Here is a 57,671-nt window from a genome sequence, read left to right as displayed (position 1 = left end):
ATGTCGAAATGGAAGTCGTTGACTCAAGAGGCGCTTCTCTTGGATATGGGCTGATGGCGATTCACGCTTCTGAACTTTCAGCACAAGGAAAGAACGTTGAAGAGATACTCGAAAGCCTTAACGAGTCATACATCGATCATATGGAACACATCTTTACTGTAGATGATCTTGACTTCCTACAAAGAGGTGGCAGAGTAAGTAAAGCATCTGCATTCTTTGGCGGCATGTTAAAAATAAAGCCGATCCTCCATGTGGAAGATGGAAAACTCGTTCCCATCGAAAAAGTCCGTGGAAAAAGCAAGGTGTACAAGCGGATGGTTGAGATTATGGAAGAACGTGGTGTGAACCTTCAATCTCAAGTGATCGGCATTTCACATGGTGATGATCTTGAAAGCGCAGAAAAACTAAAAGAAGCGATCCAAGAGAAGTACGGTGGACAAGATTTCATTATCACTGAAGTTGGTGCCACGATCGGATCTCACTCAGGTCCAGGTACACTTGCCTTATTTTTCCTAAATAAGTAAATAGTATGCTACATAGTATCTCCTTCAACTGTGTACCCTAAAAGTAGTGATTTAAACTATGGGTCCAAGGAGGGAATTTAGTGCCTAATACAACAGACAATAATAAGAAGCCAGTGGATCATAATGCGAAGCGAATGCTGAAGAATGATCAAAAAGAAATCAACCGTGAAAAAGGGAAACATCAGTATTCAAAGAGCAGTGATCATCTATAAAAATCAAGCAGGCTGAACAATCAGCCTGCTTTTTTGTTTTAAAAAACAAAACTGCCGATTGCTCGGCAGTTTTCATTCTCACTTTCTTACATCCGTAATTTCATAAGCGGGAACTTCTAACCCTAACCAGACCATCGTCACTACTCCTAGGACAATGTACAGAACAAACAGTCCATCAAATTTTGATAAACGGGTCTCATAATAATACGTTCGTTTTCCATTATGGAACTGCTTCGATTCCATCGCCACTGCTATTCGATGCGCTCTCCGAATACTTTGCGATAAAAGCGGCACAGCATACAACGTGATGGTTTGCGTAATCCTCTTCCATCCTTTCTCTTTCTTTACTCCACGAACTAACAGTGCATTCTTAAGCTGTTGAAATTCTTCCACCATCATCGGTAGGATACGTACTGCAGCCATAAAGCTATATGCAAACCGAGGTGGAACTTTTAGCTGCTGAGTCAATGAGTAAAATAGCAGAACAGGTCTGGTCGTGAGGGCAAAGATCAAACCGAGCAATGCAAAGTTAAGTGCTCGGAATCCAATATGAAGACCTCTGTAAAAGCTCTCTTCTGTAATATGAATGAGTCCCCACTTCCACCACGTCGTCGTTCCCTGTCCAAAAAAGATCATGCTTGTTGAGCTAGAAACAAACAAAAGAAGAAACGGAATCATCAAGATCAACAATAGCTTTCTTTTATGTCCTGTAAAGAACGACACAAGAATGAGTGGAAGCAGCGTTACATACGTGATGATATTTGGATTATGAATAAACAACAGTCCTAAAAACAAAAAAAGAAAAAAGACGAGCTTAAAGGCAGGGTTCATGCGATGTAACCACGTTTCACTGTAATCAAGAGTCAACTGCATGAACGACAGCCTCCTCTCTTCGATTCGCGCTACGATCAGACACCATTCTCCCTTTCGAGATGATCCACTCTCTCGTCGCGTACGTTTCTACGATGTTTGGATCATGAGTAACCATCATAATGGTGATCCCTTTTGACCGTAAATCCTCGAAAACCTCCAATAGTTTAAACGTATTCTTCGCGTCCTGTCCAAACGTTGGCTCGTCTAACAATAGGACCCGTTGGTTTCCAAACAATGCCGTTCCAACACTCAGCTTGCGCTTTTGTCCCGTGGAGAGCTGATAAGGATGCTGATGTTGATGTTTTAACAACTCATAGTTTTCAAGCCAGGTCGTGACTCGATTCTGTACGTCCTCAGACACCGAGTATGCTAACTCATCGTATACCGAATTCGTAACAAATTGAAATTCTGGATTTTGAAATACAAACGCTAGTTTTTCTCTAGCTTCTTTTATGGAGTGCAACGCTTTACCGTCAACATGTACATCTCCAGTTGTTTTCAACACTTGCATGATACTAAGGAGGAGGGAGCTTTTCCCTGCTCCATTCTCGCCAGTGACGACGATCCACTCACCTTCATGTATCACTGCTTCAGGAAGTTCAACAAGACACTTCTTCCCTTTGAATCCTTTTAAATCCTTAATGGTCATAACAGAGAGGGCGTTCTTCGTCTCCCTTTTCAGACCATGCTCGTGTTCTTTCCAAATACCAGGGTACCAAATTCCGAATTCCTTCATCTTATGTTTATAAAAAGAAAGAATCGTTTCAGGATCACTATCTGCAAGTATTGTTCCTGTATCGTCGAAAAGAACAACGCGATCTACAAAATCGATCACATGATCAACTTTATGTTCTACGATTACCATCGTTTGATCGTCTTCGATCTTCTTTATCGTCTCCCATACGTCCTTCGTCCCATCAGGATCTAAAAGAGCTGTTGGCTCATCCAAATAAAGGACATCTGGTTCTAAAGATAATACAGAAGCAATAGCAAGCCTTTGCTTCATTCCTTGAGAGAGCGTAGCGATTTCAACATGAGGGTCATCAAAATGTAACCCAACCTTATTGAGGTACGTATTGATCAACCCCTTCATCTCGCTTCTAGGGATGGCACGGTTCTCTAAAACAAAAGCCATTTCCTCATCTACGTAAGGCATACAAAATTGTGCGTCAGGATCTTGAAACACATACCCTGTCGCTTCAGGAATCATCTTTTCTTCGACTTTCATTGGGACTGGTACTGCCGCTGGGATGAGTCCCGATAGTACTTGGAGCAACGTTGATTTCCCACAGCCACTAGGTCCTAGTAAAAGTACCTTTTCCCCTTTTTCAATATGAAGTGTAAGGTCTTCAAAAAGCAGTTCAGATGCTCCTGCATATTTCACTCTAAGATTCGTCACTCCTACTTTCATAAGCTGCCTCCTTACTTATCCAATGCTTTGAAGTCCTCATCACTTGCAGGTCTGACAAGGCTTGTCACCCCTGTTTTTTCAAGAGCTTCCACAAGGAAGTAAGCAAAGATTCCGGCGATCAATAAACCACCAAGAACTCGAGCAGAGATCAATAATAGTAAGTTCCAAAGTGCGAGATCTAAAATGTATCCGTAAGCTACATCCATGATCAACGAACCTGCAGCTGCTGCGATTCCACTGAGAGCAGCTACAAATGCGGTGTAGCGCTTATATCTAAACAGTGCAAAGACAAGTTCAGTTCCAAGACCTTGAACGATCCCATATAGAAGAACAGAGAGACCATACTCTGAGCCGACTAAGAATTCACCTGAAGCGGCTGCTGTTTCAGCAAGCAGTGCTACACCTGGCTTTCGTAAGATCAACATCGCGACTGTTCCTGCTATAAACCACATGCCATATACGATGTCCCCAACATGAAGGCCAAATGGTTTCACAAGGTTATAAACGGGGCCCCAGAGTTTATAAATGATGCCAAAAACAAGTGCGATGACGATGGTGATCAGAATATCTGAAAGTTTTAATTTGTTCATATCCGCTCTTCCTCAAGCATCGGAACAGGCCACTGTTCAATCGTATATGCCATCTCCCAAAAACCATACTCAAGTTGACAGCTTTGAATATAAAGGTCTCTCATTCTCTTAAGCTCAGTTCCCGAAGCAGATTTAGCTCGTTCGTTTACAATTTCCCTAAGCTGATCTGTTACAGATACCATCTCTTTTTCACCGTAAAATGTGATCCAATCATAAAATGGATGTTCTTTCCTTGGGGAAAGGTCTTCAATTAGTCGCTGTCCGATCTCTTGATACGTCCATGGACAAGGAAGTAGAGCGGCAGCAATATCTCCTAATGATCCAGAATGAGCTGCATCGAGCATGTGTCTCGTATAATGATGGGCAGTCGGGGCGAGCGGAAATCCTTGCAATTCATCGTATGTCACGCCTGCCACGTTACAGAAGTTCGTATGAGGGTGGACTTCACTGTTTAAAACAAATGTGATTTGTTGATTGAAGAATTCCATTTCCTCTCTCTTCTCACATTTCGATAGTGCGATTCCATAAATACGAGCAAACGTATTCAAGTACTCGAAATCCTGCTTCACATAATGAATAAGCTGCTCTTTCCCTAGCGTGCCATCAGCGATGCCCCTCACGAATGGATGTTGGTAAATGGCCTCAAAAATTGGTTCTGCTTCTCTTCTAATTTGATCAGTAAACAACATAATAAAGCTCCTTTCCGCTTATCATCCGCCTGATGATGAGGAAAGGAGCTCACATGCACGAACATCAACATTTTTGAAGCAAAACAAAAACCGCTCCAAAAATGGAGCGGTTGCGTTATGCATCCGTCTCCACTTTCCTCCGCTGGCGCTAACCAGATCAGGTTCAAAGGGTCCAGGTTTTCCTGTCTCAGTCATGTGCATGACTCCCCTAGTGGACTATAAGCATTTCATATTATAATCTTAAAGCTACTATTCATTTCTTTCTCTGTCAACAATTTTCTGGAAGTTTAATTACGAATGTTGTTTCTTCTTCAGTTGAACGCACTGAGATCGTACCACTGTGTTTTTCAATAATTTGCTTGCAAACCGAGAGCCCAAGGCCTGTTCCAAGCTCCTTCGTACTGATAAAAGGTTCAAAGATACTCTCAACAAGATGAGAAGGAATCGGATCTCCGTTGTTCGTAATATGAGTGATGACAAAATCACCCTCTTTAAACCCCTCAACCAAGACCCTTCTCGACTCTTGATCGTTTTCACTCAACTCTTCTATCGAGTTGATGACGATATTAAGAACAACCTGTTTAAGCTGTTCCTCTACCCCGCAAACGATTAATTCAGGAGATATCGCTGTTGTCACTTCAATATTCGACTCAAGGAACCTTGGATATAACACATCGATAGAATACCCGAGCAAACTAGTCATGTTAACCTTCGTTGGCGTGTCGTCGATTCCGCGCATTTTTGAGAGGAATAAAAATTGACGAACTTTTTCTTCAAGGTTATTCATTTCCTCATTAATAATTTCGAAATAGTGTTTCCTCAACGCTTCTTGATGCTGACCTTCTAATAGTTTCAGAAAGCCTTTTATCGAAGTGAGTGGATTACGAAATTCATGCGCAAAGCTAGCCCCTAACTGTCCAAGGATTGTCAGTCGATCGCTGTGCATCTCTTTAATAAACAAATTCTTATCTTGGATAATACTGTCTTTCTGCTTCGTATACTCCGTCACTGAATGGTAAAGGTAAGAATTAAAATAATTATTAATCATATCTGATGCTCTTGATAGATCGTCTCGATTGAAATCCGATTCATTTAAAACAGAAATGACCACGGAACGACCCGAATTGATATTTGCTACGAACTCCCCTATATTCACATTCGCTTGAATACGTTCCGTTGCGATTTTCTTTGTTAACGTTACAATCCAACTTTCATCTTCTGTCAAAATATAATGAGAAATCAATTCTACCGTTCGTTTTCCATTATTGATAATTTCTTCATAGTACGGATCATCATTCGAGAGCTTTGCGATGTTTAGCCACTTTTGAACAATTTTTGGCTGACTATCTTTTAAAAATGCTGCGAGTTGTTGTTCAAACTGTTTATCATTTTCCATGGCGTTCCCTCACTGACTACTTATGCTTGTTCTAGTTTATCATGAATTATTAATTCCTACATGAAGCAATGTTTGAAAACTAACAGGAATGGTAATCACTACCATAGGTAAAATTATTCTTGAGGAGATGATCTGATTATGCGACCAGATTTTAAACAAACGGATGGTCAACCAGCTCAACATCAAAACCATCAACCAGGCTCACAAGAAGAAATGAATCCAAAGCCATTGATCGAAAACTGGGATTACAAAGGGTCTGGCAAGCTTACGAATAAAGTTGCTCTCATTACGGGTGGTGACAGCGGGATTGGTGAAGCTGCAGCTCTCGCCTATGCAAAAGAAGGAGCTAAACTCGCAATCGTATACTTAGATGAAGAAGAAGATGCGCACAACACGAAAAAACTCATCGAGGAGCATGGCGCTGAATGCCTTCTGCTCTCGGGTGATATCGGTGATGAAGCGTTTTGTCAAAGCGTGATCAACCAAGTGATCGAAGCTTATGGCACCCTTGATATCCTGATTAACAACGCAGCCGAACAGCATCCTCAGAAAGGGTTAGAGGATATAACGGCAGAACAGCTTGAAAAAACGTACCGAACAAACGTGTTTTCCATGTTCCATCTAACAAAAGCCGCTCTCCCTCATTTGAAAAAGGGTAGCGCGATCATCAACACGTCTTCCATAACAGCTTACGAAGGAAACGAACAGTTGATCGACTATGCGAGTACGAAAGGTGCGATCACGTCGTTTACTAGGAGCATGGCAAAATCGCTCGTAGGGAAAGGCATCCGTGTGAATAGCGTTGCACCCGGCCCTATTTGGACACCATTGATTCCGTCCACTTTTTCAGCAGATAAAGTGAAAAACTTTGGAGCGAACACGCCGATGGGACGTCCTGGGCAGCCTGAGGAACTCGCTGCTGCTTATGTGCTTCTTGGTTCGGACGACTCTTCCTATATGACAGGTCAAACGATCCACATTAACGGCGGACAGTATATGACTTCATAGTTTCAAACCAATCCTCCCTTTTTGGGGAGGTTTTTTACTTTCGCTAATAAAAAGGATATTCGGACAATAAAACGAGATTCTGGACAATAAAAAGGATATTTGGCTAATAAATTTGTTTTTTAGACAATAAAGCTCTCTTACGTGCAAATCCGACTCCTCTTTCTCTCCAAATGATCCCCAATCACCTCCTTTTATCTGCATGCTTTATCGTTCATGAGACATTCTAACAGTATAGAGAAGCTGAAAGGATTGAATAAAATGCATACGATGTGGAAAGGCTCGATAAGCTTCGGGTTGGTTAATATTCCGATAAAGCTATATTCCGCGACAGAAAATAAAGATATCAAAATGCGCTACCTTCACGAGAAGTGTCATACGCCGATCAAATATGAGAAAACATGTCCTCACTGTGAAAAAGCACTTGAATCAGATGAAATCGTGAGAGGCTATGAGTATGAAGACGGTAAGTTCGTGATCATCGAAAGAGACGAGATCGAAGCGCTCGCTCAAGAAAAAAACAAGTCTGTCGAAATTGTGGACTTTGTTGAACTAGATGACATCGACCCCGTGTATTTCAACCGCTCCTATTTTATAGGACCGAACGAAAATGGCAGCAAGCCCTATACTCTACTGAAAAAAGCAATGGAAGCATCGGGAAGGATCGGTATTGCAAAAATTACGATTCGGTCAAAAGAACACCTCGCTGCCGTTCGTGTATATAAAAATGGATTGATGATGGAAACGATGTATTTTCCTGATGAAGTGCGTGAATTAGATCATGTACCTGATTTACCAGAAGAAATGGATTTAAGTAAGAAAGAATTAACGATGGCGCAGCAGTTAATCGAACAGCTAACAACTGAATTCGATCCTTCTCAATACAAAGACGAACGACGAGAAGCCATCATGGCTCTGATTCAGAGTAAGATATCTGGTGATGATATTAAAGTCGTGAAAGAAAAACCAAAGAAGAATGTTGTTGATTTGATGGATGCCCTTCAGGCAAGTTTAGAACCGGTTGATACTGGTTCAAAGGCAAAGGCAAAGACAGAGCAAAAAAAGAAAAAAGTATCTGTGAAGAAAAAGAAAGAAAAAGAAGCGAACTAGCATGCTCGCATAGGCACGTGAAATGAGGACTTCCGATGAAACCGATCAAACCGTTTGAACCAGTCTCTTCTACCACGATTCCCCCTTCTTATATTGCTCAGGTGAAGTGGGATGGGGTGCGGGTTTTAGCCTATTTCGAACAAAAATTAACGCTTTTTAACCGCTCTCTTAACGAACGTACTAATACGTATCCAGAGCTACACGATCTACCAGATTTAGTAAAGGCGAAGTCATTTATTTTTGATGGTGAAATTGTAGCTCTAAACGAAAAAGGTGAACCTTCTTTTCATGATGTCATGCGCAGAGACCGCCTAAAAAAAGACCACCAAATCGCAAGAGGTGTTGGATCGAACCCGATCTTCTATATGATTTTTGATGTTGTCTATTGGGATGGTGAATGGGTTAACGAACGTCCATTGATTGAACGGCTCGCTCTTTTAAAGAATGGTCTCGAAGAAAACAATTCGATAAGAATCGTTCAAAGTCACGAGGATGGGAACCAGCTCTACGATGTGATCAAAGAAAAAGGAATGGAAGGCATCGTATGTAAAGATGTTAACAGCCCTTATGTGATCAATGGAAAAAATGCCAATTGGATAAAGATCAAGAATTACAAAGACATTTATGCTCTTGTGTGCGGTGTCACGTTTCGAGGGAAATCAGTCAATACGTTGTTGCTGTGTCTATATGACTCTGATAAGAAATTACGCTATATCGGAAGTGCTGGGACGGGGAAGCTGAAGAACGATGAGATCAGAGACTTTTCTTCAACAATCGAATCACTACAAGAAGCGACGCCACAAGTTATCGATGGCCCTCAACAATCAAGTGTCACTTGGATTACTCCTAAGGTCATTGTAAAAGTTACGTACCTTGAATGGACAAGTGATCATCGCTTGCGTCAACCTGTCGTTCAAACAATTGTTGAAGGTGATCCGACAACTTGTACACTTCAACAAACTTAGGAGGGGCGTTTATGGAACAGGTATTGAAACAAACCCTCTCTCATGGTGGCAGAGGAGTTTTTATTGTTACTGGGTATCACGAGACACGCGCGGAATTCATTGCATCGATTATGAAAGATGATGTGGTTACATTCATCGGATTTTTTTCGCAAGGTCTCACAAAACAAGAGTTTGAGAGCTTGCTTAAAACGATCGAATCAAACCAATCCCACCGTGATGAAGAAATCATTTCAGTAGCTCCTGGAATATGCGTTGAACTTTCTTTCAAGGGTATGAAAAATGGGGAAACCATCGATACTTCATTTCTTTCTTTTACACTCGACACTGATTATCAAACGTGTACGCTTGAGAAACTGATCCTAGACAATTTGCCTCATAGAAAAGACGTTTCCATCACACACCCTTCCAAACAATACTGGTCTCATGTAACGAAGAGTGATTATATTTCTTATCTATTGCAAGTCTCCCCTTTTTTACTACCGATGCTGAAAGAGAAACAATTGACCGTTATCCGTTATCCTGACGGCGTGGATGGAGAATCCTTTTATCAAAAGAACTGTCCTGACTATGCACCAGACTTTATTCAAACAAGTAAGCGTGATGACATCGACTACATTATCTGCAATGATATCTCAACGTTAGTTTGGCTAGGAAATCAGGGGACCATCGAGTTTCATATTCCCTTTCACACACGCCGGTCATCGAAGCCCGTTGAAATTGTGTTTGATTTAGATCCACCTGACGAGCAATCCTTTCATCTCGTCATTTTAGCTGCGAAAGAGATCCACGCTATCCTCTCCTCTTTAAAAATCGTGAGTTTTCCTAAGCTCACAGGAAGCAAAGGTATACAGATCCACATTCCGATAAAAGGGTTAACCTATGAGGAAACAAGGGTCTTCACTTCGTTTATCGCAGATTACCTTGTCGAAGAGCACCCCTCCTCTTTTACGGTAGAAAGGATGAAACGAAACCGTCACGGAAGACTGTACGTTGACTTCCTTCAGCATGCAGAAGGTAAAACGATGATCTGTCCTTATTCAACAAGAGGAAAGCAAAGCCCGACCGTCGCAGCACCTCTTTTTTGGGAGGAGGTTACTAAATCTTTATCCCCTACTGCGTTTACAATTGAGACTGTCCTTGAACGAATACAGGAGAAGCCTTGTCCATTTGAAAAGTACTACAGTGAAAAGAACGAACCACTTAACGTGATCATCGATAAACTCCGTGAACGCTAAAAAACCTGCTGAGGCATTCTCAGCAGGCTCCGTAACTTAAAGCGTTTTTACAGACCAGCGTTCAACGAGCTTATGCGGGACACAAACACGCTTGTTGCTCGACTCTGCATCTTCAATCTTTTCAAGTAAACAAGTAACAGCCTGATAGCCTAGTTGAAAAATATTGATATCAACTGACGTTAGTGGCGGACTTGCATATTCTGCAAGCATCACATTATTAAAGCTGATGATGGAAATATCATCTGGGACAGATAGTCCGATCTCATCTAACTTGCTCATGATTCCAAGCGCCATTAAATCATCCGCTACGACAAGTGCCGTTGGAGGTTCTTCAAGCGAGCACAGTTCCATCACGGCTTCATGTCCGCCTTCTTTCAGAAACTCCACATGCACGATATACTCATCGCGGTACGTTAAATTTGCCTCACGTAATGCTTTTTCATAACCACTCAACCGGTCTACCGTTACAACTAAGTCGAGCTGACCACCTACGAACGCTACTCGCTCGTGCCCTCTTTCGATCAAATGTTCCGTCACGTCTTTTGCGGCCCGGAAGTTGTCGTTATCCACATGTGTTACTTCGTCGGGATACTTGAACGGCTTTCCGATCACTGTAAACGGAAACTGTTCCTCTTTTAAAAACTTCATGATCGAGTCATCGATTCTAGAATAAAGTAAGACGATTCCGTCTACTCTTCTTCCATGGACCATTCCTTTTACAGCATCCAAAATTTCTTCTTCCTTGGAACCAGTCGACATGTAAAGCGTAAATTCATTTTCATGTGCTTTTGTGCTGATTCCCCTTAAGACTTCTGGAAAGAAAGGGTTTTGAAACACTTTATCTGCTGAACTAGGCATGACGACACCTAGCGTTTGTGTGCTTCTGTTCGCTAAGCTTCGAGCGTTATAGTTCGGGTGATACCCGAGTTCTTCCATCGCTTCACGAACGCGGCGTTTAGTTTTTTCACTGATTCTCGGATTATTTGCAATGACACGAGAAACAGTGGATGGGGCGACATTTGCTAACTTTGCTACATCTTTAATCGTTACTGCCACTGGTTTCCCTCCTGAACAACAGGCAAGTCGCTGCCAGTCACACCGGTCAAGCTTCTTCCGTTGTTTGTTACTTTCTTATTGTAAACGATTCCACTTTTAAAGTACAAAACGAATTAAGAAAGGAGAAAGAAGACGGCCTTCACCTAATTCCTCTTCCTCCTTTATGACTTACCCTTTTGTTCCTCCTGCTGTCAGACCAGAAATAAAGTAGCGCTGTAGTGATAGGAATAGAATGGAGATCGGGATCGCAATGAGAACAGAGCCTGCTGCGAAAGTTGTAAACTCATTTCCGAACTGATCAGAAATCATTCGATATAATCCTACTGCTAGTGTAAATTTCTCTTCACTTCTCAAAATAATCTGAGCAAGGATAAAATCAGTAAACGGTGTGATGAAGCTAAATAGTGCTACGACTGCTAGGATCGGCTTAGCAAGTGGCAAGATGATCTGCCAGAAAATCCGGAAGTGTCCTGCACCGTCGATGCGAGCCGACTCATCGAGCTCTTTTGGAATCGTATCCAGGTACCCCTTCGCAAGCCATGTGTTCATCGGCAACAATCCACCAGCATAAACAAGGATCAACGCAAAGTGTGTATCAAGGAATCCTGTGATATATGCAAGCACATAGATCGCGATCAGTGCTGCAAAGTTAGGAATCATCTGCAAGATCAAGAATGTCATCAGACCATTTTTACGCCCTACGAAACGATAGCGTGAAAATGCATATGCCATACAAGAAATCATAGCGACTGCAATGACCATCGTGATGATACAGATCTTCAGTGTATTCCAATACCAGAGTAAGTAGTCACTTTCAGCAGTATTGAAAAGATCTTTGTAGTGCTGAAGCGTTGCATTTTCTGGAATGATCGATGAACCAGACAAACTATCACCCGGATTGAAGGAAGAACCGACAATCCATGCTACTGGGTATAGAATGATGATACAAGCGATGGCAATCACAATATAGGACAGTGTTAAACGGATGGTGTTCTGCATTTTTGTACTCATATTACATCATATCCTCTTCTTGGAATGATTTCGTTCTTCTAAACTGCCACAATGCAACCGCGATAACGATCACGGAAAGGATCATGGTAATTGCTGCAGCTTTACCATACTGTGCTGAAGTAAACGTCAATTTATAGATCCATGAGATCAAAATATCAGTCGAACCAGCAGTTTGACCTGAAACAGCAGGTCCACCTCCATTGAACAGATAGATCACGTTAAAGTTGTTAAAGTTAAACGTATACTGTGTGATCAAAATCGGTGCGATCGCAAAAAGGATCATTGGGAGCGTAATCGCTCTAAACTTTTGCCAGATCGAAGCACCATCGACTGTTGCAGCTTCGTATAATTCGTTTGGAATCGATTGAAGCACACCCGTAACCATCGCAAAGATGAACGGGAAGCCTAACCAAAATTGTATGAGTATTAAAGCTACTTTGGTCCAGAACGGATCCGTTAACCACGGAATACTGTCTACTCCAAATGCAGCTAAGATGTCATTGTTGATGGCACCGAACGTTTCGTTGAACATTCCTGCAAAAACAAGGATTGATACGAAAGCCGGTACTGCCCATGGCAAAATGAAAATTGTTCGAATGATGCCTTTGAATTTAAGGTCTTTCTGGTTCATCAAAACGGCTAGGAAAATACCGATTGCGATTTGACCAGTTGTTGCGACGAACGTCCAGACGATCGTCCATGAGAATACGTCTAAGAACGTATTACGCCAAATATCCATACTAAAGATATCGATGTAGTTTTGTATGCCAATCCAGTCTACGAGATTAGCAGGTGGCGAGTGATAAAGATCATAGTTTGTAAACGATAGTAGAATTACGAAAAGAATTGGAAAAATAACAACAAAGATTAATAGAAAGAATCCTGGTGCAAGCATTAAATAAGGAAAACCTTGCTCTGAAACATTTCGATATTGTTCTCTTACTGAGTTAAGTGGAATGCCAAGGTCACGATTTCTTCCGTTCAAGTATGCATCCCGTAGGTTCAAGAAGTAGATCAACAACCCGATCGCAATGACCAAGACCGCGATGATCCCTTGCGTTAAAAGAAAGATGGAGTGATCTCGTGGTAACTTTTCTCCTAGCGTAACGATTCCCCAAAGTCCGATATTGATTAGATCAGCAAAAGCTACTGCAAATGAAATAGTTAGGATAAAGAACATTAATCCTTTCAAAAGCTGCTTGTTATAAAATTGACCTAACCCTGGTATGAGGGACAATGCTAATGCAATTTTTCGATGTTTAGTTTGACTTCCGTTTGCCTCCATCGTGATGGCAATCCCCTTTCTCCCCTCACTTTGTCACCCTTTAAAGTGAGAAGCAGCACTCCGTTTCCGGAGTACCGCTTTTAGTTTTCTTTACCTTAATTGCTATGGTTCTGTTCGATTTGAGTTTTAATCGTTTTCGTAGCTTCTTCAAGTGCAGGCTTAGGATCCTGTTTTCCAGTCGCTACTAATTGTAGTGCAGATGCAGCTGGTCCCCAAACTTCTGCCATTTCAGGAATGTTAGGCATTGGAGTACCATACTGAGATTGAATTGCAACAGCGCTAGCTGCTTCATTGTCTGCGATTACAGGATCTTCGATAAGAGATTTAACTGGAGGAATTTCTCCTGTTTCTTCGTAACGAATCTTACCGTTTTCTGCATTTGCTACCCATTCAACTAGCTTAGTAGCCCACTCTTTGTTCTCAGAGAAGTTACTTACATGCCAGCCTTTAACACCGATAAACGTCTGGAAGTTTTCACCATTAGGAAGCTTAGGCATCGGAGCAACACCGATTTCGATACCAGCATCTTTGTATCCTTGGAAAGACCATGGACCGTTCATAACAGATGCAGCTTTTCCTTCGTTAAAGAGACCATCCATCGTAGATCCACCGTTTTCACCGATTAGACCTTTAGGGAATAGACCTTCTGTGTACCATTTCTCGATATATTCTGTACCTTCAATAGCACCTTCGTTAGCTAAACCAATATCTTCTGGGTTTAGACCTTCATCAGAACGATCGAATACATAACCGCCGTATCCAGCTAGAACAGCGTTCGCAAAGTAGAAGTTATCCCAAAGTGCAAGGAAACCATACTGCTTGTCTTTTGTATAATCTTTCGCGAATGTGTAAACATCATCCATTGATTCTGGAGCTTCGTCCATGATTGCTTTGTTGTAAATGAAAACAGGTGTTTCAGTTGCTTTTGGAAGTCCATAAAGCTGGCCTTCGTATGTTTGTGCTTGGATAGAAGACTCTGTGTAACGATCAACAACTTCTTGATCAACTTCGATTGGAGAGATCAAGCCTTCTACAGCAACTTGTCCAATTTGGTCATGAGGAAGAGTTAGAACGTCTGGACCAGTACCCGCTGGGCCATCAAGACGAATTTGCTCTCTGATTTCATCAGCCATACCAAGTTCTTTAAATTCAACTTTAATACCATATTCTTCTTCGAAACTCTTAATTGCTGGTTCAAGCGCAACGCCTTTATCTTTATCTTCCCATACAACTAGTTTCTCAGGTTTGTTAGCATCAGCGTCTCCTTCAGAACCTCCGCCTTCGTTTGTAGAAGCGCTTTCATTGTTTTGCGGACCACAAGCAGCTAGTACGCCGATTGCTAGGACCAGTGTTAGAAATAAGGTGAAAAACCTTTTCATTTCCTAAACCCCCTCTGATTTTTACGATAGTTATGCAAGATTCGTGAAAACGATTGCACTAACTTTCTATAACTAATTATACATGTAGCGAAATTTTTAGCAACCGTTTGCACAAATTTTTTTGAAATTTTTTTATTCTACATTTCTTTCGTTTATAAAGGGATTTGACTAGTTTCCTATAATCTTCTACATTTAATCTAAGAGTGCGTATCAGACTTCTTTTCGATCGATAGGTACTTTTATACTAACAATTCATGCAAGCGATTGCATTCAGGAGGGGACATTTTGCAAAAAGAAGCGATCTATCATCGACCTAAAAACAACTTCGCTTATCCTTATGACGATGAAACGCTACACATTAAACTACAAACGAAGAAAAACGATGTAACAGCTGTATCACTCATACATGGGGATCCTTATGATTGGAAACAAGATGGCTGGCAATCTATGAAGCAACCTATGAGCCTATCAGGTTCAGACGCTCTCTATGATTACTGGGATGTTGCGATCAAGCCTCCATACCGCAGGCTTCGATATGGGTTTTACTTAGAGGACAATCAAGAGTCTTTTGTCTTCACTGAAAAAGGATTTTACACAGAACCACCAGCGGATACAAACGATTACTTCAGCTTTCCCTTCTTGAATAGTAAAGACGTATTCCGTGCACCGGAATGGGTCAAGGACACGATCTGGTATCAAATCTTCCCTGAGCGGTTTGCGAATGGAGATCCTTCCATTGACCCAGAAGACAGTTTACCGTGGGGAGAAGCTGCCCCAACACCAACAAACTTTTTTGGCGGAGATTTTCAAGGCATCATCGATCACCTCGATCACCTTGTTGAACTTGGCATTAACGGGATCTACTTCACCCCGATTTTCAAAGCTCAATCGAATCACAAGTACGATACAATCGATTACATGGAGATCGATCCACAGTTTGGTGATAAAGAAACATTTAAAAAACTAGTTAGACTCTGTCACGAACGAGGAATAAAAATTATGCTCGATGCCGTATTCAATCACAGCGGCTATCACTTTGAACCGTTCCAAGACTTACTGAAGAACGGAGAAAAATCCCGCTATCGTGATTGGTTTCACGTTCGCTCGTTCCCAATTGAAACTGAGCCGCTGCCTTCATATGATACGTTTGCGTTCCAACCAGCGATGCCTAAACTCAATACGGAGAACCCAGAAGTACGTGACTACCTTTTACAAGTTGGTCGTTACTGGGTTGAAGAATTTGACATCGATGGATGGCGTCTTGATGTTGCGAATGAAGTGGATCATGCGTTCTGGCGTGAATTTAGAAACGAAGTGAAGAAAGTAAAGCCGGAACTCTATATATTAGGTGAAATTTGGCATGACTCGATGCCATGGCTCCAGGGTGATCAGTTCGATGCTGTCATGAATTACCCATTTACGGCTGCAATTCTTGATCATTTTGCACATCAAAAAATTTCAGCTACAACGATGGCGAACAGACTAACTTCACTGATTCACTCTTACCCAGCGAATGTGAATGATGTGGCATTCAACCTTCTAGGGAGCCATGACACTCCGAGGTTGTTAACACTCGCGGGTGAAAACAAAGACCTAGTGAAGCTCATGTATTTGATGCAGCTATCGTTCCCAGGTACACCTTGTATCTACTATGGAGACGAAGTTGGTATGACGGGAGGCGCTGATCCTGGCTGCCGATACTGTATGGTGTGGGATGAGAAATTACAAGATAGAGATTTGTTTGAATTCCTGCAAAAGCTCATCTCTTTAAGAAAAGCGCACGATGCATTTGGAAGTGCTGGGTCATTTGAATTGTTAACAGCTCATGAGAAGATTACGCAATATGTGAAGCGAACAGATAAAGAAACGTTACTGTTCCTATTAAACAATGACGACTCTTCTTCTTCCCTTTCCATTGCAAACTTTGGTAGCCATGCGAAGAGTGTGATAAGTCATGAAGAATTCGATATGAATCATGTAGAACTCAAACCTTATGGCTATGAGATCATCTCACTAACCTAATCTTAAAAAAGCTTCTGGATTTTATTCCAGAAGCTTTTTCGTGTTTAAAATCACTTCCATATCGTGAAAGCGCAACCACCTTTACCCAGCCTGCACTCATACGAATTCAGAATCCCAATCATGTTAGATTACCTTACAGAGTATTTTAAATTTTCTAAAAATAAGCTTGAACTTATGCGCTGTTCAGCATAATATAAGCATATAGAAAATTTAGTTTGTTAGATTAACTCACATGGAGGTGCCGAAAAGGTGAAAAAAGTTGAAGCGATTATTCGTCCTGAATCATTTCAGGACTTAAGAGATCGGTTACGTGATGAAGGAATTACTGGGATGACTGTTTCAGAAGTAGCGGGTTGTGGTCTCCAAAAAAAGCAAACTGGACTATTCAGAGGAAGTCATTTCGAAGTCGATTTGCAGCCGAAAGTGAAAGTTGAACTTATTTTTGAAGATTATCTTCTCGATCATGTTGTCAAAACGATTCGCGATGTTTGTTCCACTGGACAGGTAGGAGACGGAAAGATCTTCGTTTATCCCGTAGAAGATGTCATTCGTATCCGGTCTGGTGAACACGGTCTAACTGCTTTCAAATAAAACAGTAAAGGATGGTTACGCCATGAAAAAAGTATCAGTTCTCTTTGCAGCTATTATTCTCTTATCGAGTGGAAAGGCATTTGCTGCCACAGATGCATCTGCGGTTACAGCACTCAGTCAGTCCATCGATACGGTTTGGGTTATGATCGCAGCATTCCTCGTGTTTTTCATGCATGCAGGGTTTGCGATGGTAGAAACAGGTTTCACCCGCTCGAAAAACGCACTGAATATTTTGATGAAAAACTTGATGACGATGTCGATCGGAGCAGTATTGTACTTTGTAATCGGATATGCATTTATGTTCGGTGAATCTGCTTCTGGATTTATTGGCAGCAACGGGTTCTTCCTCTCAGGACACTCTGATCAGATTGGGTTCTTCGTATTCCAGGCCGTGTTTGCTGCAACGTGTGCGACGATCATATCAGGTGCTGTTGCTGAACGTATGAAGCTTATAAGCTATATTGCGATCACAGTTGCAATGGTAGGCTTCGTTTACCCAGTAGTTGGTCACTGGATCTGGGGTGGCGGATGGTTAGCAGAACTAGGATTTACTGATTTCGCAGGATCAACGGTCGTCCACCTTACAGGTGCTCTTGGTGCAGTTGTTGCAGTTACGTTCTTAGGTGGTCGTATTGGGAAATATTCAAACGGTAAAGTAAACGTTATTCAAGGTCACAATATTCCACTTGGTGCTCTAGGCGTATTTATTCTTTGGTTCGGATGGTTTGGCTTCAATGCTGGTAGTACATTATCTGCTAGCGACGCACTCATTCCTTCTATCGTCGCAACGACTCTATTAGCCGCTTCTGGTGGCGTTATCTCAAGTGCCCTTTATTCCTATATCAAATACAAACAGATCGATGCTTCACTAACGCTTAACGGTGCACTGGCAGGGCTTGTTGGTATCACTGCTGGTACCGCGAGCGTTTCACCGATCGGAGCGATTGCAATCGGTCTTATCGCAGGGGTTATCTTGATCGAAGCTGTTCAGTTGATCGACCGTCGTGTGAAGCTCGATGATCCAGTTGGAGCTATCGCGGTTCACGGTGTATGCGGTGTGTGGGGTACACTCGCTGTAGGACTCTTTGCGGTCGAAGGCGGCCTCTTCTATGGAGGCGGCGCTGCTCTTCTAGGTGTTCAAGCAATTGGAATTTTAGCCGTCATGGCATGGACGTTCTCAACAGTAGGATTATTCCTCTTCGTATACACACGCTTCTCATCGATTCGCGTTTCAAGAGAAGAAGAAATTCAAGGACTCGACTTTTCAGAGCATGGATCAACAGCTTATGAAGTTCGTGGAGCGATTAACTCAAGCAATAGTCTTTCCACTGGCGCTGGCTTTGGTCATGGACTTGTCGATCGATTGAACCGGTTAGAATCTCCGAAAGTAAAAGAGTCTCAAACCCAATAAAGTAGGAAAACCGCTCGTAACCTGAGCGGTTTTTTCTTTTTATGATGAGGCCGTACTCGAATAATAATCCACTTTGGAAGGCATCACGCTCAAAACAATCAGTGGAAGCGATAAGAGCAACATGACAATCGAGCCTCCAACAACAGCAATCTCAATTGAAATCAGTTCTGCAGTTAAACCGAATACTCCCATCACAAGGATAACGAGAAATGCTTCAATAAAGCCGAATAAACTTCCGATCCTCCCCATCATTTCGACTGGGACGTTTGTTTGATAAAAGGTATCGAACCCTGTGTTTGCAAAAGCAAGTGCGAACGATAACGTAAAGAACCCAACACTCGCCATACCAAAGCCATCTGATAAAGCATAGACGATATAGCCTATCGAGAGAACGACCGTCCCCCCTCCTAATAACCATGAGGTCATTAGCTTTTTGATGAGGAGGGCATTAACGGTCGCACCGATTAGAATTCCTACGCCTGAAATACTTACAAGATAACCATACGTACTATTTGTTAAGTTCAGCACTTCTTTTGAAAACGCAGCTTCTAGTGAATCCGTCCCCCACGTCATGATCGTGACTGCACTGAACAAGAAATAGATCGAGACAATGTAGGGTGCCTTCCTAGAATAGCTTAGCACAACCTTCCAATCTTCCACCATCACACGGAATGACAGGTTTAGCTTTGCCTTAACACTTCGTTCAACATCAGGGAGAGCCATCATAAGCACAGCAGAAACTGCGACTGCCAGTGCGTTTATATAAATCGCATACGTAGGCGTTCCTACGATAAACAGTAATCCCGCTATAGCCGGCCCAATAATAAAAGCACCAGAATCTACGAGGCTTCTGATCGAATTGAAAGCCTTCCTATTTTTAGCCGGAATGAACTTTGTAAGGTATACCATCGATGTTGGCTGATAAATCGAACTTGTCATGTTGATTAAAAGAACCATGCAAAAGATCCAACCAATCGAACTTAGTGAAGGTAGAAATCCTATAACGACAGATTGAAAAAGAGCTAATCCAATCATTAACGCTCGTTTGTTCAATCGGTCGATCAAGGTACCGCACCACCCGTTCGTAAGAAGCGATGCGAGCGGCTTTAAACTATATAGAGCTGTGATTGCCAGGACTGATTTTGTCATGTCGAGGATGATCAAGTTAAGTGCGATATGATAAATCCACCCTCCAACGTTGGATAATCCGATGCTGACCAATAAAATAACATGATCTTTAGTAATACTCTTCATCATACGCACCCCGTTACATATTTTTTATTGAAACAATAAAAAAATCTCACCCCCAAGACTTTTGTCTTGAGGGCGAGAATTAGTATCGCGGTGCCACCTCAGTTTATCGATATGTCACCATACCGAACTTATCAGGTACGGCAATTTAACATTGCGTATACCCTATCTCGATAACGGGAGCTCCCGTTACACCATCACCAGCCGGATCCGATGTAAAGCTCAGAGGTTTGGTTCGATAACGTCTCTTTTCTCCTTCTCAGCAACAGGAGTTCTCTGTAAAAAGATACCATCATCTACTCTTCTCTTCATCGCATGTCATGTTTGTGAAAATATTACCAGATTTCAAATCGGTTGTAAATGACGAGGATGTGTTTCACAAGAGTCCTCCCTTCAGTCTCTTAGCAATGGTTCATGATTCTACTGAAGGAGGCTCTTTCCCTTCTACAAATTGTTTTTCTGAAATGACTGTAAAGCCGTTTCGTTTTAATAGCGCAGACGTAACGCCGTCCCCTACAACCTTTTTGCCATTAAACTCCCCATTATAAATCATTGAACTTCCACAGGATGGACTATTCTCTTTCAAAATTACGGTAGTGGCACCTACGCGTTTCGCAAAATCCAATGCTTGTTCCGCACCTTTTATATACGAAGCGGTTACATCCTTTCCTGTTCTATCAACAACTCTAGCATTGCCGTTTAAAACGTCTTCTCCGTTCCCACCTATGATTTCCGCTGGCTCTCTTGGCGTTCCGAACCCGCCTAGTAATTCAGGACATACTGTAACGGCTTTCTTTTGTTCTACTAATCTCCTGACTTTCGAATGTAAACTATGGTTTCCATCATACCTTACTTCTAACCCAGCTAAACAAGAACTCACTAGGATCATCAGCTGCACCTCTTCCGTTATTTCGCTGCTCGACGCATCTATCAAACACTTTCTTTTATTACTTTATCATTTTTCAATCCTTCGCATATCAGAACTTTGTTGGTAGTAAGAATCATGAAGAAACCACACCTACTCTTACAGGTGTGGTTTCAACAACATTATTCTGAGCGATCAATCAACAAGATTAATGTTATTATGCTCTATCCAAAAATTAATCTGTGCAAGATGGGCGATGAGCTGCGGTCCTGCCATAAGCTGGCCAAACCATGGAACTTTGAACGCTTTTCCGTCACTATCTAAGATATCCTGAACAACTTTTCGGTCGATTAGTTCGAGGATTGGTGCCTGTTTATCTTCAAGCGTCTCTGTTAGCCACTTCTTCACTGCTTTCGTGTAAGCAGGGTTATACGTTTTCGGGTAAGGACTTTTTTTGCGATAAAGGACATCATGCGACAACGCTCCTGTCATTGCTTTTCTAAGAAGACCTTTCTCTCTTCCATCAAGCATCTTCATTTCCCAGGGAACGTTCCACACATACTCGATGATTCTGTGATCAGAAAATGGTACACGCACCTCAAGACTTGCGCCCATACTCATTCTGTCTTTTCGTTCGAGGAGTGTGGTCATGAACCAGTTTAGATTGAGATAGAAGAGCGCTCTTCGTTTTGCCTCAAGTTCATTTTCACCGTCAAGCGTTGGTGTTTCTTTAACCGTTTCTCTGTACCGTTCTGTTACATAGCTTTCGAGTTTTAATTTATTTCTGATATCTTCTTTTAACATTGCCTGGCGTTCGAGAGTAGAACGCATCCAAGGAAACTGTTCTTGGTCGAGCAGCTCTGGTTTATGAAACCATGGATAGCCACCGAAGATTTCGTCTGCGCACTCACCGGATAACGCGACCGTTGCTTGCTGTTTGATTTGTTTTGAAAACCATAATAACGATGAATCAACATCAGCCATACCAGGCAGGTCTCGACAGATGACCGCTTCTTTTAAATGGTGCACGAGCTGATCGGTATCGATCACGCAGTTGCTGTGGTCCGTCCCAAGCTCCGAGGAAACTTTCCGAATCCAAGGCGCGTCTGAATTCGGTTGAAATTCACTGCTTTTAAAGTATTTATCGTTATCTACATAATCGACAGAAAAGGAACGTAGAATGCCTTTTCCGTCTTCCTTAAACGCCGATTGTGCGACAGACGTTATCGCACTCGAGTCAACTCCGCCTGATAAGAATGTACATACGGGGACATCTGCAACGAGCTGGCGTTTTATAGAGTCTTTCAAGAGATTCCCAACCGTTTCGACGGTTGTATCAAGGTCATCAGTATGTTCCGCACTCTTAACGTCCCAATAGCGCCACGTTTTCAACCCGCTTTGATTAAAGACCATGGCAAACCCAGGTCGAAGCTCATTGATTCCACGAAAGACGCCGTGGCCAGGGGTACGCGATGGTCCGAGTCCAAATATTTCTTGTAACCCTTCTCGATCGACTTCTGTTTTTACATCTGGGTGTGCAAGAATCGCTTTAAGCTCTGAACCAAACTGTAAGGACGGACCGCTAGATCGATAGAAAAGAGGTTTTACTCCAAGACGGTCTCTTGCAAGGAACAGTTGTTTTCTAAGTTCATCCCAAATAGCGAATGCGAAGATTCCGTTCAAATGATCGACACAGTCTTCGCCCCATTCGATATAGGATGTTAATAGCACTTCTGTATCAGAATGAGAGCGAAACGTATAGCCTTTTGTAAGCAATACACTGCGTAAATCTTCTGTGTTATAAAGCTCTCCATTATAACAAATCGTATATTTCTGATTAAGATGTTCCCGTGACATCGGCTGGCTTCCGCCGGACGGGTCTACAACGATAAGACGCGTGTGACCGAAACCACAGTGTCTATTTACGAAACAGTTCGTATCGTCCGGCCCACGCTTTGACAGGGTGCTAGCCATCTGTTGAAGTACGTTTTCCTTATGTGTCAGGTCCTGCTTCCAATCTACCCACCCGGTTATTCCACACAAAGGCTTCCCCTCCAATCCATACTCTCTTTAACGTATGCAGGAGCCCAGGTTTTGTGATAGAAATTCATAAAAAAAGAAACCCTCTACAGGGTTCCCTTAGGAAGCTTTCTGGAACGTTAAGCAGTACCATGCCCCTTCTTTCACGATCGGCTTCATGTGCTTCAATCCAAAGCCAGCATGTGCTGCCATCTCGATCATTTCAGTGCTAGTTGGAAGCTGATGCAAGTTACTATGAGCACTCATAAAGCTATTGAATGCCGCTGAGAATGCGTGCCCGTGATCTGATTCATGAAGAGGTGAAATAATGATAAGTGATCCGTTATCATTCGTAACCTCACTTGCTTTTTGAAAAAGATGAGACCTGTCATCTGGCGCAAAGTAGTATAGCAGATTATTCATCATCGCAACGTCAAAACGATCGCCATCCCATTTCCAACTCATCATATCTTCAGGATAGAGATCAATCGATGATTTTAATCGATACGGAATATGTGATTCAGCATCTAAACACACTTGCCTATTCTTCTCGATCCCGACGAGTCTCATATTTTCTTCTTTAGCACCGATTCTAGAAAGGTAGCCGGCATACCCAGCTCCGAAATCAACGACCGACTTTGCATCTACCTTTTGTAGCCATTGATAAACCTTCGGAAATGCGAACCGTTCGATAAAGCTCGAAGTAGCCGCTACTGTGCCTGCGTAATCATCGTCTTTGTACGAAGCGTAATCATCTCCTATCAAAAGATCAGAGTATGACAGAAGAATCGGAATATGTAGCTCCATCATCTCTTTTAACAGTACGCCAACATCCTGATCACTGCTTTTCGACATGGATTCTACCATGCTCTTCTTTGAACGAATCATGCCGTTCTTGTCTTTTTTTAAGTGTCCGATCGCAACTCCCACTTCAGCCCATCTTGTTAGAAGCAACTCATTCATGCTTCGTTTGCTTGCTACATCTCGGACTGTCGCGCCATATTCAAATTCACCGAAAAGATCATGCACATAGCCTAAGTGTGCATGCCAGGCGTAAAGAAAAGGCTCGTTGCTTTTCATCCACTTTCTAGCACGCCAGATCTTTTTTATTTCATTCATTAAATCTCCTCCTCATTCATTAACCAACGTTCCATGGATAGTCATCTTTTTTGTTAAAAATCACGCTATCCTCCTTGGCTGAAATTTTCTTCGTATTGCTTCTAGCCGGAAGGAGACCAGCTTGCTTCATCCGATCCCAAATGGAAAACTTCCAAATCCCTAAGCCAGAAGTATTGAGCATCTGCTTGTAGTGTAGAACCGAGGAATGTTCCGTTTGCTGCACGCCTTTTATTCTAAGTCTTTGCCATGTACGGTACGGAAATGAATAAAGCAATGCCGCCTGATGGCTGAGACGAGAAACGAATTCTGCTCTTGGTTTTCTCACTTTTTCGTACCATTCAAGATGCTTCCAATCCGTTTGGTTCGTCTTAAACATCCAGCAAAGGAGCTCTCCGAGTACGTCAGAGTCTTGAATGGCTAGGTTCATGCCTTCACCCGCCATGGGATGAACACTATGCGCCGCGTCTCCTGTCAAAATAATATTCTCTTTCACATACTGCGAGACATTGTGTCTTACTGGGATCATGAGCTGTATCTTTTTCCAAGAATCGATCTGTTGCACATACCCATCTAATTCAGGGATGAGTTCACAGTATGCACGATAAAACGAATCGAGCCCTTCTTTTCGCATCGTCTTAAACTCCCCGGGCTTTATCAACAGTACGCTCCGTACTTCGTTATTCGGTAAAGGAAATAGCCCTAGGAAACGATTTTGCGTCGTAATGATCGTCGATTGATCAAGGCTATCTGGACGAGGAAACGATACCGTTAGAAATTGATGGTTGTAGGTTGTTTTCTTCATCTCTACGTTCATCGCAGTTCTGGTCGGTGACGCTCTTCCTTCAGCACCGATATAAAATTTCGCTTGAACTTCAAGACTGCCCTCTTTCGTCTCGATCACCGCTTGTTTCTTTTCAGGATCCTCATCTGTAAATCCTGTAAACTTAGCTGGTTGAATGTGCTCGACCGAGTCGTACTTCGTTGCCTCTTCAAACAAGATCTCCTTTAACTTTTCATGTGGAATCATCAAGGAAGTGTTATAAGGTGAGTCGATGACGTCATAGCGAAATTCATTTTCACTTAATTTCTTTAGGGAAGAATCATCGAGTCGTTCGAATTCATGAAATTGAATGGATGGAAGAACAACTCCATTTGCTTTCACCTTCTCAAGCAGCCCGATTCGATCTAAAATATCGAGACTCTTCGGCTGTAATAGTTCTCCTTTATAAATCAAGCCGCTTTTCTTATCTTTTTCTACGAGCAGGGTCTTCACATTGCTCTGACCAAGCTTCACAGCAAGGGTCAGGCCTGCAATTCCCCCTCCAATAATTAAGACATCGTATCGCATCTCTATCACCTCGTTAATACCCTTCTCTTCCCTTCAATTGACGGGAGTAAACAGCATGAGGCTTTCGAGTACGTCACCATAAAAAACCACCTATTGAATCAGTTCGATTCAATAGGTGGTTAGGTTCCGTTAGGTTGCGAGTGGAAATTTATGTGACGTAAGTAATTTCTCAAAGTGTTCTTTGTTTAAAGGTTTACTATAAAAGAACCCTTGTGCGAAATTACATCCAAATCGTTTGACGATTTCGCCCTGTTCCTCTGTTTCGATTCCTTCGGCGACGATCGATAAATTCAACCCTTCACACATTGTAATCACTGCTTTTACAATCGCTGCGTCCGCACTATTTTCTTTCAAATTGCGAATAAACGATTGATCGATTTTTAAGATATCGAGTGGAAAGTCTTTTAAGTAACTAAGTGAAGAGTAGCCAGTGCCAAAGTCATCGATCGAGACTTTGATCCCCATCTTTCTCAACTGCTTTAGCATCGAGATACTATAGTCTGTGTTTACGAGCGTAGTGCTTTCCGTTACTTCTAAATGTAGTGAATGTGGCGATAGCTGCGACTTGTTAAGCGCGTCACGAACAGATTCCACAAAATGTTCGCTTTGGAATTGACGACCAGAGACGTTTACCGAAATCGAAAGGTGCTCATATCCTAGATCCTGCCACATTTTCGTTTGCATACAAGCTTCATTTAATACCCAGATACCGATCTCTTCAATAAGACCCGTATCTTCAGCAAGCGGGATGAACTGTGCAGGTGATACTAAGCCCAACTTTGGATGATTCCACCTGATCAAGGCTTCACAGGCATAAATCTTCTGTTCATCTAAGTTCACTTGAGGCTGATAGAATAGTGTGAGTTCTTCCTTCTCGATCGCTCTGCGTAAATAGCTTTCTAGTTCTAGCCTCTCAAAGGCCTGATCATTCATCTCATCTGTATAAAATTCAATATGGTTTGCGCCCTGCTTTTTCGCTCGGTCTAATGCGATATACGCATTCCGCATCAATTCATCCATATCGACACCATCGTGAGGGAACATGCTGATTCCAATTCCTACCGTCATAAAGTATTCCACTTCGTTAAATACGATCGGCTCTTTAAGTTTATCAATGATCTTCTTTGCTAAACACAAGGCTTCATTCTCGGCTTTTATCCCAGTAAGAATCAACGTGAATTCATCGCCACCGAACCGTGCTAACACGGCATCATCTTTAACGGCTTCTTTCAACTTCGCTGTAACGAGTTTTAATATACGGTCTCCCTGGTGGTGACCAAGGCTATCATTGATAAGCTTGAAACGATCTAAATCTACAAACATAACAGCTACCATCTCATCAGGTGCTTTAAGAGATTCTTGTAATAGATTCTCGAATAGAAGACGGTTAGGTAGTTCGGTAAGGACATCATAATAAGCAAGGTGTGCGATTTTTTCTTCTGCTCTAAGCTGCCTCATAATATTCTTACCGATTCCGTACGCACCAACGACTTCCCCATTCTCGATAATAGGAATATTCGTTATGGTAAAAAGAACACTTTCGCCTGACTTGTGGATTAAATGCACATCATATGACTGAGCATGTCCGCTCAGAGCGAGTTCAAATTTTTCTCTTGTTTTTGAATAATCCTTTTGACTTACGAAATCTAGAGAGTATTCGCTCATTACCTCATCGGGCCTATAGCCTAACAATGGTTTAAGAGCAGGGTTCACGCTGGTAATCTTACCGAAAACATCAACAGAGTAAACGAGGTTCGGATTTTGTTCAAATAAGGAGTTATAACGCTGCTCAGACTGCTGCAAACTCGCTGCCAACGATTCCAACTCTTCTGTTGATGCCTTTATCAAGTGAGATAATGCCTTTGTTCCTCCATCCAATTCGTTCATCTCCTGCATGTTAAATGATAGTATACGTTCGATTTCCGTCTCTATGAAAAATAACGACGTTTAGTTACGTCCATAATAACAAAAAGTATAGGGACACGAATACCTTTAAAGCAAAAATATGTCTATTACCCTATTCCTTATATCGGAAGAAAAAACCATTTGTTTAATAAAAAAAACCGCCGTATTGGCGGTTTTTGTCTACAGCTGGTATAGATGTAGTACAGAATACCCATAAAAAAAGACGAGAAAGAATGCAAAAAGAAATTGCAGCCAAAACGGCCAGATCGATTTCCCCTTCTTCCCTCTTACGAGTATCATTTCCATAGATGAAAGCAACCAGATTGCTAGGACCGCTTTTACGATGGAAGGACCCCAAAAATTATATCCAGAGACGAGTACAATTCCGGAGATCAAAGTTAAGACGTACAACGCTCGGAGTACCATGTGGGTGATCTTTTGCCCTTTGGCCTTCCCTTTTCTCATAAGAAAGTAGCTAATGATAAAGACCAATAGCGTTAATCCAAACGCAGTATAATGAGCATGAAGCATAGTGATGTTCCTCCTCAGTATGATTACAACGGTTCTATCTTATCATGAACATGGATTCTCTTGGAAACTATCAGATTATTTTGACTCAAACGATATGAAGGATGCGATTTCATTGTTATAATAATGGAGTGTGACATGAATAAATAGACGGGAGTGACGGAGTATCATGGTACAAACACAAGACATTATTCAAATGACAGAGCAATACGGAGCGAATAACTATCACCCATTACCAATCGTCATCGCAGAAGCAGAGGGAGTTTGGGTTAAAGATCCAGAAGGTAACCGCTACATGGATATGCTCAGTGCGTATTCAGCAGTGAACCAGGGTCATAGACACCCTAAGATCATCCAGGCTCTTAAAGACCAAGCCGATCGCGTCACATTAACTTCTAGAGCATTTCACAATGACCAGCTCGGACCATTTTATCGTAAGATTTCAGAATTTACGAACAAGGACATGGTGTTACCGATGAACACAGGTGCTGAAGCTGTAGAAACAGCTGTGAAAGCAATGCGCCGCTGGGCTTACGAAGTAAAAGGTGTAGAAAAGGACAAAGCAGAAATTATCGCTTGTGAAGGAAACTTCCATGGTCGTACGATGACAGCTGTTTCTCTATCTTCTGAAGAAGAATATCAGCGCGGATATGGACCAATGCTTCCTGGTATCAAACTCGTTCCTTACGGAGACATCGAAGCATTAAAGAAAGCGATCACACCGAATACAGCTGGTTTCTTATTTGAACCAATTCAAGGTGAAGCAGGGATCAACATCCCGCCTGAAGGTTTCCTAAAAGAAGCTTATGAATATTGTAAAAAACATGACGTTCTCTTCGTTGCTGATGAGATTCAAGCTGGCCTTTGCCGCTCAGGGAAAAAGTTCGCTTGTGATTGGGATGACGTAGAGCCTGATATGTACATCCTTGGAAAAGCACTTGGAGGCGGGGTTTTCCCTATTTCTTGTGTTGCAGCAAACAGCAATGTCCTAGGCGTATTTACTCCGGGATCTCACGGATCTACGTTTGGAGGAAATCCGCTAGCTTGTGCTGTTTCAATCGCTTCAATCGAAGTACTCGAAAATGAAAAGCTTGCCGATCGCTCTCTTGAGCTCGGAAACTATTTTCAGCAGAAACTAAAAGAAATCAATAATCCGGTGATCAAAGAAGTTCGCGGCCGTGGCCTCTTCATCGGCGTTGAACTTCACGAAGCCGCTCGTCCTTACTGTGAAAAATTGAAAGAAAGAGGCCTTCTCTGTAAAGAGACGCATGAGACGGTAATCCGTTTCGCACCTCCTCTTATTATCAGTGAAGAAGACCTAAACTGGGCGATCGATCAAATTAAAGACGTACTTTCAGCATAAAATTAAAGCCCCGCTTAGCCAGCGGGGCTTTTTTCAATGTTATAAACCTATGGAAACATATTTTGTTTCTAGATACGCTTCGATTCCTTCATGTCCGCCTTCACGTCCAAGTCCACTTTGTTTCATACCACCGAACGGTGCTTGCGCAGCAGACGGAACGCCATCATTCCATCCAACGATTCCATAATCGAGACCGTTAACGACAGCATTGCCTCTTCGCACGCTTTCACTGAATACGTAAGCCGCAAGTCCAAAAGGTGTTTGGTTTGCATACTTGATCGCTTCTTCATCAGTAGACACTTTTTGAATCGGCGCCACTGGACCAAACGTTTCTTCGTTCATGATCAGCATACCAGGTGTAACATCCTTCAAGATTGTAGGTCGATAGAAGTAGCACCCGTTCTCTTCGTATCCTTCGCCTCCGAGTGCAACTGTAGCTCCCTGGCTCGTCGCGTTCTTCACATGTTTATCAACTTTCTCATACCCATCTTTATCAATCATCGGTCCGATATCCGTTCCAGATTCAAGGCCATTACCGACTTTTAACGCTTTCGTTTTCTCTACGAATCGTTCGACGAACTCGTCGTGTATCTTATCTTGTACGTAAATCCTGTTACCACAAATACACGTTTGCCCACCGTTTCTAAATTTTGAAGCGATGACACCGTCAACGGCTTTCTCAATATCTGCATCATCGAGCACGATGATCGGCGCATGGCCACCGAGCTCGAGCGAAATGTTTTTTACCGTTTCAGAAGCTTGCTCCATCAGCTTCTTGCCGACTTCAGTTGAACCTGTGAACGTCATCTTTCTCACGTGAGGATTACTCATCAGTTCTCCTGCAACTTCTGAAGATTTCCCTGAAACAAGGTTCACAACGCCTTTTGGAATTCCTGCCTCTTCACAAAGTTCAACGAGTCGAACTGCAGTTAGCGGCGTTGCAGAAGGTGGCTTGACCACGAACGTACACCCTGCAGCAAGCGCGGGTGCAAGCTTTCTCGCGATCATCGCTGCTGGAAAATTCCACGGTGTAATCGCACCGACAACACCGACAGGCTGCTTTCGGACTTCCATCATTCTACCTTCTTTATGTGGAGGGATCGTGCGCCCGTATACGCGCTTCCCTTCTTCTGCAAACCATTCGACGAATGAAGCAGAATAAGCGACTTCCCCCTTCGATTCATGAAGAGGTTTCCCCATCTCCTTCGTCATTAGTTCTGCTAACTCTTCTTCATGCTCCATCATGAGAGCGTGAAGTTTCTTTAAGTATGAAGCTCGTTCGTATGCAGTAAGATTAGACCAAGCGGGAAAAGCATCATGTGCAGCTTCGATTGCTTTTTTCGTTTCAGACTTCCCTCCGAGTGGAACTGATCCAACCACTTCATTTGTTGCTGGGTTTCTTACTTCGATCTTTTCTAAATCGTGACCTGTCCATCCTCCGTTAATGTAATGCAACTTCTCCATTTGCTAACCCTCCTGATAAACTGGAATCTCGCCATACATTTCCTTTTTTAACAAGCTGTTAAACGCTCACCCTATACTTATTTCATTTCGAAGGGAACCAATTCCTTCAATAGAAATTGTAATCTTATCCCCATCTTTTAAGAACTTAGGCGGTTTGAACCCTTTTCCAACCCCCGATGGCGTCCCCGTTGCGATAACGTCACCTGCTTCGAGCGTCATTCCTTTAGAAAGTACCGATATGAGTTCTGGTATATCAAAAATAAGATCGCTTGTATGTCCGTTTTGCCTCACCTCATCATTGATCGCCGTAACAATATTCAGCTGATGAGGGTCTTCGATCGCACTTCGGTGAAGAATGGCTGGTCCCATCGGACAAGACTGATCAAGACTTTTACCGATAAAAAACTGTCCATGCTTTTTCTGAAGATCACGAGCGGTGATGTCATTCACAATCGTATATCCGAAGACATGCTCCATCGCATCTTCACGAGAAATCCTCTTCCCACTTTTACCAATCACAACGGCGAGCTCACCTTCATAATCTAGCTGCTCCGAAACGTCTTGTGAGAAAGACAGCACCTGATTCGGATTCGCGATGGTTGTCGGTGCTTTTGTAAAAATCATAGGGTCAGATGGAATATCCTTTTCACTGCCCATCTCGATCGCATGGTCTCTGTAGTTTTTTCCGACACACAACACATTCTTACTTACCTTTGGGATAGGAGCTAAAAGCGTAATCGCATTAATTGGGATTTTATAATGCTCATTTTCTCCAAGAAGGGGGATCACATCATCATGCTTATCGTTCTTGATCAAATCGACTAATGTTGAAATGTGTTTCCCATTATCTTTGAAATACTGGAAGCAATCGATCACCTTTTCCTCTTCCTCTAACCAAACTCCAAACCGCTCTTCTTCCTCATAATGAAATGATACGTATCTCACTTTTCGTTCTCCCTTCGCGATATGTTTAAAAAAGACCTGCAGAATTGCAGGTCTTCTCTCTATCCTTTTGCTTCAGGATCATTTTCTTTCTTCTCAGAAAGCAGCTCAGTAAACTCTTCTCTTGGTCGTTTTAACACGTTATCTTCAACATTAAGACCAGCCAACACTTCAACTGCGTTTTCTTTACTTCTTCCAGTTTCAATCGTTCTTAGCTCGAGCTTATCCTTTTCTACTACAACTACATACGATTTATCATCTTTCATGATGATGCTCTCCTCTGGAACAACCGGGGCATCTACGTTTTGATGAAGAGGCACTTCGATCACAACGTGCGTGCCTGCTTTCATTTCGTTTGTTCCTTCCATCAAGACTGTAAAGTTAAAATAGCTAGATCCCTCTTCGATGGCGTACGGACGGTTTTCAATCAGTGTGATACGCCCAGTTAGTGATTGACCAGGATACGCAGGCGCTTTGATCGTCACTTCTTGATCGACAGATAGTAAGGGAAGGTCGAGTTCAGAAACAGATCCTTGAACAGCAAGCTCGTTAGACAATACTTTCGCTACAGCTTCTCCATTCTCAGGTGTTCGGTTTAACTCAGCAACAGTCCCTTTAAGAGATGACTCTATTACTCGTTCAACGTCACTGCTCTCGGCTTCCTGGATTTTACGATCGAGCTCTTTCCCTTCTAACTCTGCTAAACGCTTTTTATACTCGGTCTCTCGTATTTGTTCATCAATCCCGAGCAGGAGTTGAATCCTTTCCTCATCGTTCAACTCAGAATTAAGTTGTATGGTTGAAGCCTGTGAAGAAAGGTCATCAAGTTGATCATCCAACACATCGATCTCTGTTTCTACTTTGTTTTTTTCTGCTTTAAGATCTGATACATTCACATCGTTCTCTGCTTCATATTCAAACAGTGCGGTTCCTACTGAAACTTCTTCTCCTTCACTCACCAAAAATGCTGAGATATCGCCCTTCGACTTTTCATAGTAGACTACTTCTTCATCTTGTGGAACAAGGAGACCTTCATAGCTATGTAAATCTTCAAACGTTTCTTTTTTGACCGATACCGTTTCGAGCTTCTTCTCACCTGCAAGAACACGATGAATCACAACAGTGTTTACAGTTACGAAGATCACAAGAAGCAGACCGACACTTATGCTGACTAAGACCGACTTACGGTTCAAGACGAAATCCACCTCTCATTTAAAATGCCGTTCGTATATATGCCATCGCGAAAGCAAGCACGATGTCTAGAATAATGATCCAGGTAACAATGTATCCTCTTCTTCGAGAGGTCGATTGGTGTATGGCAGCATACTGTACAATGATGAGCCATACAAAAAACAACGATAGACTATAGCTAAAATAAAGCCAGAATGAATCATCCACGAAAAGATCGATATAAACACCGATACTAAAAGGTGAGATATATGAAGGTTCATGGAGAAACATAATAAATGGCAGCTGCAAGATCATTCCGATCAACAAAATAAACACGCCATAACTATGTATAAACGCTAATCTTTTATACCCCACATCCTGGAAGAATGGCCAAAACAAGAGAGCGCCTACAAGAATGATAGATAAAAAGACAAGTATTGCTAAAATGCCGTCTGAGATCACTTCACTCAATACGAATAGCAGCTTCTCACTTGAGGCGAGCCCCGCATACTCTGGCAGTTCACCTGCGTATTTGATATTCAAAAATGTCGTCGCTGCCGTTACGAGAAACGCAAGTAAGGCAAGTAAAAAAAGACGCCACCACGAACCTTTTAAACGGTAAGCCGAACGTAATGTTCGAAAGTGAGTAAAAGGCCTCACAATTCCTTTTCCTAATTTCATAGAGTGCAACATCCATGTTCCTCCTACATTAATTACCTCAACTACTAATCATATTTTTACATAAAATGCGTTAATTTGACAGTCTCTTTCTTCAATTCTTTACATTTATTGTCTCTGTCTAAATAACAAGCCGCCGAGAATACTCTCAGCAGCTCGATTAAACTTATAAAGTCTCTAATTCGATTCTACTTCCTTTACCAGAGGGTTCTGAAGGGGTGACGATCAGCTTCCTAGGAAGTCTCGCTCGTAATTCAGGTACGTGACTGATCACGCCAACTGAAAGGCTTTCTGTTTGCAGCTTCTCAAGCGATGTGATCACCGTATCGAGTAAGCCTTCATCAAGCGTACCGAACCCTTCATCCAAAAAGAAGAACTGTAGCGGATGTGCGCCTCTCAACTGAATTTGACCCGATAATGCGAGGGCTAATGAAAGAGAGGTTAAAAATGTTTCTCCTCCTGATAGCGTTGAAACAGGTCTCTTTACTCCTCCGTTCGCATCATCTCTGATGAGAAATCCACCAGAAGAATCTACTTCAAGCGCATACCGCTGACCCGTTAGATCTCCGAGTTTCTGTGATGCGTCGAGGCTTACCTGCTCGAGCTGCTCTGATGCGATAAACTCTACAAAGCTATTTCCGCGGAATACAGCTTGAAGTTTGCCTAGCTTTTCAAGCTCATCACTCGTTTTCTTTCGATCGCTTTCCAACTCCATAAAGCGTTCATGCCGTTTCGTTACATCTTCTAGATGATGACGACTTGCCGCCACATGCGAGTGGGCATCGTCCCTCGCTTTCTGCTTTTGCTTCAGAACATCCTCTGCTTCTTTCCATTCTTCTTCTGTAATCTTCTCTCCACCAAGCCTTGCTTCAAGTTCTTCAATTCCATGGATCACGCGATTCCATTCTCTTTCGTGCGCTTCCACCTCGTTTTCCCACTTTTCTCGAGAATGTTTCGAAACGTCTACTTCTCTTACACTCTCGCGATCTTGGAAGATCGATTCTCTTTGTTCTTCCTCGTAAGCAGATCTCGCTTTTTCCAAACGTTCACGTACGTCCTTAACATAGTGGTCATCAGATGCAGCCTGTCTTTCTGCGCTTTGGTAGTGTTCACTCTTTTTCGTTAAGTCTTCTTGAGCCGCCTTTTCTGCAGCACGTAGATCCGTTAATCTCTGTTCAACTCTAATATAGGAATCATGCGCCGATCCTTCACCTACTAGTTCTTGAAGGTCGCGTTCAAGTCGGTCTAACTGTTCTTTATTCTGCTGAAGTGTACTTTTGATTTCCGCTTTTTGAACAGAGAGAGCTTGAACGTTTTCTTGTAAACTAGCAAATCGTTCTTCTTTCTTCTCGATGTATGGAATGCTTTTTGAAAGGCGTTCTCGAATGACTTCGGCTTCGCCATCCATGTCCTGAAGCTTTGTTACTTTCTCTTCAACGTCATCAATTGTAAGGGAAAGCTCTTCCATCATCCGTTTCTTTATTTCATCCGCACTTACAGAAAGCATATGCTTCTTTTCTAAGATGGCGGACAGGTTATGATAGACCTGATCGAGTCTGTAGGTATTTTTTGATACAGCCGTGTTGTACTCTTGAAGTTCTTTCCCTTGTTTTCTAATGTACTCTTCAAGCTCACGTACATCTTGAGTGAATGATTTCATTTCGGTGAGAAGATCGTCTGACAACTCGACAGGCTGATCGGAAGTGATATCTTTCACCCCCTCATCTATGTCGAGCATTTGATCAGAGAGCTGTTCGAGCTTGTACTGCAACTGCTTTCCATGTAAAAGGCTATCCTTGAAAGCCTCTCGTTGTTGCTCCGTTTGCTCGATTTTATGCTGCCATTCAAGCGTCTCGTCTTCTCCATCTGCAAGATCAACATGCTCAGTTGCTCCACAAACAGGGCACGCATCTCCATCCTGCAGTTCTGAAGCAAGCTTGATCGCGATCGCATGAGTCCGACTGTTCTCAAGCTTTTGATAAGCGTCATGAATCTCTTTACTCAATTTTGCTATACGTTGGTCTACCGCTGTTTTGCATGCTGATACACCTTCATAGCTTTTCAGCATCCGTTTGAAAAAGGTACGATAGCTTTCTTTCGCTTTTGTGAGCTTCATATACAAATCTGATTGCGAAGCTTCTAAAGAGTTTTTTTCTTCGTTGATATTCCGTTCTTCCTCTTTCACTTCATCGATCTGCTTCTTAGCACCTTCGTACTCATGCTTTAATTGCTGTGCTGTCGAAAGACGCTTTCGCTCATCATTCGGGACCTGTAGACCGTCGAGCTTGCGATTTAAATCCTCTTGTAAGTTTCTCGCAACGTTTAAATCTTGCTCAGCCTGCGTCATGGCTTTGTTCGTTTCGTCATCGTCTTCTTTGAGCTTATTCCATTTCACAAGATTTTTTTCACGTATCGTTTTAAGCTCAGCTACTTCTTTCTCAAGCTTTATTCCACGTTCGAGGTCATTCAACTTTTTGATCAGCTGTGGTTCTTCACTCTGTTGTTTCGCTCTACTCTCATCATGCTTTTTCTTCGCATCTTCATAGTACATTTTCGCTTCAGATAAGGCTTCTTTCGTACGTTCATAACGAAGACGCGCTTCTTTTTCTTCCTTTTCGGTCGATTCTAACGTATCGAGATATGGTTTTAGTGCGGAAGCGGCAAACGACCGCTTGATCTTCTTCTTCAGATGATCCACTTCTTCACTTTTCAAAAGAAGTTTTGATTTCTTATTCGTTAATTCCGTATGTTCTTTCTGAAGTAACCAGATTCTCTCAGCATCGTTTCTTTCTTTCTTTGATGCCTCAAGTTCCTCATTCGCTTTTTCAGCTGCTAGCTCAGCTCTTTTTAACGCTTCCTTCGCTTCCTTCAGGTGTTCTTTAGAAGCATCTCCAAGGCCCGTTTGCTCTGCTGTAAGCTCATTCAACACGCTTTTTTCTTTATCGACTCGCGCCTTCAGTCTGCGGTTGAACTGATCGCCATATTTCTCTAATTGAAACAGCCTTTGCAGCATCTGACGTCTTTCAGTACCTTTTAACGAAAGAAACTCGGCAAATTTCCCCTGTGGTAAAACGACGGCACGAGTAAAATCATCAATCGTTAATCCAAGAATTTCTTGAATTCTTTGAGATACATCTCGATCTTTATCAGCCAGAACACTTTCTTCGTCAGTAATTTCTACTAAGCGAGAGGTCGTTGAACGTACGGATACGTCTCCAGAACGTTTGTAGCTCCTTTCGACTCTGTAATGAACATCCTCACTGAGTTCAAACGTAAATGAGACTGACAGCGTATCTTCTGCATGGTTCATGATTCCCTGCGTATTGTTCGTCGCACGTTCGACCTTCCCGTACAATGCGAGCGTCATCGCATCGAGCAAGGAAGATTTTCCACTTCCAGTCGGGCCAAAAATTCCGAAAACCCCTCCCTGACAAAGCGCTTCAAAATCTACTACCTGTGATTCTCTAAAACTATGAAGACCCGATACAGATAATCGTAATGGTTTCACCAGTGGTTTCCTCCTTTCCTACTCATCTTCATCACCGTGAGAAAGCTCTAAAAACAAGCGAACGAGCTCATCATCCGGCTCGCCTCCATCTGTTTGCTGTTCATAAAACCGTTTGAACAGTTCATCGATTGGAAGACTTGATTTTGCCGTGGTATCCTTTTTTTCACTTTTATTAAAAACGGGACGAATATGAATGAATCCGTCATGCTTGCTCCGTAGCCTGTGAATTTCTTCAATCGAAAGCGTATCGTTTAAATGCACCTCAAGATCGACCCAGGCATCCTGATCTTTTCCTTCCTCAAGCCACGTATAGACCTGCTCGATGCCTTGATCTGCAACCCATTTCACAAGAGGTTTCCCGGCATTAAGAGGAACTTCCTCAATATGTGCGAGCCCACCTGGCTCCACCTCGACTAACGTAACCGACTTCGCATGACTTGCTTCAGAAAAGCTGTAAGCAAGAGGTGAACCAGCGTAACGCGCAAGAGCGGAGCCTCTCGTAATCGTTTGAGGGCGGTGGAGATGTCCAAGTGCAACGTACTGCGCCTCCTTCGGTAACGAGTTCGCTGAGACGGTGTAAGCCCCTCCTACTTGAATCGGTCTTTCTGAATCCGTTTCTCTACTTCCTGCCACATAGATATGACTCATCGCGATGTGAACCGCATCGTCAGGAACATCTGAGGATAAGTCCTGAAACAACTTCTCCACCCGATCGTCGTATGCGAGCTGAAGGACACCTTCTTCCTGACTTTCTGTTAAGCATTCATTTAATCGTGACTCCGAAGGGTACGGTAGAGCAGCGATCGAAAGCGTTTGTCCATTACGCACTGTTAACTGAAGGCGTTCTGCTGTTGGAAAACCGATGATCGTGATCCCATTTCGATCAGCAAGTGGGCGAGATGCCGCTAGACGATCTGGACTATCATGATTACCTGAAATAATGATAAGCGGACGTTCGCCGTTTTGCGTGAGCTTAACAGCCGCATCGTAAAATAACGTTTCTGCAGCTGCTGGAGGATTGACCGTATCGAAGACGTCTCCTGCCATCAAGATCGCATCCACTTCTTCGTCATCAGCGATGGTGATGAGCTCATCTAGAAATGTTTTTTGTTCAGGTAATCTGCTTCGTCCTTCAAGCGTTTTTCCTAAATGCCAATCTGCCGTATGAAGCAACTTCATCGTATTCACTCCTCTGCTAGTTCATTATGTATGTTTGAATAAATAAGCTAGCCGGACATAAGCCCGGCCAGCATGTTAATCGATCGTAATCGATCGTCCACCATCAAAAAAGTAAAGTACTTTTTCTTTGCATGGGAGATTCCATATTTCATCGATCGCTTTTTCGTATAATTTCAACTGTGTTGAATAACGATTTCTCATGGTCGTTTCAATTTGCTCTTCTGAACTAAATCGGTTTTGAATTACATCTGTCTTATAATCGACGAGGGTTAACCCATCTTCTTCTTCGATAATACAGTCGATAACACCTTGTAAAACGACCGTTTCCTCTTCACCTTCAAAATCAACATAAATCCAAGTTGAATCAACACCAAGACTGAAAGGAACTTCCTTGTGAATCGCTTTTGCGTTTCTCATCTTTTTACCTAGAGCTGACTGCGTGAACTGCAAAATCTGGTTCGCATCGATCGCATCTGTTTGTTCAGGTGTTAATAGTTCCTTTTGTTCAAGACGAGCGATCAAATCTCTTACTGAGCTTTCATCTGAAACACGCGTAACATCCAAGTGTTGCATCACAACATGCATCGCCGTTCCTCGTTCAGCAGGTGTGAGCTTTTTACTTTGTAGGAAGCGAGGGCGTTCTTTTAGTGACTGTTTAAACCCACTAACGATCGTTGAATCACTTCGCTCATCAGAGAACACTTCCCTCTGCCTCTTCACTTCAGTTACAGACTGCTTAGATTTCGTTTCAGTCGCTGCCGTGTGGGGGTACGTCCAACTCAGTCGTTTCACGACTTCATCTCGATGTGGACTACGTTCAGGAATCGTCTCTTTTGACTGAAGTAATTTCTCATACTCTTCTTGCCTCGCAACATCTTCAGATTCCACTTCTGCAAAATCAGCTGCAGAGTGAATCGCTAGGTCCCACCTTGACGTATGATTAAAGACAGGAGCTGGCTTCTTAAGATCTGCCACGTCATCAACGATTTTTGCTAAATCTCGATGACGAAGTAGCGAAGGGCCAATCCAGCTCAAATATGATTTCCCTTTCGAACGTTCAAAATCAGAAAGCAACCATTCTTCTGTTGATGCCCCCGTCCAGGATAAGAGCTCTTTTTCCCACTCTTTTACGGTACCGATCAAATAGAGCTTCTCCTTTGCTCTTGTTAGTGCAACATACAACACACGCATTTCTTCAGCAAGCATTTCGAGTCGCATTCTCTTTTGAATAGTAAAATACGGTAGCGTAGGATACGTGATGCGATTGATAGGGTCGATGAATTTGGAAGCTACTCCAAGCTCTTTATGCATCAGCATCGGATTGACCATATCTCTTAAATTGAACTGTTTTGCAATTCCTGCCACAAAAACGATCGGAAACTCAAGTCCCTTACTTTTATGGATGGTCATCACTCTAACGACGTCTTCTTGTTCACCGAGTGCTCTTGCAGTCCCGAGATCCCCACCTTGCTCTTTCATACGGTCGATAAAACGTAGAAATCGGAATAAGCCTCGAAACGACGTTGCTTCATACTGTCTAGCACGATCGTAAAGTGCTCTCAGGTTCGCCTGACGCTGAAGGCCAGCCGGCATTCCGCCAACAAATTCATAATAATTCGTTTCACGGTACAACTGCCAAATCAACTCTCCAAGAGAAGACTGTCTCGCTTGATCCCGCCATTGATTTAGCTTCTCTAGAAATTCTGAAAGTTTGTCTGCAAGCCCATCCGACTCATCGTCTACGTATGTTTGAAGGGCTTCAAAGTAATTCCCTTTTTTCTCGTGAATTCGAATCTGAGCTAGCTCTTCCTCTGTTAGACCGAAAATAGGAGAACGAAGCACGGATGCGAGCGGAATGTCTTGATACGGGTTATCGATCACGTTAAGCAAGCTCATCATGACGGCTACTTCTGTCGCTTCAAAATAACCTGTTGCTAAATCGGAGTAAGCAGGAATCCCTGACTGTTTTAGCTCTTCAAGGATGACCGGAGCCCAGCTAGCCGTCGCGCGGAGCAGGATGACCATATCTCTGTACTCAACAGGTCTCATGCGCTCTTCTTTTCGGTCGTATACTTTCGCACGCTCTCTTTCGCCCTTCCCCATCATCGTCTTGATGCGAGATGCCATCAATCGTGCTTCGAGCTGCACCTTCTCTACATCTTCCTCCTGATCTTCTCCTTCTGAACTCTGGTCGATGAGATGAACTTCTGGAACGACTGCTTCTGAAGAAGGGTAGCTTGCACCAGGAATCAACTCAGCAGCTTCATCGTACTCGATTTCACCAACACGCTCATCCATGATTTGCTTAAAGATATAGTTTGTCCCGTTAAGAACTTCTTCACGACTTCTAAAGTTACGGGCAAGATCAATTCGTTTTGAAGGGTCGTCTGATGAACGACCGAACGTCTTATACTTAGAGAGAAATAAACCTGGCTCTGCTAATCGAAAACGATAAATACTTTGCTTCACATCGCCAACCATAAAGCGGTTGCCAGCTTCATCACCACTGCGACTGATCGCATTCAAGATCGTTTCTTGAACTGAGTTTGTGTCTTGATACTCATCGATCAATACTTCAGCGAACTGCGTTTGATATTCACGAGCAGCATTCGAAGGGATCGGATTTTCTGGTGTAGAATCCTTGTCGAGTAAAACGGCAAGGCAATAGTGCTCAAGGTCACTATAGTCGACGAGTCCTTTTTCTTTTTTTAGAAGCGTATACCGTTCTCTGAACTGCTTAACGAGCTCAGCTAACGTACCTAGAACAGGCGCCAACTGTTCAAGGTCTTCCACGTACTCTTCAGGAGTTCTCTGGAACAACTCTTCTTGCAAATTCTGAATCGTCTTTTTAACTTTGTCCCTCATTCCTTTGACCGCATCGATTTTGGCAGGATCATACTGCTCGCCTTTACATGGCTTCAATCGGCCGAAATGAAAAGCTTCAAAGCTTGATGCTAAAGTCGACCAGGTCGTTTGAGCGGACGATAAGGCATCGATCACCATCTGATGCTCAGACTGTAACGTTTCGAGGTACGGTTCAGGACCACCTGATGAAGATGCGAGCTCGATTGATTTTTCTTGGAGCTCCTTCATACCTTCAAGCTGAAGAATGACATCTTTCTTTAATTCCTTCACCCAAACGAGTTCATCAAATGCTACTTTCCCGGCATTTTCATACTGAGCGACACTTTCATACAACCATTGATCTGGCCATGGATGACTCGAGGAAAAGTGATACAGCTTTTCGACAAGCTGTTGGAGGTCAACATCGCTCCGATCGCTGCTGTACCTGTCGACTAAGTCAAAGAACGCTTCGTTCTCTCCGCTATACTGTTCCTCGAATAACTCCTCCATCGCTTCCTCTCGAAGAAGAGCGGCTTCCGTTTGATCAGCTACTCGAAAAGCAGGATCAAGATCAATTTCGTAATAATAGCGTCGAAGTACCTCCATGCAGAAAGAATGGAGCGTTGAGATGGAAGCTCTGTTAAGCATGGATAGCTGTCTTCGTAAATAGAGTGAAGACGGATCTTCTTTTAACCTCGCTTCGAGTGCTTCCCCGATTCGGTGTCGCATTTCAGCTGCAGCAGCGTTCGTGAATGTCACGACAAGTATCCGATCTACCTCTGCTTGGTCTTTCTCATCCGCGAGTCTTCGAATGATGCGTTCAACTAATACTGCTGTTTTTCCAGAGCCTGCAGCTGCTGCAACAAGCACATCCTGGTTTCTAGCCGCGATGGCATCCCACTGTGCATCCGTCCAGTGGGAACCTTCTGGCTTCTTAATGTACTCCGTCATCCGTGCCCCCTCCTTTCTCTCTCATATCTCTTAAGATCGTTTCGTCATCTTTTACTGGAATCACTTTGTACGAATTGTCTTCCATCGCCTGGTCAAACTGACAGAACGATCGGTATGAACAGAACGTACACGGAATTTTATCTTTCATTTTGTATGGATCGATGTCTATTTTACCGTCTGAAATATCTGTTCCAATTCTTTGGATCGTCTTTCTCGTATATGCCCGAAGCGCATCAAAATCTTCCGATGAAAGCACTGATGAGTTCTTTGTAAAGTTCCCATCCTTTTTCAGCGCTGCAGGCACGATATCTGACTTATCTCTTTCAATCGTATCGTCCATTAAGCTGACAACGTCTTTATCAGCAAGTAACAAGCCTTTCATCTTAAACTTCTTGAAAAGCTCTCTTTGTATGGCTGATTGAGCTGGTGAAGACGTTTGAAGCATCGGATTATGAACGTGGAAATAAAGCATACCAGCTGCTGCCGCTTCTCTTCCTAGCCATAGATGAGAATAAGAAATCACGACGTCTAAATACGTGAGCATCTGTAGTGCAAGCCCAAAGTACACTTCAGACAAATCAAGGGACGTTCCGCTCGATTTGTAATCGATGACCCTCAAGAGGAGCTGATCTTCTTTAAACGCCTGATCGACCCGATCGATCCTTCCGATAAGCTGCAGCGTAACGCCGTTCTTAAGTTTAAATTGAATCGGTGGTATCGCCTCTCCAGGACCAAAAGCGAGTTCAAGTCCAGCAGGCTGGAATCCGCTTCGTTTTGCCTGCTGTCCGAGCACAGAGGAAGCTCTACCAACGACTTGTTTTAATTTCCTCATAATATAGTGATAGCGATTCGAGCTAAGTAGGATTTCATTTTGAAGCCTTGGCGCGAGCTGTTCGACGATTTCTCCTGAAAGCTCATAGTATTGATTCGTCGAAAGCTTACTCCAATCCCAGTCTCGCTGCTTGATTGTTTCAGCAAGCATGTTTAATGAGGCATGAAAGAGCTGACCGATATCCGGCGCTTCTAGTTTAAAGGTGGAGCGCTCTTTTAACTTGAGGCCATGTGAAGCGAATTGCGAGAATGCACAAGACTGATACCGCTCCATTCTGGAGACACTTGCCTGAATCTTTGAACCGTAAAGCTCACGACTTGTTTCACGAGAAAGGTTTGTCGCTTTGTTTCGATAAAACAAGCTTTCTACTAATCTCAGTTTACTACTCTCCGAATCACTGTTTTCAACGAACCAGTTATACGCATCCCACCAGATTGCATCGATCGGATAGCCCCTGTGCCACTGCCTCAGTTGGCCAGTAAGTCTACCGATCGTTTTTAACGGATTCGTGATGAATGAGAGTTCGTCATCTGCTTCTTCACCAGGTTCAGCAAACTTCAACCCAACCGATAGGTCAGGGAACATTTCCTGAATTCGATTCATGACGATCGAAGGCTGTAGGCCTTTCCCTTCGCCGTCCGCAAGTGGACAGCTCACCCATAAATTCTCTGAAGGTGTTGAAAGGGCGTGATAGATTAGGAATTCTTCATCTAGTAATCTCCGCTTCAAGCCAGGAGCAAGTTGAATTCCTTGTTCTTCAAGCTTTTCTCGATCTTGTTCACTTAAAAGTCCATCATCCTGAAGTTTTGCTGGCAACACTCCATCGTTCACGCCTAGCAGAAATCCACATTTTACATTTGTAAAACGAGTGCGGTCGATGCTACCGATCACCACTTGGTCGAGAGAAGCAGGTACGAGAGCAAACTTCATACTTTCGATTCCAGCTTCTAATAGTTTTGTAAACTGTTCGATCGATAACTCCTGGTCTCCAATCAATTCGACCGTTTCATCGAGGAGAGCGATGACGGCATCCCAAACTTGATCATGCTCTCTCGCCTTCGTTAATTGTCCCGCCTTCTCAGCGTGTTCTTTTAGCCGATCTACTTTTTCAGCAGCATTACAGTTTTCAAGGAAATAGTAGAGAACCTCACACTTCTCCCGTACTGTCTTTGCTTGCTTCATCTTTCGTTCAAATTTCTCTAAAGGATTCGAAACCCATTCCTTCGTTTCGTTCAATCGTTCTTCCATTCGCTCGATCTCATCAGACGTTACGGCTTCTTTATCCTCTAATTGACGATAGATATTCGCCTTCCACCGCTCACCTGACCTCCACCGGTATCCCTTAATTCCTTTTGCGATCACATAATTTTCGAGCTCGTCCATCCGATCTCTTAGATCTGCTTTGCTATTCTCCGTTTCATCAGGGAATAGAAGCTCTGTTTTTACACAGCGGAAAACAGCTTCATACCGCCAGTGGTATTGAATGATATCGAGACTCGAACGTATGAGCTCGATCAAAGGATGATGGAGCATCGTCCGTTTTTGGTCAGAGAAAATAGGAATTCCATGATCTGTGAAAATGGTTTCGACAAGCTCATAATACGTTGACATATCCCTGACCATCACAGAGATGTCTCTGTATCGATAGCCTTCGTCTCGTACAAGCCTGAGCGTCTCTCTTGCTGCAGCTTCAACTTCTGATCGAATATTCACCGCATGGTTAACTTTTATATGCTGAAGCTCTCCTGCATAAAGGACAGGTGGGCGTTCTCCGTAATTTGCTTCCAGATGCCGAAGCTCGTTGTTTTGGTACCTTTTTTGGTGAGTTAATAGCTCAGGGACCTTCACGTCGATCCCTTCTTCATTCGCCATTTGGAGAAGCGTCTGGCAGGTTGTCGCAGGCTCGTGAAAAAGGTCTAGTTCATGGACCGAAGCTGGATTCATCTCGGTGTCCATCGTGATGGTGAACGTGATGTCCGCCCCTTTTTTCATTAATGCTTTTAAAACGAGAAGCTCCTGTGGCGTAAAGCTATGAAAGCCATCCACCCAAATCGCGGCATTCTCTAGATACTGTGATTCAGAGATTTTCTCAGCTAACAGCTGAAGGTAATCTTCCGAATCTAAATAATGGCCGATCATCGCTCGTTGAAATGCTTCGTATACAAGATGCAGATCATAGAGCTTGTCTCGTAAAAGACTTCGATCATCGGTTGTATAGTAATCATCAGCATAGCTTTTAATATGATCTGGCTCGAGGCAGTAGCGCTTAAATTCAGTGACCATATCATTCAGCTGATCGATATAGCCGGTTTTGTCTGAAGAGCGCTGATAGATTCTAAGTTGCGCTTTATTTTCTTCAATAATATGCCTGAGCATCATACTCGTACCGACAGACGTTAAATGTGGCCTCGCCATGCCACCGGTCTCTTGGAGGACTTTCCATGCAAGACGTGTAAAACTGAACACTTGAGCACGAATCATCCCTTTTAGATTACGGTTATGTACGAGTTCATACTCTGACTGAAACGTCATCTGTTCTGGAACTAAGTAGATCATCGTCTCCCCTAGAGGACGTTCGGTTAACTCGCGCTGAATGTCAGTAAGACAGTGATCGGTTTTTCCGCTCCCCGATCGACCTATAATAAATTGAACTCCCATACGTTTCTCCTCCCGTACACGTGTACTAACCCTCCCATTATCTCACGTTTTTTTGCAATTTAATAGACTTCATAAGAAGATACGTTCGCATTAAAGTTTCCAATTATTGAGCGATCGTACCAGTAGGTTTCAGGGAAAACTGTAAGGGTATAGACTACTAAGCATAACTTTTGTAAAGGAGTTTTGGACATGGAAAATAAAGAGATGGATACATTTAAATGGGAGCTTAACCGGATTACGAGAGATATGACAGAGTTCGTGCATAGTTACGAAAAGCTTGATGAATCACAGAAAACGAGCGTACACAGCAACTATCCGTTCGAATTAGACCTTCACGATTTAAAAAACGCATTAGCAAAATGGAATGACACTGTGAACAACATGTAAGCCAGCCAAGCACCTCCAACGAGTGGAGGTGCTTTTTTCATGGAGTGAACATCTTTTATAAGGAAAAAACATAAATCTAGTAAGGTAGCCAATCGAATTCTTAGGAGGCGAACAATGTACACCAACCGGAAATATTGGGAACCTTATGTAAGCCCCTTTGACCCATGTAAACCGATTCGAGTGAAGTCTTACTCCACACCACCTAACCTTTATTTGGGCTTCCAACCTCCAGGACTCGAACAGTTTTCGCCAAGAGAAGCACTCGCAGCAGGAACGCTCTGGAAAGTGTTCTATGACCCTTATGAAAAGAACAAGGAGGGCTAACGATGAAGCACAAACAGCTACCGAAGGAGTATTACGAATTACTCGAAGAGCTTCAGGCTACTGACTTTGTGCTGTTAGAACTAACCCTCTACCTCGACACACATCCGAATGACATCGATGCGATCAAGCAGTTCAATGAGTTTGCAAAATTGAGGAAGCAATTAAGGAAGAGGTATGAGAAAGATTACGGACCTCTTCTTCAGTACGGATTAAGCTACAGCAGCTACCCTTGGAACTGGAATGATACCCCATGGCCGTGGCAAGTTTAATTTGGAAAGGATGAGTGCGTTTGTGGGTTTATGAAAAAAAGCTTCAATATCCTGTAAAAGTAAGCACATGTAATCCGATGCTTGCGAAGTTTCTAATCGAGCAATACGGAGGCGCAGATGGTGAACTCGCTGCTGCCCTTCGATACTTAAACCAGCGATATACGATCCCAGACAAAGTCGTAGGACTTCTAACCGATATTGGTACAGAAGAATTCGCCCACCTCGAAATGATTGCAACAATGGTTTATAAACTAACGAAAGATGCGACACCAGATCAAATGAAAGAAGCTGGACTTGGCGCGCACTACGCAAACCACGACAGAGCACTCTTCTATTCAAACGCAGCCGGCGTCCCATGGACCGCAAGCTACATCGCAGCAAAAGGCGACCCAATCGCTGACCTTTACGAAGACATCGCAGCAGAAGAAAAAGCCCGAGCCACCTACCAATGGATCATTGACCTCTCTGACGACCCAGACCTAAACGACTCCCTCGCCTTCCTAAGAGAACGTGAAATCGTCCACTCCCAAAGGTTTAGAGAAGCTGTGGAGATTTTGAAGGAAGATAGGGATAAGAAGAAGTTTTATTGATATGAAAGGCGGAGGTGGCCCGTTTAAATACGCAGGGAGTTGGAAGAAGAGCGAATGAGACGCTTTTTGTCTCAATCGCTCTTCTGAAACTACCGGAGTATTTGGCCACCGCAGCTAGACATCGAAAAGCGGAGACGAGCGTTTAGAAACGGAGCTATTGGAACTCTTGAAATTGAACACGTTCTTTGTGTTCAGTTGAAAGAGTGAAATAGCGTAGTTTCTGCGAGTCGTAGCTGGACATAGCGAAAAGCGGAGACGAGCGTTTAGAAACGGAGCTGGCACAGCCTGTAAATCTCAGTTCGCCGATAAATCCTCAGTTTCGCTGATATATTTAAAAAAGCGCTGATAAAACCTTCATTATCGCCGATATATCAAAAATTTCGCTGATATCACTACAATTATCGCTGATATCTCTATCAAAGCTCCCAGCGAAATAAGCAGTACACCCTTATAACAGACTTTTTATTGTCCAAAATCTCAATTTATTAGCTAAAATCGAATTTTATTGTCCAAATTAAGATTTTATTAGCCAAAATCGCATTTTATTAGCCAGATTACCACCCTAAAACCAAAACAAAAGCCATGCCGCTTCCCGGCATGGCTTATCTTGATTGATCTTCCATTCTTGTTTTTCTTGGTCGCTGATTTAGCTTGAGCTCTATAATTTTTCCCGCACCCCATAGTAGTCCGATGGCGAGGACGATCAGCACCAATTGCAGTGGTTGGTGGATTAATGAAAACACGTCATGTCCGATGAATGAAACGATGGCGATCATAACCATTTTTCCAAGAAGAACAGCTATTACAAAACTTCTGATACTCATATTCGATAGGCCAGCGACAACGTTGATGAGGGCTGATGGTGTGAATGGAAAGCACAGTAAGAGGAACACCATGCCGAATCCATGTCTTTCGATCCACCTTAGCGTCTTATCGATCTTTTTATGCCTTGTGATCAAACCCATGAATCGCTGTCTTGCAAGTTTTCTTACAACAATAAAAACGAGCAATGCACCTAGGGATGCACCTAACCATGAAAGAAGTGACCCAAACCAAAAACCGTAGGCTGCAGCATTACCGGCTACAAAAAGAAACAATGGCAATATCGGAAGCACTGCTTCGAGCATCGGTAGCAGGATGCCTGGCAATGGACCAAGTGCAGCATACTGGTTAAGCCATTCTTTTATCGTCTCTTCGTTTAAAGAATCAATAATCATTCCCCACTCCATATGGGAATCAACCTCGTTTCATGATGCGAGTGTCATTTAATGTGACAGCATAATTTGCATTTCTTACTCTATATTAAAGCATAAATGAAGATCGATAGAAAGTTGGAAGCTATTTCATTAGAGCTGTATACACCTCAAGATCCAGCGCTTCTGCTTTATCTTTGTTATATGTTTTTTCAAATTGTGGATCTGCCGTAATTTTCGCTCCCCAGAACATGGACTCGATCACCTGTTCAACTTCGACATTGATTTTAGCAAGCTTTAATGAAACGTCACTCATCGCCTCTTCTAAAATCGATGCGTTTCCTTGAATGGAATATACCGTTTCTAACCCGATGATGGTTAACACGACACCCTTGTTACCTTTTACATTTTCCACCGTTCTAGAGTTACTCGTCACGGAAAAACGAATATTCTTCTTATCCGACGCTTTCACCCAGGAAATAGCTGAGACATTCGGAGTGCTTGTTTCATAGTCGATTGTTGATAGCATGACGAGTTTTTCGCCATTAAGAAACGATGCTAAGTCTTCTGTTAATTCGGTCACTTTATCTTTCTTTGCCATTCGCTTCACCCTTTCACTTCTACCTCTACTCTTTCCTAAAAGATTAGCACGAATACTTCATAATGGGAACGCTTCAGAATGGGGAGCTTAACAAAAAAATTGCCGCACTCCGAAGAGTACGGCAAAAAGGGGGAAAATCAATGTGAAACATCATTACTTAGGGGGTTTGATACTAACTATACCCGGTTTTCAAATTACAAAACCTAAAAATTTATTTTTTTATCAATTTTAATGGCGCGGTTATCTTTTTCTGTCCATCCACAATGTTAGGAAGGTAAGATAGCTTAACTGTCACTGGAGCTAACGATCTGGCATGCCCCATATCGAGGTTTACGAGAAAGCCTGTATCTGACTCTTCAATATCATAAATGAGGATATCATCGTCATTCCGATCTTTAACGGAAAGAGTGATGAAATCTTCTTTATATGGATACTGACTGATCTCGTTTTCATTAATCATATGTAGCCTTCGAATGACTTCATGTTCAACGGAATCTTGCGCCTCTAAAGAAAGAGCAAGAGCGTGCGACGATCCTCTCGCTCTCATACTGATCCCATAAGAGACTCCACCATAATTACCTGCTTCGACAACACCGCCATCTTTTAGCTTCGTTAACTCTTCGGAACTTAATGTTGATTCAACCGAGCCCGTTTTATCACTAAGAATTCCGGCTACTTCAAGATTCAATTCCTCTTGTAATTCTTGAAATGGTTGCATCGAAATTGAGAAAAGGTCACCATCCTCCTCAACTTTGTATCGATTTTGAAAAGAGTGATCTCCAATCGTCTCATTTACTAAAATATAGGAAAGATTTTTTAAGTCTGTTTCAAAATATAGCTTGTTTTTTGTGTAGGACGCAGTAAACTTTTTAAATGTGATCATCCCATCTCCCACTGGCATCGCAGTATCTAAATCGGCTTCCGCAAAATGAGTTCCTTTATAGCCCTTCTCCATTTTCAGTTGAACATCATCTAATGATAGTTTCTTTTCGTCTTCTGTTACCACAATGTCTTTTAACGTTAATTCTTCTATATTGTTAAGATCCGTTTCTTCTCTATTAAAACTTAGGTTACTTTCAGGGGTTAAGATAACGGCTTGATATAACCGGTATTCATTTACTACCGGTTTTTGTAACTGAATGAGATGCTGCTCCACATACTCTGATTTTTTTTCGCCGGATCCATCTTTATAGCTAATACTTCCGATGGAGAGTCGCGGAAGATCGAACGGCATATCTTCTTCTTTAAGCGGAAAGGAATAAGATAGGTAGATTCCACCGTATGCTACCACCATCGCTTCGTGAATGATCAACTCTCGATCCAAGTCGAGAATCGGAATAGATTTATTGTATGTATTGATAAGGTCGAGCTCTCTCGCTAATTTGAATTGGGGGATCATTTGATTCATTTGAACATCAACTGCTTCTTCAGACTCAACCACATCAAATGCTTTTGAGTTCACTTCAAAATTCTGTTCTTTATTTTGCAGAAAGTTGAAGATGACTAAAAACAATCCGAATGTAATTAATATTGCGACTATTTTAGATAGATTGAGTTTCTTCATACTTATCCCCCTATATGTTGTTCCTTTTAGTTTAGCATACGTTTTGATTTCAACTAAAAAAAAACAGCAGATGTTCTGCTGTTTTTAAGGTTGAATTTCAACAGGGATACGGAATACAAACTGTTCCTTTTCCCCTTCGTATTCAATTGGAACTGCGACTTCAACTTGGTATACACCAGGATCAAGTTCTGGCGTTAGTTGTGCTTGTCCTTCAATTACTTCTTTTGGTGTTACGTCTACTGTATTCGTTGGTTCTTCAGAGCCAAAAGGGATTACAACTTCATCCGTTTTATGCTTTGTAATCTGATAATTCAACATCTCACCATCGATCACTTTAAACGAACCATCTTGTTCACCGCTATATCGAAGTTTAGCGACTAAAGAAACTTGGTTATCGATCAGCTTACTATTTAGCAATCCCCCTACTGGGATTTTTGGTTGTGTTTCAGATCGAGATACGACATCCTTTTGATCTTCGCTCAGAACATACTCACTCGTGTTCATCTTACCGTCACTCATCAAAACGTTTGTGGCTCCGACGATCACAAATACAATAAAGAAAACAATGATAAACGTTGTACCGTTAAACTTGATTCGTTTCATGCTGACATCCTTCCATCCCTTAACTCAATGCTATTAGTATAGCATTTTCTTTCTCTTGTTGGATGTAGAATCACACAAACTTTCTAAACAGTTTGTTACACTAAAAGGAAATCTGTACCTGAAAGGATGTCACACATGCTATCGATTGTAATGGACGTATTGATTGCTATCGGACTGTTTTTCTTTTTACTGTTTGGATTGTACTTAGTCGATGTGTTTCGGCGCAAAAAGTAAATTAAGCTTCTGGCCCAGCCTTATATAATACCGATGGTGCCGGATCCACCACTGATGCGTCAAATTGTGTTTGAATTTTTGTAGGCGGAATTTCTTTTATTGCCCTTACAAGTTCCTCTTCATCAGGGCTATACCCTTTGTTTGATAAATACTCCATGATTTCATGTGTGGAAACTGGCTCTTCAACATTTCTTAGAAATTCGAGAATTGCGTTTTGCATATCAAGTCCCCTTCCTTGTTATTTTAGCTCCATAGTTGATTATTATCTCCATAGGTTCATTACCCATTCAATAAGTAATGTAACCGTATAACAAGGTAAACCCTTCCCATTTCATCTAATTTTCGCTAAACTTAAACATACTAGCACATGTATAGAGGCATGTGTAAGGAGGGAGAAAGATCAGTGCGTCACATTATCCTTTTACTTACAATTGTGATCGCTTTTGTTATCTCTGGCTGTCAGAACAATGCCGAGCCAACAGATACAAATGGGGGTGAAGAAGTGTCTGAGGAGATTGATTTTGAAATCGTCCAAATGAATAATGCACCAAACGATATACAGACCACCTTGCAACAGAAATGGATAGAGAGAGCGACGTTTGCCGTTCCTTCAGGTGATCACCTTTACATCATTATTACGCGAGGTGAAATGCCAACAGGAGGGTACTCGGTCACAATCGATAACATAACAAAAGAAGGAAACAAGCTACTCGTTACATACTATACAACGGACCCTAAAAAAGATGACATGGTGACACAGGCTATTACGAAGCCTTTCACAATCGCTAAGATCGACCATACGAATGCACGAATCAACTTTCAAGAAATTAAGAAAAGCTCCCCTAACTAGGCGGAGCTTTCTAAACCTATCGAAAGGATGAGTGGATGATCGTCTATGAACATAATGACTGCTTTGTCATGATCAGGCAGCACGACCATGCGCTTCTATCAGGACAGCTTGCAAAGAAGCTAAACCGAACATTCTGGCCAGACCTTTCCTATCAATATGATGTTCTCTATGCAATTCACCATCACGACCGAGGATGGAAAACGCTCGATTCGGTTCCAATATGGAATGATGATGAAAATCTCCCATTCTCCTTCATGGACTACCCTCTTCCGATCAAACTTGATTACTACCAAAAGGGAATCGAAGAGGTTTTAAATTACAGCCCCTACGCTGCATACCTTTGCAGTAAACATTATCAATCCTTCTTTAAACAGGCTACTTCGCGAAGAGGGGTCAGTTTTTATAATCATGAAAGCAAACGCCAAAGAGAATTGCTACATGACTTCGAGGTCCAGAAAGACCTCTTTAACTTTCACTTTCAGCTCCTTCAATTTTTCGATGATCTTTCCTTATATGTTTGCTTTCAAGAACCAGGTGTCGCGAAAGAAGACGAACTTACGTGGTTTAAAGAAGGCTTTTCACAGTCGTTTTATTTTCTTGAAAAGGACGAGCGCATAGTCGCTAATTGGGAAGACGACCATACGATTCATTTATCACATCCATTGATTCCAACAGACGAGCGTTTTTCAATTCAAATAAAGCGCGTTCCAAAAGAGCTTGTTCAAAAAGATGGGATCGCATCAGCTTATGAAGAAACATCTGTTGAACACCGCACGTTTCAATTTTCACCCCCAAAAAGTTAAAATCTAATGAAAAATAGAGAAAAACGACGCATATCCAAGAATTTTAAGCATGATTTCGCTTACACGCCTCTATTAGAGGCTCGTCACATTCCTATTTCCTGCGTATAATTCACCTTGTTTTGTCCGGTTCACCTTTCCAGGGAGGAAAGGAATACGCAGAAAAAGGAAGTGTATTATTTGTCAATTCAACAATTAAAAAGTGAATGGTTCGGGAACGTCCGTGGTGACGTCATGGCAGGCCTAGTCGTAGCGCTTGCTCTTATCCCGGAAGCCATCGCTTTCTCTATAATGGCAGGAGTCGACCCAATGGTTGGGTTGTACGCCTCATTCTCTATCGCCGTCGTCATTTCGTTTACTGGTGGAAGACCTGGAATGATCTCTGCAGCAACAGGTGCAATGGCTGTATTGATGGTTACTCTTGTCGCCGATCACGGACTGCAGTATTTATTTGCAGCAACGATCTTAACTGGTATCTTGCAGATTGCTATGGGAGTCTTGAAAGTCGGTAAATTTATGAAGTTCATTCCTCGTTCGGTTATGGTAGGCTTTGTAAATGCCCTGGCTATCCTGATCTTTAGCTCACAGCTGCCACATTTCGTTGGAGAATCTTGGCCGATGTATCTCATGGTCGCTGGAGCTCTTGCAATCATTTACCTGTTGCCAAGGTTAACAAAAGCTGTCCCTTCTCCACTCATTGCCATAATTGTGATTACGATCATCGCAATTATGTCAGGAAGCGGAGTACGTACAGTTGGAGACATGGGTGAGCTTACTCAAGCACTCCCAGCATTCTTTATCCCTTCTGTTCCATTTAACCTTGAAACACTAATGATCATTTTCCCTTACTCATTGGCGCTTGCTCTTGTAGGACTTCTCGAGTCGTTCCTAACAGCATCCATCGTTGATGATATGACGGATACAGATAGTAACAAAAACCGTGAAGCTAAAGGGCAGGGTGTTGCAAACATCGTTACAGGCTTCTTTGGCGGTATGGCTGGTTGCGCAATGATTGGACAATCTGTCATCAACGTTAAGTCTGGTGGTAGAGGCCGTCTTTCCGCATTAGTTGCCGGTTCGTTCTTAATGTTCTTAATCCTTGTGATGGGAGATATCGTAAGTCAGATTCCACTAGCGGCTCTAGTTGGGGTTATGATCATGGTGTCAGTCGGAACGTTTGACTGGTCATCACTCACGAACTTACACCGCCTGCCAAAAACAGATGCAGCGGTAATGGTCGTGACGGTATTAACCGTATTACTCACGCACAACCTTGCGAACGGCGTACTTGCTGGAATCGTCTTGAGCGCTATTTTCTTTGCTGCAAAAATCTCTAAGATTCATGTAAACAGCACACTTGATGATGCCAATAATCGCAGAATCTATGAAGTTTCTGGTCAAATCTTCTTCGCTTCGGTCACTGACCTTGTGAAAGCATTCGACTTTAAAGAAAACATCGACCGTGTTGAAATCTCACTATCAGATGCTCACCTCTGGGATGATTCAGCAGTTGGTGCGATCGATAAGATTCATGCAAAATTCGTTCAGAACGGCATTTCGGTTAAGTTCGTTGGATTGAATGAAGCAAGTACAACATTGATGAACAAACTCTCTGATAATAATTCAGATAAAGTTGCGTCGTAAATGGAAAGGCACTTCCCTTTTTTGAGGAAGTGCCTTTTTTATATACAATTTCTACAATAAGTAAGTGATACCATAAATCAGTACAGCAAGGGTTGCGATTGAATAATTAAAAAGGCGATTGTCTTCATTCCAATTCTCAGCGTTGAACTTTTCAAAGGCAAGGAGTCGGTAGTTCGTCTCGCTTCTCACTCTCAACACATCCTTTTATTTAACTATTCTGAAAATATCTTTCTTATATTGTAAGCGCTTACTTTATGTTTGTAAAGAATTCTTCTAATCTAAAAAAAGCGCCCGCGTGGACGCTTATTTATGCAGCTCTATTGGTAATTTGATGGAGACGGTTGTTCCAATCCCTTCTTCACTTTCAAACGTAAGTTCACCTTGATGGTTTTGAATAATTCTTCTACAGATCATAAGACCAAGTCCATTCCCTTTTTTCTTTGTTGTGTAGAACGGTTCGCCTACATGAGGTAATTGATGATCTGGTATGCCTGTGCCGTTATCTTTCACTTCAATCATGATATCTTTAGAGTCCACGTAAACGGATACAACGATTTCCCCACCGTCTGGCATGGCTTCTATCGCATTTTTCATCACATTGATCAAGACTTGCTTGATTTGATTTTCACTGCATGTAATGGATGGGGCTGTATTAATAAGCCGTGTGTAGATTTGTACATTGTTTAAGATCGCCTGTGTTTCAATCAATGTCAGCACATTCTCAATGAGATCGAGAACGTTTGCTTTTTCAAAAGAAACGGCTTGGGGCCTTGCCAATACCATAAATTCGTTTACGATCATGTTGATTCGATCGAGCTCTGACATCATGATCTTTATAAATTCTTGATCACTTTCATCAGAAAGTCTTGATTTAAGAATTTGTGTAAATCCCTTCAATGATGTGAGTGGATTCCTGATTTCATGAGCAACTCCAGCCGCAAGTTCGCCTATGACCGAAAGTTTATCAGAAGTTCTTAGGAATTCTTCGGTTTGCTTTCGATTCGTGATGTCTTTACGAATATAAACATATTGATATGGCTCTCCTTTTTCATCAAGAAAAGGGACCACTGTCGTATCGACCCAAAAGATTTCTCCATCTTTCTTTTTATTGTTAATTTCACCTTTCCAAACTTCTCCTTTGGCGATCTTCTTCTCCATATCATGGAAAAAAACAGGGGGATGATACCCTGAATCTAATATCTTATGTTCTTTCCCCATCAGTTCCTCTTTCGAATAGCCAGAGGTTCTACAAAACCTGTTATTGACAGATGTAATTCTTCCTTGCTTATCTGTGATTGATACGAGCGCACTTTCGTCTAACGCATACTTCATATCCTTCAGCTGTTTGAGGGTCTGCTTTAATTCTCGCTCCGCTTCTTTTTTCTCTGTAATATCTCTTGTGACAACAACGAGCGTTCGCTCACTGTCCACTCCTGCAGGAATAAGAGTTGCTCGATCCTCAAGACATAACCATGATCCATCTGCATGTTTTCTTCGAAATTCTACAACAGCTGGTGAGTGATCAAGTGGGTCATTTTTTACTAAATCAACAATACTTCTCTGGTCATCAGGATACACATCGAGTTCGATGGATTCACCTAGGTAATAATGAGGTGGATGACCAAGAATCGTTTCGTGTGAAGGAGATGCGTAAATCACACGAGCACTTTCAACATTCACTAGACTTATGAGCTCTGAGGTATGTTCAGCAATAAGTCTGTATTTTTCCTGGCTTTCTCGAAGAGCTACGGCGGTCTCTCTTTCTGACGTAATATCTCGAACGATACTAAATGCACCATCGATTTTATTATCTATGTAGACTGGGATCGTGATGATCTCCACATCTACTGTAACTCTCACTTCGTGTAAGAGGGTCGTTTGAATTTGAGTGATCTGTCCTGCTAGCGTTTCTCTAAATGCTTTGTCGACTTCTTTTCGATCTTGATGGATGATAAATTCTGTATAATGTTTGTTTATAACAGTTTCACCGCTTTTATGTGCAAACTGTTCACCAAACTTGTTCATATTCTTAACGATTCCATCGAGGTTTAGAGAAAAGATCATACCAGGATAATGGGTAAAGAGAGACAGATACTTCCCGTATTCTCGGTGTAACTCGTGAAGCTGGTGTTTTTCTATGAGAATATTCTCTGACTGTTTGACCATTATTTCCTCCCCAATTTATGGTAAAATCAATATCTTCCTACACTTTTCTACAAGATTAAGTTTTTTCCTGCTTAACTTAAAAAAATCCAACAAAAAAAGCCGTATCTAATCAACGGCTTTTGCACTCGTTGCGTGGATCAACTTCGTCTTTCCACATCTGCTCATTTCGAAGCGCATACAACGTCCAATCATCGTTCCCATTATAATTAATATCATTGCATTCTCGAAATTGAACAATGGATTGAAAGATATTGCCTTCGATCGATTCTATTAATTGATTTCGCTTTGGGTGTTCTTGTATCCAATCAAACAACTCTTCATTTAGAATTGCTTTAAGGTCAATTTTCATGATGATTTCCTCCTTAATTAACCCACACAGGAAGAAAAATATTTACCTCTAATTTCTCTAACCCGCTTGTTACGTAGTCCGGCGTTGCATAAGTGCATTCAACAACCGGTCTAACTCCTGACTGCAGCGAATCGTTTTTTCAGAAGCAAATCCATACCGTCCAGCTATATCGAACATTTCTTTTCGTTTCTTCTCGATGATTGCTTCATACTCATACATTCTGCATTCCTCCTCAATCGAACACATAACCATTATGCCCAATACTGAGTGGAATCAAAACGCATTCGACTAAACTTCTAATTACTTTGCATATAGTGCATAAATTAGACAAGCTTCGCCGCAACTATTTATTAAGAATGTTATAAGAAAGTCATTAAAATTACTTATTTGTCTTATTCCCCAAAAAACAGGAAACCATGCATCCTAAAGAATAGAAGTGCTTTATATGAACAAAACACATCAATTTTACTATGTTTTGAGTACCTTCCTGATTACATAAAAAAAGAACCAGGTGAACAGGTTCTTTTTGTGGTCCCTATGCCGCAGGAGTTTGAATACCTCTTGCTTTCCTGTGGACGAACGCCCGAGCCTCCAAGTGGACAAAACCGGTCCACTCAGAGTCTCGAACGCCCGTTGGACCACGGGAGAATTCCTGTCAGAAAAGGAATCCTCTATTGCATACAAAAAAGCCCTCCGTTATGATGCATT

The 57,671-nt window shown here is 42.4% G+C and carries 50 protein-coding genes, 1 riboswitch and 1 other annotated feature (1 of these 52 running past the window's edge); of the genes, 17 read left to right on the top strand and 33 right to left on the bottom strand.

The window, feature by feature from the left end; all coding sequences use genetic code 11:
* Together ACXAHI_RS00250 and ACXAHI_RS00245 are read left to right on the top strand one after the other, a co-directional pair.
* Positions 1-524, top strand: the 3' portion of a protein-coding gene (locus tag ACXAHI_RS00250; protein WP_474845052.1) for a DegV family protein. It extends 331 nt beyond the left edge of the window; the window shows 524 of its 855 coding nt (coding positions 332-855); its start codon lies off the left edge, out of view; the stop codon is at positions 522-524.
* An 80-nt stretch (positions 525-604) separates the two neighbouring features.
* Complete coding sequence (locus tag ACXAHI_RS00245) at positions 605-736, top strand: DUF3941 domain-containing protein (protein WP_270181601.1); 132 nt, start codon at positions 605-607, stop codon at positions 734-736.
* Positions 737-814: 78 nt separating this feature from the next.
* Here the strand turns inward: ACXAHI_RS00245 and ACXAHI_RS00240 are convergent, their stop codons facing one another.
* From ACXAHI_RS00240 to ACXAHI_RS00220, 5 genes are all read right to left on the bottom strand, one after another.
* The gene (locus ACXAHI_RS00240) at positions 815-1,609 is read right to left on the bottom strand and encodes an energy-coupling factor transporter transmembrane component T family protein (protein WP_474845050.1); all 795 of its coding nucleotides are present in this window, start codon (positions 1,607-1,609) and stop codon (positions 815-817) included.
* Positions 1,593-3,020 carry an ABC transporter ATP-binding protein gene (locus ACXAHI_RS00235; protein WP_474845048.1) on the bottom strand — a complete coding sequence of 476 codons (1,428 nt, stop codon included), beginning with the start codon at positions 3,018-3,020 and terminating at the stop codon, positions 1,593-1,595. Before ACXAHI_RS00235 ends, ACXAHI_RS00240 begins: the two co-directional genes overlap by 17 nt.
* 11 nt (positions 3,021-3,031) lie before the next feature.
* Positions 3,032-3,610, bottom strand: coding sequence for an ECF transporter S component (locus ACXAHI_RS00230; protein ID WP_474845046.1), 579 nt, complete (start codon positions 3,608-3,610; stop codon positions 3,032-3,034).
* On the bottom strand, positions 3,607-4,299 hold the full coding sequence (gene tenA, locus ACXAHI_RS00225; protein ID WP_474845044.1) for a thiaminase II: 693 nt from the start codon (positions 4,297-4,299) through the stop codon (positions 3,607-3,609). The genes ACXAHI_RS00230 and tenA overlap by 4 nt, the downstream gene beginning before the upstream one ends.
* A 117-nt stretch (positions 4,300-4,416) precedes the next feature.
* A riboswitch (TPP riboswitch) is annotated at positions 4,417-4,519 on the bottom strand.
* A 48-nt stretch (positions 4,520-4,567) separates the two neighbouring features.
* On the bottom strand, positions 4,568-5,695 hold the full coding sequence (locus tag ACXAHI_RS00220) for a histidine kinase N-terminal domain-containing protein (protein ID WP_474845042.1): 1,128 nt from the start codon (positions 5,693-5,695) through the stop codon (positions 4,568-4,570).
* A gap of 138 nt (positions 5,696-5,833) precedes the next feature.
* Between ACXAHI_RS00220 and ACXAHI_RS00215 the strand changes: the two genes are divergently transcribed.
* From ACXAHI_RS00215 to ligD, 4 genes are all read left to right on the top strand, one after another.
* Positions 5,834-6,703 (top strand): SDR family oxidoreductase, encoded by an 870-nt coding sequence (locus tag ACXAHI_RS00215; protein ID WP_474845040.1) that lies wholly within the window; start codon positions 5,834-5,836, stop codon positions 6,701-6,703.
* A gap of 258 nt (positions 6,704-6,961) precedes the next feature.
* On the top strand, positions 6,962-7,810 hold the full coding sequence (gene ku, locus ACXAHI_RS00210; RefSeq protein WP_474845038.1) for a non-homologous end joining protein Ku: 849 nt from the start codon (positions 6,962-6,964) through the stop codon (positions 7,808-7,810).
* A gap of 35 nt (positions 7,811-7,845) precedes the next feature.
* A complete protein-coding gene (locus ACXAHI_RS00205) occupies positions 7,846-8,775 on the top strand; it encodes an ATP-dependent DNA ligase (RefSeq protein ID WP_474845036.1) in 930 nt (309 codons plus the stop codon).
* An 11-nt stretch (positions 8,776-8,786) separates the two neighbouring features.
* On the top strand, positions 8,787-10,010 hold the full coding sequence (gene ligD, locus ACXAHI_RS00200; protein ID WP_474845034.1) for a DNA ligase D: 1,224 nt from the start codon (positions 8,787-8,789) through the stop codon (positions 10,008-10,010).
* A 36-nt stretch (positions 10,011-10,046) separates the two neighbouring features.
* On the opposite strand, the gene ACXAHI_RS00195 is transcribed toward ligD, so the two are convergent.
* The 4 genes from ACXAHI_RS00195 to ACXAHI_RS00180 all read right to left on the bottom strand — a co-directional run bounded on the left by ACXAHI_RS00195 (position 10,047) and on the right by ACXAHI_RS00180 (position 14,741).
* Entirely contained in the window at positions 10,047-11,066 is a 1,020-nt protein-coding gene (locus ACXAHI_RS00195) for a LacI family DNA-binding transcriptional regulator (RefSeq protein ID WP_270181591.1), read from the bottom strand.
* A 168-nt stretch (positions 11,067-11,234) separates the two neighbouring features.
* Entirely contained in the window at positions 11,235-12,077 is an 843-nt protein-coding gene (locus ACXAHI_RS00190) for a sugar ABC transporter permease (protein ID WP_270181590.1), read from the bottom strand.
* A gap of 1 nt (position 12,078) precedes the next feature.
* On the bottom strand, positions 12,079-13,362 hold the full coding sequence (locus ACXAHI_RS00185) for a carbohydrate ABC transporter permease (RefSeq protein ID WP_270181589.1): 1,284 nt from the start codon (positions 13,360-13,362) through the stop codon (positions 12,079-12,081).
* A 95-nt stretch (positions 13,363-13,457) separates the two neighbouring features.
* Positions 13,458-14,741, bottom strand: a complete 1,284-nt coding sequence (locus tag ACXAHI_RS00180; protein ID WP_474845031.1) for an extracellular solute-binding protein — start codon at positions 14,739-14,741, stop codon at positions 13,458-13,460.
* Positions 14,742-15,026: 285 nt separating this feature from the next.
* Between ACXAHI_RS00180 and ACXAHI_RS00175 the strand changes: the two genes are divergently transcribed.
* The 3 genes from ACXAHI_RS00175 (at position 15,027) to ACXAHI_RS00165 (ending at position 18,765) form a co-directional block, all read left to right on the top strand.
* Positions 15,027-16,763, top strand: coding sequence for a glycoside hydrolase family 13 protein (locus tag ACXAHI_RS00175; protein ID WP_474845029.1), 1,737 nt, complete (start codon positions 15,027-15,029; stop codon positions 16,761-16,763).
* A 249-nt stretch (positions 16,764-17,012) separates the two neighbouring features.
* Complete coding sequence (locus ACXAHI_RS00170; RefSeq protein WP_224881418.1) at positions 17,013-17,354, top strand: P-II family nitrogen regulator; 342 nt, start codon at positions 17,013-17,015, stop codon at positions 17,352-17,354.
* 22 nt (positions 17,355-17,376) lie between these two features.
* On the top strand, positions 17,377-18,765 hold the full coding sequence (locus tag ACXAHI_RS00165; RefSeq protein ID WP_474845027.1) for an ammonium transporter: 1,389 nt from the start codon (positions 17,377-17,379) through the stop codon (positions 18,763-18,765).
* Between the two features lie 39 nt (positions 18,766-18,804).
* Here the strand turns inward: ACXAHI_RS00165 and ACXAHI_RS00160 are convergent, their stop codons facing one another.
* The 7 genes from ACXAHI_RS00160 to ACXAHI_RS00130 all read right to left on the bottom strand — a co-directional run bounded on the left by ACXAHI_RS00160 (position 18,805) and on the right by ACXAHI_RS00130 (position 27,803).
* Positions 18,805-20,019 (bottom strand): MFS transporter, encoded by a 1,215-nt coding sequence (locus tag ACXAHI_RS00160; protein WP_474845025.1) that lies wholly within the window; start codon positions 20,017-20,019, stop codon positions 18,805-18,807.
* 65 nt (positions 20,020-20,084) lie between these two features.
* Positions 20,085-20,337 (bottom strand) — a binding site (T-box leader).
* A gap of 91 nt (positions 20,338-20,428) precedes the next feature.
* On the bottom strand, positions 20,429-20,905 hold the full coding sequence (locus ACXAHI_RS00155) for a 2-thiouracil desulfurase family protein (RefSeq protein WP_474845023.1): 477 nt from the start codon (positions 20,903-20,905) through the stop codon (positions 20,429-20,431).
* 171 nt (positions 20,906-21,076) lie between these two features.
* On the bottom strand, positions 21,077-22,924 hold the full coding sequence (gene asnB, locus ACXAHI_RS00150; protein WP_474845021.1) for an asparagine synthase (glutamine-hydrolyzing): 1,848 nt from the start codon (positions 22,922-22,924) through the stop codon (positions 21,077-21,079).
* A gap of 96 nt (positions 22,925-23,020) precedes the next feature.
* Positions 23,021-24,019, bottom strand: a complete 999-nt coding sequence (locus ACXAHI_RS00145; RefSeq protein ID WP_474845019.1) for a class I SAM-dependent methyltransferase — start codon at positions 24,017-24,019, stop codon at positions 23,021-23,023.
* 19 nt (positions 24,020-24,038) lie between these two features.
* On the bottom strand, positions 24,039-25,367 hold the full coding sequence (locus tag ACXAHI_RS00140) for an FAD-dependent oxidoreductase (RefSeq protein ID WP_474845017.1): 1,329 nt from the start codon (positions 25,365-25,367) through the stop codon (positions 24,039-24,041).
* A gap of 129 nt (positions 25,368-25,496) precedes the next feature.
* Positions 25,497-27,245, bottom strand: a complete 1,749-nt coding sequence (locus ACXAHI_RS00135; protein WP_474845015.1) for a sensor domain-containing protein — start codon at positions 27,243-27,245, stop codon at positions 25,497-25,499.
* 207 nt (positions 27,246-27,452) lie between these two features.
* Positions 27,453-27,803, bottom strand: a complete 351-nt coding sequence (locus ACXAHI_RS00130) for a DUF1516 family protein (RefSeq protein WP_474845013.1) — start codon at positions 27,801-27,803, stop codon at positions 27,453-27,455.
* Positions 27,804-27,969: 166 nt separating this feature from the next.
* On the opposite strand from ACXAHI_RS00130, the gene ACXAHI_RS00125 reads away from it, so the two are divergent.
* Positions 27,970-29,163, top strand: a complete 1,194-nt coding sequence (locus ACXAHI_RS00125) for an ornithine--oxo-acid transaminase (protein WP_474845011.1) — start codon at positions 27,970-27,972, stop codon at positions 29,161-29,163.
* A 39-nt stretch (positions 29,164-29,202) separates the two neighbouring features.
* Here the strand turns inward: ACXAHI_RS00125 and ACXAHI_RS00120 are convergent, their stop codons facing one another.
* The 8 genes from ACXAHI_RS00120 to addB form a co-directional block, all read right to left on the bottom strand.
* Positions 29,203-30,627: an NAD-dependent succinate-semialdehyde dehydrogenase gene (locus ACXAHI_RS00120; RefSeq protein ID WP_474845009.1), complete on the bottom strand. Its 1,425-nt coding sequence runs from the start codon at positions 30,625-30,627 to the stop codon at positions 29,203-29,205.
* 66 nt (positions 30,628-30,693) lie between these two features.
* A complete protein-coding gene (locus ACXAHI_RS00115) occupies positions 30,694-31,572 on the bottom strand; it encodes a fumarylacetoacetate hydrolase family protein (protein WP_474845007.1) in 879 nt (292 codons plus the stop codon).
* A 59-nt stretch (positions 31,573-31,631) separates the two neighbouring features.
* Positions 31,632-32,762: an efflux RND transporter periplasmic adaptor subunit gene (locus tag ACXAHI_RS00110; RefSeq protein WP_474845005.1), complete on the bottom strand. Its 1,131-nt coding sequence runs from the start codon at positions 32,760-32,762 to the stop codon at positions 31,632-31,634.
* A 19-nt stretch (positions 32,763-32,781) separates the two neighbouring features.
* The gene (locus ACXAHI_RS00105) at positions 32,782-33,432 is read right to left on the bottom strand and encodes a hypothetical protein (protein WP_474845003.1); all 651 of its coding nucleotides are present in this window, start codon (positions 33,430-33,432) and stop codon (positions 32,782-32,784) included.
* A gap of 151 nt (positions 33,433-33,583) precedes the next feature.
* Positions 33,584-36,925, bottom strand: coding sequence for an AAA family ATPase (locus ACXAHI_RS00100; RefSeq protein WP_474845001.1), 3,342 nt, complete (start codon positions 36,923-36,925; stop codon positions 33,584-33,586).
* Between the two features lie 18 nt (positions 36,926-36,943).
* Positions 36,944-38,104 carry an exonuclease SbcCD subunit D gene (locus ACXAHI_RS00095; protein ID WP_474845000.1) on the bottom strand — a complete coding sequence of 387 codons (1,161 nt, stop codon included), beginning with the start codon at positions 38,102-38,104 and terminating at the stop codon, positions 36,944-36,946.
* A 75-nt stretch (positions 38,105-38,179) separates the two neighbouring features.
* Entirely contained in the window at positions 38,180-41,899 is a 3,720-nt protein-coding gene (gene addA / locus ACXAHI_RS00090) for a helicase-exonuclease AddAB subunit AddA (RefSeq protein ID WP_474844998.1), read from the bottom strand.
* Positions 41,883-45,389: a helicase-exonuclease AddAB subunit AddB gene (addB, locus tag ACXAHI_RS00085; RefSeq protein WP_474844996.1), complete on the bottom strand. Its 3,507-nt coding sequence runs from the start codon at positions 45,387-45,389 to the stop codon at positions 41,883-41,885. Before addB ends, addA begins: the two co-directional genes overlap by 17 nt.
* A 189-nt stretch (positions 45,390-45,578) precedes the next feature.
* Between addB and ACXAHI_RS00080 the strand changes: the two genes are divergently transcribed.
* The 4 genes from ACXAHI_RS00080 (at position 45,579) to ACXAHI_RS00065 (ending at position 46,959) form a co-directional block, all read left to right on the top strand.
* Positions 45,579-45,776, top strand: a complete 198-nt coding sequence (locus tag ACXAHI_RS00080; protein WP_474844994.1) for a hypothetical protein — start codon at positions 45,579-45,581, stop codon at positions 45,774-45,776.
* A gap of 114 nt (positions 45,777-45,890) precedes the next feature.
* Positions 45,891-46,100, top strand: coding sequence for a spore coat associated protein CotJA (locus ACXAHI_RS00075; protein WP_474844992.1), 210 nt, complete (start codon positions 45,891-45,893; stop codon positions 46,098-46,100).
* Positions 46,101-46,102: 2 nt separating this feature from the next.
* The gene (locus ACXAHI_RS00070) at positions 46,103-46,369 is read left to right on the top strand and encodes a spore coat protein CotJB (RefSeq protein WP_474844990.1); all 267 of its coding nucleotides are present in this window, start codon (positions 46,103-46,105) and stop codon (positions 46,367-46,369) included.
* A 20-nt stretch (positions 46,370-46,389) separates the two neighbouring features.
* Entirely contained in the window at positions 46,390-46,959 is a 570-nt protein-coding gene (locus tag ACXAHI_RS00065; protein WP_474844988.1) for a manganese catalase family protein, read from the top strand.
* 602 nt (positions 46,960-47,561) lie between these two features.
* Here ACXAHI_RS00065 and ACXAHI_RS00060 read toward each other — a convergent pair.
* The 5 genes from ACXAHI_RS00060 to ACXAHI_RS00040 form a co-directional block, all read right to left on the bottom strand.
* Entirely contained in the window at positions 47,562-48,176 is a 615-nt protein-coding gene (locus ACXAHI_RS00060; RefSeq protein WP_474844986.1) for a TVP38/TMEM64 family protein, read from the bottom strand.
* Between the two features lie 121 nt (positions 48,177-48,297).
* Positions 48,298-48,753 (bottom strand): pyridoxamine 5'-phosphate oxidase family protein, encoded by a 456-nt coding sequence (locus ACXAHI_RS00055; protein ID WP_474844984.1) that lies wholly within the window; start codon positions 48,751-48,753, stop codon positions 48,298-48,300.
* Between the two features lie 211 nt (positions 48,754-48,964).
* The gene (locus tag ACXAHI_RS00050) at positions 48,965-50,317 is read right to left on the bottom strand and encodes a hypothetical protein (RefSeq protein ID WP_474844982.1); all 1,353 of its coding nucleotides are present in this window, start codon (positions 50,315-50,317) and stop codon (positions 48,965-48,967) included.
* A gap of 84 nt (positions 50,318-50,401) precedes the next feature.
* Positions 50,402-50,920 (bottom strand): hypothetical protein, encoded by a 519-nt coding sequence (locus tag ACXAHI_RS00045; RefSeq protein WP_474844980.1) that lies wholly within the window; start codon positions 50,918-50,920, stop codon positions 50,402-50,404.
* 235 nt (positions 50,921-51,155) lie between these two features.
* The gene (locus tag ACXAHI_RS00040; protein WP_474844978.1) at positions 51,156-51,374 is read right to left on the bottom strand and encodes a transcription initiation factor IIE subunit beta family protein; all 219 of its coding nucleotides are present in this window, start codon (positions 51,372-51,374) and stop codon (positions 51,156-51,158) included.
* Positions 51,375-51,557: 183 nt separating this feature from the next.
* Between ACXAHI_RS00040 and ACXAHI_RS00035 the strand changes: the two genes are divergently transcribed.
* From ACXAHI_RS00035 to ACXAHI_RS00025, 3 genes are all read left to right on the top strand, one after another.
* Positions 51,558-52,004, top strand: a complete 447-nt coding sequence (locus tag ACXAHI_RS00035; protein WP_270181558.1) for a protease complex subunit PrcB family protein — start codon at positions 51,558-51,560, stop codon at positions 52,002-52,004.
* A gap of 35 nt (positions 52,005-52,039) precedes the next feature.
* Positions 52,040-52,807, top strand: a complete 768-nt coding sequence (locus ACXAHI_RS00030) for a DUF3891 family protein (RefSeq protein ID WP_474844976.1) — start codon at positions 52,040-52,042, stop codon at positions 52,805-52,807.
* Positions 52,808-52,984: 177 nt separating this feature from the next.
* On the top strand, positions 52,985-54,448 hold the full coding sequence (locus ACXAHI_RS00025) for a SulP family inorganic anion transporter (RefSeq protein ID WP_474844974.1): 1,464 nt from the start codon (positions 52,985-52,987) through the stop codon (positions 54,446-54,448).
* Between the two features lie 51 nt (positions 54,449-54,499).
* Here the strand turns inward: ACXAHI_RS00025 and ACXAHI_RS00020 are convergent, their stop codons facing one another.
* The 4 genes from ACXAHI_RS00020 to ACXAHI_RS00005 all read right to left on the bottom strand — a co-directional run bounded on the left by ACXAHI_RS00020 (position 54,500) and on the right by ACXAHI_RS00005 (position 57,182).
* A complete protein-coding gene (locus tag ACXAHI_RS00020) occupies positions 54,500-54,637 on the bottom strand; it encodes a hypothetical protein (protein ID WP_474844972.1) in 138 nt (45 codons plus the stop codon).
* Positions 54,638-54,751: 114 nt separating this feature from the next.
* The gene (locus ACXAHI_RS00015; RefSeq protein WP_474844970.1) at positions 54,752-56,614 is read right to left on the bottom strand and encodes a PAS domain-containing sensor histidine kinase; all 1,863 of its coding nucleotides are present in this window, start codon (positions 56,612-56,614) and stop codon (positions 54,752-54,754) included.
* A gap of 109 nt (positions 56,615-56,723) precedes the next feature.
* Positions 56,724-56,963 carry a hypothetical protein gene (locus ACXAHI_RS00010; RefSeq protein WP_474844968.1) on the bottom strand — a complete coding sequence of 80 codons (240 nt, stop codon included), beginning with the start codon at positions 56,961-56,963 and terminating at the stop codon, positions 56,724-56,726.
* A 69-nt stretch (positions 56,964-57,032) separates the two neighbouring features.
* Positions 57,033-57,182, bottom strand: a complete 150-nt coding sequence (locus tag ACXAHI_RS00005) for an aspartyl-phosphate phosphatase Spo0E family protein (protein WP_270181553.1) — start codon at positions 57,180-57,182, stop codon at positions 57,033-57,035.
* Positions 57,183-57,671 lie beyond the last annotated feature (489 nt).

Source organism: Anaerobacillus sp. ABD4_527 (assembly GCF_056160805.1).
This window is presented reverse-complemented; position numbering and strand designations above follow the sequence as displayed.

Excerpts from the sequence above, each read along its gene's own strand:
- ACXAHI_RS00240 (WP_474845050.1), bottom strand. The coding sequence starts at position 1,609 with ATGCAGTTGACTCTTGATTACAGTGAAACGTGGTTACATCGCATGAAC.
- ACXAHI_RS00235 (WP_474845048.1), bottom strand. The coding sequence starts at position 3,020 with ATGAAAGTAGGAGTGACGAATCTTAGAGTGAAATATGCAGGAGCATCT.
- ACXAHI_RS00230 (WP_474845046.1), bottom strand. The coding sequence starts at position 3,610 with ATGAACAAATTAAAACTTTCAGATATTCTGATCACCATCGTCATCGCA.
- tenA (WP_474845044.1), bottom strand. The coding sequence starts at position 4,299 with ATGTTGTTTACTGATCAAATTAGAAGAGAAGCAGAACCAATTTTTGAG.
- ACXAHI_RS00220 (WP_474845042.1), bottom strand. The coding sequence starts at position 5,695 with ATGGAAAATGATAAACAGTTTGAACAACAACTCGCAGCATTTTTAAAA.
- ACXAHI_RS00215 (WP_474845040.1), top strand. The coding sequence starts at position 5,834 with ATGCGACCAGATTTTAAACAAACGGATGGTCAACCAGCTCAACATCAA.
- ku (WP_474845038.1), top strand. The coding sequence starts at position 6,962 with ATGCATACGATGTGGAAAGGCTCGATAAGCTTCGGGTTGGTTAATATT.
- ACXAHI_RS00205 (WP_474845036.1), top strand. The coding sequence starts at position 7,846 with ATGAAACCGATCAAACCGTTTGAACCAGTCTCTTCTACCACGATTCCC.
- ligD (WP_474845034.1), top strand. The coding sequence starts at position 8,787 with ATGGAACAGGTATTGAAACAAACCCTCTCTCATGGTGGCAGAGGAGTT.
- ACXAHI_RS00190 (WP_270181590.1), bottom strand. The coding sequence starts at position 12,077 with ATGAGTACAAAAATGCAGAACACCATCCGTTTAACACTGTCCTATATT.
- ACXAHI_RS00185 (WP_270181589.1), bottom strand. The coding sequence starts at position 13,362 with ATGGAGGCAAACGGAAGTCAAACTAAACATCGAAAAATTGCATTAGCA.
- ACXAHI_RS00180 (WP_474845031.1), bottom strand. The coding sequence starts at position 14,741 with ATGAAAAGGTTTTTCACCTTATTTCTAACACTGGTCCTAGCAATCGGC.
- ACXAHI_RS00165 (WP_474845027.1), top strand. The coding sequence starts at position 17,377 with ATGAAAAAAGTATCAGTTCTCTTTGCAGCTATTATTCTCTTATCGAGT.
- ACXAHI_RS00160 (WP_474845025.1), bottom strand. The coding sequence starts at position 20,019 with ATGAAGAGTATTACTAAAGATCATGTTATTTTATTGGTCAGCATCGGA.
- ACXAHI_RS00155 (WP_474845023.1), bottom strand. The coding sequence starts at position 20,905 with ATGATCCTAGTGAGTTCTTGTTTAGCTGGGTTAGAAGTAAGGTATGAT.
- ACXAHI_RS00145 (WP_474845019.1), bottom strand. The coding sequence starts at position 24,019 with ATGAATGAAATAAAAAAGATCTGGCGTGCTAGAAAGTGGATGAAAAGC.
- ACXAHI_RS00140 (WP_474845017.1), bottom strand. The coding sequence starts at position 25,367 with ATGCGATACGATGTCTTAATTATTGGAGGGGGAATTGCAGGCCTGACC.
- ACXAHI_RS00130 (WP_474845013.1), bottom strand. The coding sequence starts at position 27,803 with ATGCTTCATGCTCATTATACTGCGTTTGGATTAACGCTATTGGTCTTT.
- ACXAHI_RS00125 (WP_474845011.1), top strand. The coding sequence starts at position 27,970 with ATGGTACAAACACAAGACATTATTCAAATGACAGAGCAATACGGAGCG.
- ACXAHI_RS00120 (WP_474845009.1), bottom strand. The coding sequence starts at position 30,627 with ATGGAGAAGTTGCATTACATTAACGGAGGATGGACAGGTCACGATTTA.
- ACXAHI_RS00105 (WP_474845003.1), bottom strand. The coding sequence starts at position 33,432 with ATGTTGCACTCTATGAAATTAGGAAAAGGAATTGTGAGGCCTTTTACT.
- ACXAHI_RS00095 (WP_474845000.1), bottom strand. The coding sequence starts at position 38,104 with ATGAAGTTGCTTCATACGGCAGATTGGCATTTAGGAAAAACGCTTGAA.
- addA (WP_474844998.1), bottom strand. The coding sequence starts at position 41,899 with ATGACGGAGTACATTAAGAAGCCAGAAGGTTCCCACTGGACGGATGCA.
- addB (WP_474844996.1), bottom strand. The coding sequence starts at position 45,389 with ATGGGAGTTCAATTTATTATAGGTCGATCGGGGAGCGGAAAAACCGAT.
- ACXAHI_RS00080 (WP_474844994.1), top strand. The coding sequence starts at position 45,579 with ATGGAAAATAAAGAGATGGATACATTTAAATGGGAGCTTAACCGGATT.
- ACXAHI_RS00075 (WP_474844992.1), top strand. The coding sequence starts at position 45,891 with ATGTACACCAACCGGAAATATTGGGAACCTTATGTAAGCCCCTTTGAC.
- ACXAHI_RS00070 (WP_474844990.1), top strand. The coding sequence starts at position 46,103 with ATGAAGCACAAACAGCTACCGAAGGAGTATTACGAATTACTCGAAGAG.
- ACXAHI_RS00060 (WP_474844986.1), bottom strand. The coding sequence starts at position 48,176 with ATGATTATTGATTCTTTAAACGAAGAGACGATAAAAGAATGGCTTAAC.
- ACXAHI_RS00055 (WP_474844984.1), bottom strand. The coding sequence starts at position 48,753 with ATGGCAAAGAAAGATAAAGTGACCGAATTAACAGAAGACTTAGCATCG.
- ACXAHI_RS00050 (WP_474844982.1), bottom strand. The coding sequence starts at position 50,317 with ATGAAGAAACTCAATCTATCTAAAATAGTCGCAATATTAATTACATTC.
- ACXAHI_RS00045 (WP_474844980.1), bottom strand. The coding sequence starts at position 50,920 with ATGAAACGAATCAAGTTTAACGGTACAACGTTTATCATTGTTTTCTTT.
- ACXAHI_RS00040 (WP_474844978.1), bottom strand. The coding sequence starts at position 51,374 with ATGCAAAACGCAATTCTCGAATTTCTAAGAAATGTTGAAGAGCCAGTT.
- ACXAHI_RS00030 (WP_474844976.1), top strand. The coding sequence starts at position 52,040 with ATGATCGTCTATGAACATAATGACTGCTTTGTCATGATCAGGCAGCAC.
- ACXAHI_RS00015 (WP_474844970.1), bottom strand. The coding sequence starts at position 56,614 with ATGGTCAAACAGTCAGAGAATATTCTCATAGAAAAACACCAGCTTCAC.
- ACXAHI_RS00010 (WP_474844968.1), bottom strand. The coding sequence starts at position 56,963 with ATGAAAATTGACCTTAAAGCAATTCTAAATGAAGAGTTGTTTGATTGG.
- ACXAHI_RS00005 (WP_270181553.1), bottom strand. The coding sequence starts at position 57,182 with ATGTATGAGTATGAAGCAATCATCGAGAAGAAACGAAAAGAAATGTTC.